This is a genomic window from Plantactinospora mayteni, assembly GCF_016862935.1.
Taxonomy (GTDB): domain Bacteria; phylum Actinomycetota; class Actinomycetes; order Mycobacteriales; family Micromonosporaceae; genus Plantactinospora; species Plantactinospora mayteni.
In genome coordinates this window covers 1-56,748 of record NZ_BONX01000057.1, presented here as the reverse complement: position 1 = coordinate 56,748, position 56,748 = coordinate 1, and the positions used below count along the sequence as shown (strand labels likewise).

Annotated in this window: 53 protein-coding genes and 1 riboswitch (1 of these 54 only partly in view); of the genes, 28 read left to right on the top strand and 25 right to left on the bottom strand. The window is 70.9% G+C overall.

All coding sequences use genetic code 11. The features are described 5' to 3' along the window. The 6 genes from Pma05_RS36220 to Pma05_RS36195 form a co-directional block, all read left to right on the top strand. Positions 1 to 161 carry the 3' portion of an ABC transporter substrate-binding protein gene (locus Pma05_RS36220; protein ID WP_203862046.1) on the top strand. 904 nt of this gene lie to the left of the window's left edge, so only the last 161 of its 1,065 coding nucleotides appear in the window; its start codon lies off the left edge, out of view; the stop codon is at positions 159 to 161. An 80-nt stretch (positions 162 to 241) separates the two neighbouring features. Beyond that, complete coding sequence (locus Pma05_RS36215) at positions 242 to 1,099, top strand: ABC transporter permease (RefSeq protein ID WP_203862045.1); 858 nt, start codon at positions 242 to 244, stop codon at positions 1,097 to 1,099. After that, positions 1,096 to 1,920, top strand: a complete 825-nt coding sequence (locus Pma05_RS36210; RefSeq protein WP_203862044.1) for an ABC transporter permease — start codon at positions 1,096 to 1,098, stop codon at positions 1,918 to 1,920. Before Pma05_RS36215 ends, Pma05_RS36210 begins: the two co-directional genes overlap by 4 nt. A gap of 58 nt (positions 1,921 to 1,978) precedes the next feature. Continuing rightward, the gene (locus tag Pma05_RS36205; protein ID WP_203862043.1) at positions 1,979 to 2,743 is read left to right on the top strand and encodes an ABC transporter ATP-binding protein; all 765 of its coding nucleotides are present in this window, start codon (positions 1,979 to 1,981) and stop codon (positions 2,741 to 2,743) included. A 25-nt stretch (positions 2,744 to 2,768) separates the two neighbouring features. Then, a complete protein-coding gene (gene hisD, locus Pma05_RS36200; RefSeq protein WP_203862042.1) occupies positions 2,769 to 4,079 on the top strand; it encodes a histidinol dehydrogenase in 1,311 nt (436 codons plus the stop codon). Positions 4,080 to 4,163: 84 nt separating this feature from the next. Beyond that, a complete protein-coding gene (locus Pma05_RS36195) occupies positions 4,164 to 5,171 on the top strand; it encodes an amidohydrolase family protein (RefSeq protein WP_203862041.1) in 1,008 nt (335 codons plus the stop codon). 16 nt (positions 5,172 to 5,187) lie between these two features. Here Pma05_RS36195 and Pma05_RS36190 read toward each other — a convergent pair whose 3' ends face one another. The 3 genes from Pma05_RS36190 to Pma05_RS36180 all read right to left on the bottom strand — a co-directional run bounded on the left by Pma05_RS36190 (position 5,188) and on the right by Pma05_RS36180 (position 6,772). Further along, a complete protein-coding gene (locus Pma05_RS36190) occupies positions 5,188 to 5,610 on the bottom strand; it encodes a GlcG/HbpS family heme-binding protein (protein WP_203862040.1) in 423 nt (140 codons plus the stop codon). Beyond that, positions 5,607 to 6,497 (bottom strand): NAD(P)-dependent oxidoreductase, encoded by an 891-nt coding sequence (locus Pma05_RS36185; RefSeq protein ID WP_203862039.1) that lies wholly within the window; start codon positions 6,495 to 6,497, stop codon positions 5,607 to 5,609. Before Pma05_RS36185 ends, Pma05_RS36190 begins: the two co-directional genes overlap by 4 nt. Before the next feature lie 170 nt (positions 6,498 to 6,667). Further along, complete coding sequence (locus Pma05_RS36180) at positions 6,668 to 6,772, bottom strand: helix-turn-helix domain-containing protein (RefSeq protein ID WP_239313850.1); 105 nt, start codon at positions 6,770 to 6,772, stop codon at positions 6,668 to 6,670. Positions 6,773 to 6,862: 90 nt separating this feature from the next. On the opposite strand from Pma05_RS36180, the gene Pma05_RS36175 reads away from it, so the two are divergent. After that, positions 6,863 to 7,846, top strand: a complete 984-nt coding sequence (locus tag Pma05_RS36175; RefSeq protein WP_203862038.1) for a leucine-rich repeat domain-containing protein — start codon at positions 6,863 to 6,865, stop codon at positions 7,844 to 7,846. 306 nt (positions 7,847 to 8,152) lie between these two features. Here Pma05_RS36175 and Pma05_RS43115 read toward each other — a convergent pair whose 3' ends face one another. Continuing rightward, positions 8,153 to 9,439 carry a helix-turn-helix domain-containing protein gene (locus tag Pma05_RS43115; RefSeq protein ID WP_239313848.1) on the bottom strand — a complete coding sequence of 429 codons (1,287 nt, stop codon included), beginning with the start codon at positions 9,437 to 9,439 and terminating at the stop codon, positions 8,153 to 8,155. Between the two features lie 113 nt (positions 9,440 to 9,552). On the opposite strand from Pma05_RS43115, the gene Pma05_RS36165 reads away from it, so the two are divergent. Both Pma05_RS36165 and Pma05_RS36160 read left to right on the top strand, forming a co-directional pair. Then, positions 9,553 to 10,248, top strand: a complete 696-nt coding sequence (locus tag Pma05_RS36165; RefSeq protein ID WP_203862037.1) for a cyclase family protein — start codon at positions 9,553 to 9,555, stop codon at positions 10,246 to 10,248. Beyond that, positions 10,245 to 11,066 (top strand): SDR family NAD(P)-dependent oxidoreductase, encoded by an 822-nt coding sequence (locus tag Pma05_RS36160; RefSeq protein WP_239313846.1) that lies wholly within the window; start codon positions 10,245 to 10,247, stop codon positions 11,064 to 11,066. The genes Pma05_RS36165 and Pma05_RS36160 overlap by 4 nt, the downstream gene beginning before the upstream one ends. Here the strand turns inward: Pma05_RS36160 and Pma05_RS36155 are convergent, their stop codons facing one another. Next, positions 11,067 to 11,762, bottom strand: a complete 696-nt coding sequence (locus Pma05_RS36155; protein ID WP_203862036.1) for a GntR family transcriptional regulator — start codon at positions 11,760 to 11,762, stop codon at positions 11,067 to 11,069. A 158-nt stretch (positions 11,763 to 11,920) separates the two neighbouring features. On the opposite strand from Pma05_RS36155, the gene Pma05_RS36150 reads away from it, so the two are divergent. Beyond that, the gene (locus Pma05_RS36150) at positions 11,921 to 13,117 is read left to right on the top strand and encodes an RNA-guided endonuclease InsQ/TnpB family protein (RefSeq protein WP_203862035.1); all 1,197 of its coding nucleotides are present in this window, start codon (positions 11,921 to 11,923) and stop codon (positions 13,115 to 13,117) included. 208 nt (positions 13,118 to 13,325) lie between these two features. Here the strand turns inward: Pma05_RS36150 and Pma05_RS36145 are convergent, their stop codons facing one another. Beyond that, positions 13,326 to 14,036 (bottom strand): enoyl-CoA hydratase/isomerase family protein, encoded by a 711-nt coding sequence (locus tag Pma05_RS36145; RefSeq protein ID WP_203862034.1) that lies wholly within the window; start codon positions 14,034 to 14,036, stop codon positions 13,326 to 13,328. After that, positions 14,036 to 15,571, bottom strand: coding sequence for an aldehyde dehydrogenase (locus tag Pma05_RS36140; protein ID WP_203862033.1), 1,536 nt, complete (start codon positions 15,569 to 15,571; stop codon positions 14,036 to 14,038). The genes Pma05_RS36145 and Pma05_RS36140 overlap by 1 nt, the downstream gene beginning before the upstream one ends. 161 nt (positions 15,572 to 15,732) lie before the next feature. Here Pma05_RS36140 and Pma05_RS36135 point away from each other — a divergent pair, with 161 nt between their 5' ends. The 5 genes from Pma05_RS36135 to Pma05_RS36115 all read left to right on the top strand — a co-directional run bounded on the left by Pma05_RS36135 (position 15,733) and on the right by Pma05_RS36115 (position 20,912). Next, positions 15,733 to 16,578: an NAD(P)-dependent oxidoreductase gene (locus Pma05_RS36135; protein ID WP_275414808.1), complete on the top strand. Its 846-nt coding sequence runs from the start codon at positions 15,733 to 15,735 to the stop codon at positions 16,576 to 16,578. Next, a complete protein-coding gene (locus Pma05_RS36130) occupies positions 16,575 to 17,321 on the top strand; it encodes an SDR family oxidoreductase (protein ID WP_203862031.1) in 747 nt (248 codons plus the stop codon). The genes Pma05_RS36135 and Pma05_RS36130 overlap by 4 nt, the downstream gene beginning before the upstream one ends. Positions 17,322 to 17,681: 360 nt before the next feature. Then, positions 17,682 to 18,698: an amidohydrolase family protein gene (locus tag Pma05_RS36125; RefSeq protein ID WP_203862030.1), complete on the top strand. Its 1,017-nt coding sequence runs from the start codon at positions 17,682 to 17,684 to the stop codon at positions 18,696 to 18,698. A gap of 1 nt (position 18,699) precedes the next feature. Further along, positions 18,700 to 19,836 (top strand): Gfo/Idh/MocA family protein, encoded by a 1,137-nt coding sequence (locus tag Pma05_RS36120; protein ID WP_203862029.1) that lies wholly within the window; start codon positions 18,700 to 18,702, stop codon positions 19,834 to 19,836. After that, positions 19,833 to 20,912 (top strand): Gfo/Idh/MocA family protein, encoded by a 1,080-nt coding sequence (locus tag Pma05_RS36115; RefSeq protein WP_203862028.1) that lies wholly within the window; start codon positions 19,833 to 19,835, stop codon positions 20,910 to 20,912. Before Pma05_RS36120 ends, Pma05_RS36115 begins: the two co-directional genes overlap by 4 nt. Before the next feature lie 26 nt (positions 20,913 to 20,938). Here Pma05_RS36115 and Pma05_RS36110 read toward each other — a convergent pair whose 3' ends face one another. Further along, positions 20,939 to 22,027 carry an amidohydrolase family protein gene (locus Pma05_RS36110; protein WP_203862027.1) on the bottom strand — a complete coding sequence of 363 codons (1,089 nt, stop codon included), beginning with the start codon at positions 22,025 to 22,027 and terminating at the stop codon, positions 20,939 to 20,941. Positions 22,028 to 22,129: 102 nt separating this feature from the next. On the opposite strand from Pma05_RS36110, the gene Pma05_RS36105 reads away from it, so the two are divergent. After that, positions 22,130 to 23,215, top strand: a complete 1,086-nt coding sequence (locus Pma05_RS36105; RefSeq protein ID WP_203862026.1) for an Ldh family oxidoreductase — start codon at positions 22,130 to 22,132, stop codon at positions 23,213 to 23,215. Further along, positions 23,212 to 24,081: a fumarylacetoacetate hydrolase family protein gene (locus Pma05_RS36100; RefSeq protein WP_203862025.1), complete on the top strand. Its 870-nt coding sequence runs from the start codon at positions 23,212 to 23,214 to the stop codon at positions 24,079 to 24,081. Before Pma05_RS36105 ends, Pma05_RS36100 begins: the two co-directional genes overlap by 4 nt. A gap of 161 nt (positions 24,082 to 24,242) precedes the next feature. Here Pma05_RS36100 and Pma05_RS36095 read toward each other — a convergent pair whose 3' ends face one another. Genes Pma05_RS36095 through Pma05_RS36080 form a run of 4 tightly spaced genes read right to left on the bottom strand, consistent with a single transcriptional unit; the run spans position 24,243 to position 27,984 of the window. After that, on the bottom strand, positions 24,243 to 24,986 hold the full coding sequence (locus Pma05_RS36095; RefSeq protein ID WP_203862024.1) for an ABC transporter ATP-binding protein: 744 nt from the start codon (positions 24,984 to 24,986) through the stop codon (positions 24,243 to 24,245). Next, on the bottom strand, positions 24,979 to 26,025 hold the full coding sequence (locus Pma05_RS36090; protein ID WP_203862023.1) for an ABC transporter permease: 1,047 nt from the start codon (positions 26,023 to 26,025) through the stop codon (positions 24,979 to 24,981). The genes Pma05_RS36095 and Pma05_RS36090 overlap by 8 nt, the downstream gene beginning before the upstream one ends. After that, positions 26,022 to 26,864: an ABC transporter permease gene (locus tag Pma05_RS36085; protein WP_203862022.1), complete on the bottom strand. Its 843-nt coding sequence runs from the start codon at positions 26,862 to 26,864 to the stop codon at positions 26,022 to 26,024. Before Pma05_RS36085 ends, Pma05_RS36090 begins: the two co-directional genes overlap by 4 nt. 52 nt (positions 26,865 to 26,916) lie before the next feature. Next, a complete protein-coding gene (locus tag Pma05_RS36080; protein WP_203862021.1) occupies positions 26,917 to 27,984 on the bottom strand; it encodes a substrate-binding domain-containing protein in 1,068 nt (355 codons plus the stop codon). 466 nt (positions 27,985 to 28,450) lie between these two features. Here Pma05_RS36080 and Pma05_RS36075 point away from each other — a divergent pair, with 466 nt between their 5' ends. The 3 genes from Pma05_RS36075 to Pma05_RS36065 are packed head-to-tail and all read left to right on the top strand — an operon-like array spanning position 28,451 to position 30,857. Next, positions 28,451 to 29,554 (top strand): LLM class flavin-dependent oxidoreductase, encoded by a 1,104-nt coding sequence (locus tag Pma05_RS36075; protein ID WP_203862020.1) that lies wholly within the window; start codon positions 28,451 to 28,453, stop codon positions 29,552 to 29,554. Then, positions 29,551 to 30,138 carry a carboxymuconolactone decarboxylase family protein gene (locus Pma05_RS36070; RefSeq protein ID WP_203862019.1) on the top strand — a complete coding sequence of 196 codons (588 nt, stop codon included), beginning with the start codon at positions 29,551 to 29,553 and terminating at the stop codon, positions 30,136 to 30,138. The genes Pma05_RS36075 and Pma05_RS36070 overlap by 4 nt, the downstream gene beginning before the upstream one ends. Continuing rightward, on the top strand, positions 30,135 to 30,857 hold the full coding sequence (locus Pma05_RS36065; protein WP_203862018.1) for an alpha/beta fold hydrolase: 723 nt from the start codon (positions 30,135 to 30,137) through the stop codon (positions 30,855 to 30,857). The genes Pma05_RS36070 and Pma05_RS36065 overlap by 4 nt, the downstream gene beginning before the upstream one ends. 112 nt (positions 30,858 to 30,969) lie before the next feature. Here the strand turns inward: Pma05_RS36065 and Pma05_RS36060 are convergent, their stop codons facing one another. Together Pma05_RS36060 and Pma05_RS36055 are read right to left on the bottom strand one after the other, a co-directional pair. After that, positions 30,970 to 32,214 (bottom strand): PucR family transcriptional regulator, encoded by a 1,245-nt coding sequence (locus tag Pma05_RS36060; protein ID WP_203862017.1) that lies wholly within the window; start codon positions 32,212 to 32,214, stop codon positions 30,970 to 30,972. A gap of 6 nt (positions 32,215 to 32,220) precedes the next feature. Next, positions 32,221 to 33,213, bottom strand: a complete 993-nt coding sequence (locus Pma05_RS36055; RefSeq protein ID WP_203862016.1) for a Gfo/Idh/MocA family protein — start codon at positions 33,211 to 33,213, stop codon at positions 32,221 to 32,223. Between the two features lie 275 nt (positions 33,214 to 33,488). Between Pma05_RS36055 and Pma05_RS36050 the strand changes: the two genes are divergently transcribed. After that, positions 33,489 to 34,637, top strand: coding sequence for a flavin reductase (locus tag Pma05_RS36050; protein WP_203862015.1), 1,149 nt, complete (start codon positions 33,489 to 33,491; stop codon positions 34,635 to 34,637). A 27-nt stretch (positions 34,638 to 34,664) separates the two neighbouring features. Further along, positions 34,665 to 35,519 carry a phosphotransferase family protein gene (locus tag Pma05_RS36045; RefSeq protein ID WP_203862014.1) on the top strand — a complete coding sequence of 285 codons (855 nt, stop codon included), beginning with the start codon at positions 34,665 to 34,667 and terminating at the stop codon, positions 35,517 to 35,519. 88 nt (positions 35,520 to 35,607) lie between these two features. Here the strand turns inward: Pma05_RS36045 and Pma05_RS36040 are convergent, their stop codons facing one another. Continuing rightward, positions 35,608 to 36,081, bottom strand: a complete 474-nt coding sequence (locus Pma05_RS36040) for a hypothetical protein (RefSeq protein WP_203862013.1) — start codon at positions 36,079 to 36,081, stop codon at positions 35,608 to 35,610. 320 nt (positions 36,082 to 36,401) lie between these two features. On the opposite strand from Pma05_RS36040, the gene Pma05_RS36035 reads away from it, so the two are divergent. Then, positions 36,402 to 37,565, top strand: a complete 1,164-nt coding sequence (locus Pma05_RS36035) for a sensor histidine kinase (RefSeq protein ID WP_203862012.1) — start codon at positions 36,402 to 36,404, stop codon at positions 37,563 to 37,565. 73 nt (positions 37,566 to 37,638) lie between these two features. Next, positions 37,639 to 38,289: a response regulator gene (locus Pma05_RS36030; protein WP_203862011.1), complete on the top strand. Its 651-nt coding sequence runs from the start codon at positions 37,639 to 37,641 to the stop codon at positions 38,287 to 38,289. Positions 38,290 to 38,347: 58 nt separating this feature from the next. On the opposite strand, the gene Pma05_RS36025 is transcribed toward Pma05_RS36030, so the two are convergent. Next, positions 38,348 to 38,644, bottom strand: a complete 297-nt coding sequence (locus Pma05_RS36025) for a hypothetical protein (RefSeq protein ID WP_203862010.1) — start codon at positions 38,642 to 38,644, stop codon at positions 38,348 to 38,350. A gap of 111 nt (positions 38,645 to 38,755) precedes the next feature. Between Pma05_RS36025 and Pma05_RS36020 the strand changes: the two genes are divergently transcribed. The 3 genes from Pma05_RS36020 to Pma05_RS36010 all read left to right on the top strand — a co-directional run bounded on the left by Pma05_RS36020 (position 38,756) and on the right by Pma05_RS36010 (position 41,412). Then, positions 38,756 to 39,895, top strand: a complete 1,140-nt coding sequence (locus Pma05_RS36020) for a sensor histidine kinase (RefSeq protein WP_203862009.1) — start codon at positions 38,756 to 38,758, stop codon at positions 39,893 to 39,895. Next, on the top strand, positions 39,892 to 40,554 hold the full coding sequence (locus tag Pma05_RS36015) for a response regulator (protein ID WP_203862008.1): 663 nt from the start codon (positions 39,892 to 39,894) through the stop codon (positions 40,552 to 40,554). Before Pma05_RS36020 ends, Pma05_RS36015 begins: the two co-directional genes overlap by 4 nt. Positions 40,555 to 40,752: 198 nt before the next feature. Beyond that, positions 40,753 to 41,412, top strand: a complete 660-nt coding sequence (locus Pma05_RS36010; RefSeq protein WP_239313841.1) for a DUF2306 domain-containing protein — start codon at positions 40,753 to 40,755, stop codon at positions 41,410 to 41,412. Positions 41,413 to 41,535: 123 nt separating this feature from the next. Here Pma05_RS36010 and Pma05_RS36005 read toward each other — a convergent pair whose 3' ends face one another. The 8 genes from Pma05_RS36005 to Pma05_RS35970 form a co-directional block, all read right to left on the bottom strand. Further along, entirely contained in the window at positions 41,536 to 42,546 is a 1,011-nt protein-coding gene (locus Pma05_RS36005) for a DUF5954 family protein (protein WP_203862007.1), read from the bottom strand. Positions 42,547 to 42,694: 148 nt separating this feature from the next. Beyond that, entirely contained in the window at positions 42,695 to 43,237 is a 543-nt protein-coding gene (locus tag Pma05_RS36000) for a hypothetical protein (RefSeq protein WP_203862006.1), read from the bottom strand. 109 nt (positions 43,238 to 43,346) lie between these two features. Next, positions 43,347 to 44,342, bottom strand: coding sequence for a ribonucleotide-diphosphate reductase subunit beta (locus tag Pma05_RS35995; RefSeq protein ID WP_203862005.1), 996 nt, complete (start codon positions 44,340 to 44,342; stop codon positions 43,347 to 43,349). Between the two features lie 44 nt (positions 44,343 to 44,386). Then, entirely contained in the window at positions 44,387 to 46,762 is a 2,376-nt protein-coding gene (locus Pma05_RS35990) for a ribonucleoside-diphosphate reductase subunit alpha (protein ID WP_203862004.1), read from the bottom strand. Positions 46,763 to 46,891: 129 nt separating this feature from the next. Then, positions 46,892 to 47,108, bottom strand: a riboswitch (cobalamin riboswitch). 300 nt (positions 47,109 to 47,408) lie between these two features. Beyond that, entirely contained in the window at positions 47,409 to 48,968 is a 1,560-nt protein-coding gene (locus Pma05_RS35985; protein ID WP_203862003.1) for a ricin-type beta-trefoil lectin domain protein, read from the bottom strand. A gap of 212 nt (positions 48,969 to 49,180) precedes the next feature. Next, positions 49,181 to 50,326: an RNA polymerase sigma factor gene (locus tag Pma05_RS35980; RefSeq protein ID WP_203862097.1), complete on the bottom strand. Its 1,146-nt coding sequence runs from the start codon at positions 50,324 to 50,326 to the stop codon at positions 49,181 to 49,183. Positions 50,327 to 50,334: 8 nt separating this feature from the next. Next, positions 50,335 to 50,742 (bottom strand): YciI family protein, encoded by a 408-nt coding sequence (locus Pma05_RS35975; protein ID WP_203862002.1) that lies wholly within the window; start codon positions 50,740 to 50,742, stop codon positions 50,335 to 50,337. 196 nt (positions 50,743 to 50,938) lie between these two features. Further along, complete coding sequence (locus Pma05_RS35970; protein ID WP_239313839.1) at positions 50,939 to 53,944, bottom strand: 3-keto-alpha-glucoside-1,2-lyase-like domain-containing protein; 3,006 nt, start codon at positions 53,942 to 53,944, stop codon at positions 50,939 to 50,941. Between the two features lie 273 nt (positions 53,945 to 54,217). On the opposite strand from Pma05_RS35970, the gene Pma05_RS35965 reads away from it, so the two are divergent. Then, positions 54,218 to 54,667 carry a hypothetical protein gene (locus Pma05_RS35965; RefSeq protein WP_203862001.1) on the top strand — a complete coding sequence of 150 codons (450 nt, stop codon included), beginning with the start codon at positions 54,218 to 54,220 and terminating at the stop codon, positions 54,665 to 54,667. 266 nt (positions 54,668 to 54,933) lie between these two features. Here the strand turns inward: Pma05_RS35965 and Pma05_RS35960 are convergent, their stop codons facing one another. After that, entirely contained in the window at positions 54,934 to 56,394 is a 1,461-nt protein-coding gene (locus tag Pma05_RS35960) for a glycoside hydrolase family 62 protein (protein ID WP_239313837.1), read from the bottom strand. Positions 56,395 to 56,748 lie beyond the last annotated feature (354 nt).

The following is a 56,748-nucleotide window of genomic DNA, read 5'->3' as shown; positions in this document are numbered from 1 at the left end:
AGGACTGGCTGACCGACACGTACGACTGGTTCGTCGACAGCACCTATCTCGACCAGGCGTGGGTGGACAGCGAGACCAGGTTGTTCGAGCTGATGAAGGAGACCGGCTTCGTCGAGGAGGACACCCCGGCCCTCGACTTCACCATCCTCCCGAAGGGCTGAGCCGTGCGGTCCCGACGTATCCCCGCCGGCCACGTCCGGCCGGGTGCGGCTGCCCGGCAGGGCCGAGTGGAGGAGAGACGATGACGGAGCAGTTGGTGGGCGCCGCCACGGCCGCGCCCCCCGCAGACCGGGACGGCCGCGAGGCGGGCGCCCGCAGGACCGCCCAACTGCGGCGCTGGCGGCGCCGGGGCCTGCTCGTGCTGGGCTGGCTCGCGATGCTGCTGCTCTGGGAGTTCGGCTCCTGGTGGTACGGATCGCGGCTGCTGCCCCGCCCGCACGAGGTCTTCCTGAAGGCGGTCGAGATCGTCGAGAGCGGCAACTTCGTCACCGACTTCTCGGCGAGCGTGCTGAAGACCTTCGCCGGCTTCGCGGTGGCCGCCGCCGTCGGTGCGCCGGTCGGCTACCTGATGGGCCGCTACGACTACTGGCGGGCGTTCTTCCACGACGGCGTGACGATCGCCGGCACCATCCCGGCGATCGTCTACGCGGTGATGTCGCTGATCGTGTTCGGCCTGTCGAACCTCGGCCCGATCCTCGCGGTCGCGCTCGTCTCCGCGCCCTACATCGCGCTCAACGTGGCCGAGGGGATCCGGGGCGTCGACAGGTCCCTGGTGACCATGAGCGAGGCGTTCGGGCGGACGCCCCGGCAGATCCGCCGCGAGGTGCTGATCCCGACGATCGTGCCGTTCGTCTTCGCCGCGATCCGGATGTGCTTCGCGGTCGCCTGGAAGGTCGAGGCGCTGACCGAGGTCTTCGGCGGTCGCAACGGTGTGGGCTTCCAGATCCGCACCGAGTACCAGCTCTACGACATCGGCGCCGTACTCGCCTGGATGTTCCTGTTCATCGCCTTCATGCTCGTGATCGAGCGGCTGGTCCTGTTCAGGGCCGAGGCCCGGCTCCTCGCCTGGCGTCCGGAGGAGAGGGGTACCGCGCTATGAGCACCGCGTCCCAGGCCACCGTCGACCGGCGCCGCTCGACCAGCGAGATCGAGCGGAGTACGCCGGCCTGGCGCAGACGGCTCACCTCCGACCGGGCGGCCCGGGTCGCCGCGCTGCTCTCCTTCCTCCTGGTCTGGGTCCTGCTGTCGCTGCTCTTCCGCCGCGTGCCCGGCCCGGTCGAGGTGGTGCAGCGGCTCGGCGAGGAGTTCGCCCGCGGCGAGGTCTTCGGCAACTTCGGCTCGACCCTCTACCGGTTCGGCATCGGGGTGGCCCTCGCCACGGTGGTCGGCATCGCGATCGGCGTGCTGATGGGCCTCTCCTCGCTCTCCCGGGCGTTCTTCGAGAGCCCCGTCCTGGTCGCCCTCTCGATCCCGGCGATCATCTGGGCGTTCCTCACCGTGATGTGGTTCGGCTTCGGCGACCTGAGCCCGATCGTCACCACGTTCCTGACCTCGGTGCCGTTCGTGGTCGTCAACGTCGCGCAGGGCGTCCGGGGAGTCTCCCGCGACCTGCGGGACATGTCGTCGACGTACCACGTGCCGGTCTCCCGGCAGGTCCGCGACCTCGTCCTCCCGGCCGTCGCCGGCTACATCGCGGCCGGGGTGCGCTTCGCGATCATCATCGGCTGGAACGGCGTACTGCTCGCCGAGTGGTTCGGCGGCGGCGGGGGCGTCGGCTACCGGGCCCGCTGGTGGTACGACGCCAACCGGTTCGGCGGCTTCGCCGCCTGGGTGGTGCTCTTCGTGGGCTTCATCGTGCTACTCGACCGCTTCGTGCTCGACCGCGCGATCAGGCGCGCCTTCCGCTGGCGGGACAGCTGATGGCCACCACCACCGGATCCGACCAGACTCCGTACATCCCCAGTCCGAGGGAGTTCCCGTGGCAGTCCTGACCGTCAAGAACCTCGCCAAGACCTTCAACCTGGGCACCCCACGGGCGAGCCGGGTCCTGGACGACATCACCTTCGAGGTACGTGGCCAGACCTTCGTCTCCATCGTCGGACCCTCGGGCTGCGGCAAGAGCACCCTGCTCAACATCATCTCCGGGGTGGAGGAGCACACCTCCGGCGAGATCAGCCTGACCAGTGACGAGGGCCGCCCGGCCCGGATGGGCTACGTCTTCCAGGATCCACGGCTGCTGCCCTGGCGCAGCGTGCTGCGCAACATGATGTACGTCCAGGACGACCAGGGCGAGGCGACCGTCGCCCGGGCCAGGCGGTACCTCGACATGGTGGGCCTGGCGAAGAACGCCGACTTCTATCCCGGCCAGCTCTCCGGCGGCATGCAGCAGCGCGTCGGCATCGCCCGCGCCTTCGCGGTCGAGCCCGACCTGCTGCTGATGGACGAACCGTTCAGCCACCTGGACGCGATCACCGCCAGGGGACTGCGCGCCCAGCTACAGGACATCTGGGCCCAGTCGAAGAAGACCGTCGTCTTCGTCACCCACGACGTCGTCGAGGCGGTCGAGCTGTCCGACCGGATCATCGTGCTCCAGCCCGGCGGCCGGATCTACGAGGACATCGGCATCGACCTGCCCCGCCCGCGCCGGCAGACCGACCCCACGGTGGCCACCCTGCAAGCCGAGGTGCTCGCCCGGCTCGAAGCCATGAAGGAACTGGGCCGCACCACCGAGCCCGTGGCCTGACCGCACCAGCCAGGACAGGAGCGCCATGAGTACACCCCTGAAGTCGCCGGCCGTCGGCGCGCCCACCGCCGCGCGCGACGACGAGGTCTCCGCCGTCGTCCGCGAGGTGATCGAGGACGTCCGCGCGCACGGGGACGAGGCGGTACGCCGCTACTCCGAGAAGTTCGACAGGTGGTCGCCCGACTCCTTCCGGCTCGGGCCGGAGCAGATCGAGGAACTCGTCGCCTCGGTACCGCCGGAGGTCGTCGACGACCTCCGGACGGTGCAGGCGAACGTCCGCGACTTCGCCCGGCGGCAGCGGGACACCCTCCAGGATCTGGAGGTGGAGACCCAGCCGGGCGTCTTCCTGGGCCAGAAGCACCTGCCGATCGCGGCGGCCGGCGCCTACGTGCCCGGCGGCCGCTATCCGCTGACCGCCTCGGCGCACATGACCGTGGTGACGGCGAAGGTCGCCGGGGTCGAACGGGTCACCGCCTGCACCCCGCCGCTGCGCGGGAGGATCCCGGCGGCCACCGTGGCCGCGTTGCACCTGGCCGGTGCCGACGAGATCCTGCTGCTCGGCGGGGTGCAGGCGGTCGCCGCGATGGCCGTCGGCACCGGGTCGATCCGCCGGGTGGACCTGATCGCCGGCCCCGGCAACGCGTACGTCGCCGAGGCGAAGCGGCAGCTCTTCGGGGAGGTCGGGATCGACCTGTTCGCCGGGCCGACCGAGATCCTGGTCGTGGCCGACGACGCCGCCGACCCGTTCGTGGTCGCCGTCGACCTGCTCAGCCAGGCCGAGCACGGGCCGGACTCCCCGGCAGTGCTGATCACCACCTCGGCGGAGCTGGCCCGCGCCGTACTGGCGCACGTCGACGAGCTGCTGCCGGGCATGCCGACCAACGACATGGCCGGGCCGGCCTGGCGGGACCACGGGGAGGTGCACGTGGTCGAGGACCTCGACGCGGCGTACGCGCTCGCCGACAGTTACGCCAGCGAGCACGTGCAGATCCTCACCCGGAACCCTCGGCAGGCACTGGACCGGATGCGGCACTATGGGGCGCTCTTCCTCGGCGAGGGCACCTGCGTGTCGTACGGCGACAAGGTGATCGGCACCAACCACGTGCTGCCGACCCGGGGCGCCGCCCGGTACACCGGCGGGCTCTGGGTCGGGAAGTACCTGCGCACGGTGACGTACCAGGAGGTCACCGACCCCGCCGCCAGCGCCCGGCTCGGCGAACTGTGCGGCCGGGCGGCCCGGGTGGAGCTCTTCGAGGGGCACGCCCGCTCCGGCGACGTCCGGGCCGCCAAGTACGGCGGCGCGCACCTGCCCTGGGCCCCCGCGACCGTCGGTTGAGCCCTCGGCGACCGTCGGTTGAGCCCCGCGACCGTCGGCTGAGTCCCCGCCCCGGCATCACTTTCAACGGACAGAAGGTCATACATGCCAACCGGATCCCACCGCACCGTCGACATCCACGCCCACGTGATCCTTCCCGACTGCCTGCCGCTGGTGGACGGGCTGATGGCACCCGAGATGGAGCCGTTCAGCTACTTCGGCGGCGACGAGACCAACGCCTACCAGGTCGAACACGTCCGGGCGATCATGCCGCAGGCGACCGACCCGGAGACCCGGATCGCCGACATGGACCGGATGGGCATCGACGTCCAGGCCATCTCGGTGGCCCCGGCGGGCTTCTTCTACTGGGCGGATCCGGAACTCGGCCGCGAACTCGCCCAGATGCAGAACGACAACCTCGCCAAGATCGTCAGTGACTACCCGGAGCGGTTCGTCGGGTTGGCCACCTTACCGATGCAGGACGTCCGGTCGGCGGTGGAGGAACTCGAACGCTGCGTCACCGAGTACGACTTCCGGGGCGTCGAGATCAACACCAACGTGCTGGGGATGGACCTCGACGACCGCCGGTTCCGGCCGTTCTTCGCCAAGGCGGAGGAGCTGGACGTCGTGGTGCTGCTGCACCCCAACGGGTTCACCGGCGGCGAGCGGTTCCGGAAGTACTACCTGACCAACGTCATCGGCAACCCGCTCGACACCACGGTCGCGCTGACCCGGATCATCCACGGCGGTGTCCTGGAGGAGCACCCCGGCCTCAAGCTGGTCGCGGTGCACGGCGGAGGCTACCTGCCGTTCTACTCCTCCCGGATGGACCACGCCTACGAGGTACGCCCGGAGGGCCGGCACCACATCTCCCGACCGCCGAGCAGCTACCTGAAGCAGGTCTACGTCGACTGCCTGGTCTTCGACGCGCCACACCTGGAGTTCCTGGTGCAGCAGATGGGTGCCGACCACGTCGTCGTCGGCACCGACTACCCGTTCGACATGGGCCACTACGACCCGCTCGGCCAGCTCGACGCGACCCGGCTCGGCGAGGACGAGCGGGCGGCCATCCGGGGTGGGACGGCGGCACGGCTGCTCAAACTCGACGGCTGAAGCCGGGGCGCAGCCGTCAGGTGGCGAGAGCGGCGGACGCGATCCCGGCCAGTACGCACGCCTCGTCGACGTCCGACAGGTCGCCACTCGCGCCGGTGGCGCCCAGCAGGGTGCCGTCGGCGTCGCGGACCAGCACGCCACCGGCGGCGGGCGCCAGCCGGCCGCCGGTCACCGCGGCGAGCGAGGCGAAGAAGGTCGGCTGCGCCTCGGCCCGCTCGGCGATCGCCCGGGACGACATGCCCATGCCGAGCGCGCCGTACGCCTTGGCCCTGGCGATCTCGGGGCGCAGGATGCCGGCGCCGTCCGCGCGCTTCAACACGACCACGTGACCGCCCGGGTCCAGCACGGCCACCGCGAGTGGCGCCGCCCCGGTCGCCCGGGCGTGTCGCAGCGCCCCGTCGGCGATCGCCTCGGCCTGCGCCAGGGTCAGCCCGGTCACGCCCGCCCCTCCGCCTCGACGACCTCCAGCAGCGCGGCCGCGTCGGCGTCGGCCCAGCCCGCCTCCACCGCCTTCGCGTAGAGCGGCAGCGTCGCGTCGAGCACCGGTGTGGCGACGCCGACCGAGGCGGCCAGCTCCTGGACCAGTGAGACGTCCTTGACGAACATCGACACCCGCGCGGTCGCCGGGCGGTAGGCGCGGTCGACCATCAGCGGTCCGCGCTTGTCGAAGATGACCGAGCCGCCGGCCCCGTCGCGTACCGCCTCGAACAGGACCGACGGGTCGAGACCGGCGGCCACGCCGAGCGCGAACGCCTCCGCCGTGGCCGCGTTGTGGATCGACACCAGCAGGTTGGCGACCAGCTTCGTCGTGGTGCCGTGGCCGAAGGGGCCGAGATGGCGTACCGACCGGGCGAATGCCGCCAGCACCGGACGGGTCCGTTCGAACGCCGCCGGATCACCGCTGCCGAGTACCACCAGGTCACGGTCGCGGGCCTGGGCGCCGGTGCCGCTGAGCGGGCAGTCGAGCAGCGGTACGCCGACCGTGGCGAGCAGCTCACGGCACTCCTGCTTCGCGGCCAGCGACAGGGTGGACGTCTCGACGACGACGAGGTCGGCCGGTCGTGCGGCGGCGATCCCCCGACACACCTCACGGGCCGCCTCGGCGGACGGAAGCGAGGTGATTACGATCGCCGATTCGCGCGCCAGGGTGCCGAGGTCGGGGGCGGGGCGGCCGCCCCGGGCGACCAGCTCGTCGACCGCGGGCCGGGCCAGGTCGGTGCCGGTCACGTCGAAGCCGGCCGCCAGCAGGTGACCGGAGATCGCCGATCCCATGATTCCGAGGCCGACCACGCCGACCGTCGTCACGTCCGTCTGGGCTGTCGCCATCCGGCCAGCCTAGGGCGTCCCGCCCCGGCCAGGGTTGTCCGAAGGCGTCAGTGCGGGGCCGCCGAACTGCTGCTCGACAGGAGCCGGGTGCCGTTAACGAACGTGTCACCAGTCGCCATAGGACCGGCGGCGGGTCGCTCGGTGAGCGCGGGCCGCCGGAAGGCGACGCATCATGAGGCCGGGGCGGGGACGGCGCGCAGGTAGCCGTAGACGGTCTCGCGGCTGATGCCGAACTCCTTGGCCAGCGCGGACTTGGGTTCACCCCAACCGGACAAACACCGGGCTACGGTGCGGCCCCCGCAGCTTCGCCAGTCCCGGGGTAGCTTTCTCGGATCTTGACTGGCAGTGGTCCGGGGAGGGGCGTGATGGGTGTGGGTGTGGACGATCGTGGTGGGGAAGCGGCTGGTTTTTACGGTTGGGAGTTGAACCTGGCCGGTCTGGGGTTGGAGACACTGCACGAGTCATTGGCGACTCTTCCTGACTTCACCACCGTCACCACCCTCGACCTGTCCGGCAACAAGCTCACCACGCTGCCTGACACGATCGGGAATCTCACCAACCTCACCGAGCTCGACCTGTCCAACAATCAGCTCACGGTGCTGCCAGGCACGATCGGGAACCTCACCGAGCTCATCAAGCTCTTGCTGTACGAAAACAAGCTCACCACGCTGCCAGGCACGATCGAGAACCTCACCAACCTCGACTGGCTCAACCTGGCCAACAACAAGCTCACTACGCTGCCAGGCACGATCGGGAACCTGACCAACCTCACCGGGCTCAACCTGGACCGCAACAAGCTCGCGGCGTTGCCGGACACGATCGGGAACCTCACCAACCTCACCACGCTTCGCCTGAAAGGCAACCGGCTCACCACGCTGCCAGGCACGATCGGAAACCTCACCGAACTCACCGAGCTCAACCTGCCCAACAACAAGCTCGCCACGCTGCCAGGCACGATCGGGAACCTGACCAACCTCACCGAGCTTTACCTGGACGGCAACAAGCTCGCGGCGTTGCCGGACACGATCGGAAACCTCACCAACCTGACCACGCTCATTCTGTACGGCAATCAGCTCACGGTGTTGCCGGACACGATCGGAAACCTGACCCACCTCACCGAGCTCAACCTGTCCGGCAATCAGCTCACGGTGTTGCCGGACACGATCGGGAACCTGACCCACCTCACCAGGCTCAACCTGAACGGCAATCAGCTCACGGTGTTGCCGGACACGATCGGAAACCTGACCAACCTCACCGCGCTTCGCCTGAACGGCAACCGGCTCACCGCGCTGCCGGACACGATCGGAAACCTCACCGAGCTCGAGGAACTTTCGTGGATGACGAGGTGATCGATGCGTTGCCGGAGTCGTTGCGAGATCTCGTCGAGTAGCTTCCGATGACTGGACTGCCGTAGGGGCGGATATGGCTCCAGAAGAGCGGGGTCGTGCCGTCCAGTGCTCAACCAGCTCGTCCATGCCTATCGGCTCGCGGCTCACGGCCTCGCATCGTGCCGGCCAAGAAGTCGGAACGACGAAGCTCTCGCAGGCTTATGGCGACTGGTGACACGTTCGTCAACGGCACCCCGAGTCCGCACGGCGGCAGTCCGAGCGCCCCGGGCGGGAGCCGTGCGGCTCACCGGCGGCGGGGCACGAGGGTCAGCGGCAGCGCAGTACGAGGTCGCAGGCGATGCGGACGTCGGGACGGTCGAGCCGGAGCCCCGAGACGGCGGCGATCCGGTCGAGCCGGTGCCGAACGGTGGTGACGTGCACGCCGAGTGCGCGGGCGGTCGCCGAGGCGCTGCCGCAGGCGGCGAGGAAGGCCCGGAGAGTGCGTTCCAGCTCGCCGCCGCCCGGGCCGGTACCTCGGTCGGCCGCCCGCAGCCGGTCCAGCCCGGCGAGCCGTACGTCCGCCGGGAGCGCCGCCACCACCTCGGCGACCAGCACCTCGGCGTCCACGTCGGGGTACGCGACGAACGCACCGTCGCCGCCCGCCACCACGATCGCGGCCGTCGCCTCGGTACGCAGCCGGGGTAGCGCGGCGAGCCCGATGCCGACCGAGCTGGCCGCGACCCGGGTCATCCGGAGCGGGCCGTCACCGGCGAGCCTGAGTACCTCCTGCCCGAGGCGTGCGGCGGCCTTTCCGGACTCGTCGGCGCGCAGGGCCACCAGGGCGAGCCCGCCGTCGCCCCAGGGCGCCACCGCCCAGCGGCACTGGAACGAGTCGAGACAGAGCCGGAGGTGCTCCAGCAGGCGGGTACCCCCGGATTCTCCTTCCGCCGGTCCGGCCGGCGTCCGGGTGGGGGCGGCGACGGAGAGCACCACGAACCGGCCGCCCCGGTCGAAGCCGAGCCGGTCGGCGGCGGCCGGCGCCCCGGGCAGCCCGTCGAGCAGTACGGCGGCGAGCCGGGACCGGTGCGCCTCCTCGGCGTCGATCCGTTCGAGGTGCCGCAGCAGCGCCGGCGTCTCCTCGTCGACGGCCCGCCGGAAGACGCCGGCCGCCCCGTCGCCGAGCGGCCGCTCGCCCTCCGCGACCCAGGCGAACCCGAGCAGGCGGTCTCCGGCCCGGAACGCGGTGATCAGCCGGCGGTGCGCCTTCCACGGGCCGTCGGGCAGGTCGACGACGTCCGTGCCGCGGCGGAGCCGGTCGAGGCTGCCGGTGCGGGTCAGGTGTTCGAGCCAGACGGCCGGAATCCGGCGGCCGAGGATCGCCTCCGCGCGGCCACGGTCCATCGGACCGACGAAGGCGGAGTAGCCGAGGACCCGGAAGTTGGCGTCCTCGACGATGACCGGTCCGCCCACCTGCTCGGCGACCCGGTCCGCGACGTCGAACGGCGACGCGGTGTCGAACGATGACGCGGTGTCGAGCGGCGACGCGGTTGCCCCCGGCCGGGGCGTCGCCGTCGAGCCGGGACGGTGAACGCGTTCGCCGATCGGTGCACTCATGACCGCGAACCTACTCCGATCGGAGCGTCCATGGCGTTCGCCACGGTCCTAGAGTTCCGGGACCCAGCCGTCCCGGCCCGACCCCGGCCGGCCGTCGAGGAAGGGAGTCCGACGTGCGTCTCGTCGACCTGTCGCAGGACATCTACCAGGGCATGCAGGTATATCCCGGCCACCTGAAGACCGTCGTCTTCGACCACGCCACGCACGAGGAGACCGCGCCGCGCTTCGTGGGCGGCTTCTCGTTCCAGACCAAGGGCATCGTCATGAACGACAACGGCCCGACCCACGTCGACTCGTTCTCACATCTCGACCCCGACCCGTCGGCGCAGACCATCGACCAGATGCCGCTCGACCTGTTCTACGGCCCGGCGGTCTGCCTCGACGTCTCGCACGTCCGCGCGGGCGAGGACATCACCGCCGAGCACCTCGACACGGCACAGGACGCCGACGGCGTGACCGTCGAGCGCGGCGACATCCTGCTGCTGCACACCGGCACGCACGGCCGGTACGCCGGGCAGCCGCAGTATCTCACCGACTTCCCGGGCCTCGGGGAGACCGGCAGCGAGTGGATCGTCGCGCACGGCGTGAAGACGTTCGGGGTGGACAGCCCGACCCCGGACAACCCGACCAGCAAGTCGTACCCGTGCCACATGATGTGCCGCCGCCACCACATCACCCACTACGAGAACCTCACCAACCTCGACCAGTTGATCGGCCGGAGGTTCACCTTCGTCGGCTTCCCGCTCAAGGTGCTCGGCGCACACGGCGGCCCCACCCGCGCGGTCGCGCTGCTCGACGGTCCGGCGTGACCGCCCCTGACCGGCCCGCCATCCCCGCCGACCGGCCCGCCTTCCCCGGCGATCGGGTGGCGGGGCGTACCGCCGTGGTGACCGGGGCCGGCAACGGGCTCGGCCGGGCCATCACGCTCGCCCTGGTCGCCCGGGGCGCCCGGGTGGTCGCGGTCGGGCGGAACCGCGAGCGGCTCGACGCCGTCGCGGCCGATGCCGACGGGCTGGCCGGCGGGGTCCGGGTCGCGGCGGCGGACGTGAGCGACCCGGCGAGCGTGGCGGCGCTCACCGGGGACCTGGCCGACGAGACGGTGGAGATCCTGGTCAACAACGCCGGCATCCCGGGCCCCGTCGCGGCGCTGGTCGACATCGCGCCCGACGAGTGGGACGAGGTCTTCGCGACCAACGTGCGGGGCATCTACCTGATGTGCCGGGCGTTCCTACCCGGCATGGTCGAGCGGGGCGCCGGAGACGTGATCAACCTGGCATCGGTGAGCGGCAAGCGCCCGCTGACCCGCCGTACGCCGTACACCGCCTCGAAGATGGCGGTGATCGGGTTGACCACGACCCTGGCGTACGAGGTGGGCCCGGCAGGCGTCTCGGTGAACTGCCTGTCGCCGGGGCCGGTGCAGGGGCCCCGGATGACCCGCAACTTCACGCTGGAGGCGGAGCGCACCGGGAAGACGTACGCGGAGGCGGAGGAGGCGTTCGTGTCGCGGGCCGCGCTGCACCGGATGCTCACGGCGGAGGAGGTCGCCGCCGCCGTCGTCGCGATGCTGCACATGCCCGGCCTCTGCGCGGCCGACATCGACCTGTCGGCCGGGATGGTGGCCCGCTAGTCAGGCGTCGACCCCCGAGTCCCGCTCCTGGGCGAGGAGGTAGTCGAGCACGACGGCGTGTGACGACGCGAGGTGGGCGCGGGTGAGTTCGGCGGCGGCCGAGGCGTCCTGCGCCCGTACCGCGTCGAGGATCTGCCGGTGCTCCTCCTGGAGGTGCCCGACCCGCCCGACGACGTCGAGATGGAAGTAGACGTAGCGGTCGGTGAGCCGCCGGAGCTGCTCGACCAGCGCGATCATGCGCGGTCGCCCGGCCAGCGTGTAGACCTCCGCGTGGAAGGCCGCGTTGGTCCGCACCCAGGTACCCGGCCCGATGGTCGGGTCGTCCATCACCGCGAGCGACCGGGTCATCCGCGCGACGCCGGCCCGGCCCACCCGGGGTACGGCGAGCCGGGTGGCGACGGGTTCGACCGCCTCGCGCAGCTCGTAGAGCTCCTGGAGGTCGTCGATGGAGAGCGGGGTCACCACCGAGGTCGAGCCGCGTACCTCGACCAGCCCCTCGCCGGCGAGTTGCTGGAGGGCGTCGCGGACCGGAATGCGGCTGACGCCGTACTCCTCGGCGAGGCCGGCCTGCGACAGTGCGGTTCCCGGGCCGAGTTGCCCGCTGGAGACGCGCTCGCGCAGGCTCTCCGCCACCCGCGTGGCGGCCGAGTCGGTGGACACCCGAGCAGTCTGCCGTACCCCGGATGAACTGGTCATCGGGTCTCTCCTTCGTGGATACCCCGCCCTCTAGGGCGGGGAGGGAACGAAGCTCCTGCGGAGCAGGGCGGGGAAAGCCGGTTCGCTGCCAGGGCGGACCGGCGTCTACCCCCAACGACCCGTACTCCGTCACAAGCTGGTGGGGTAGTATGTGAACTGTGAGGGCCACCCACGTGAAGCGGGCGTTCAAGTACCGCTTCTATCCGACCGATGCGCAGGCAGCAGAGCTGTCCCGCACGTTCGGCTGCGTGCGGAAGGTCTACAACCTCGCCCTCGCGGCGCGCACGGAAGCGTGGACGCGGCAGGAGCGGGTGAACTACAACCAGACGTCGGCGATGCTGACGGCCTGGAAGAAGACCGAGGAACTCGCGTACCTCAACGATGTCTCCTCCGTCCCGCTCCAACAGGCACTGCGGCACCTTCAGACGGCGTTCACGAACTTCTTCGGCAAGCGCGCGAAGTACCCGCGCTTCAAGTCGCGGAAGAAGTCGCGGAAGTCGGCGGAGTACACCACCAGCGCGTTCCGGTTCCGGGAGGGCACACTGACCCTGGCGAAGATGGCGGGGCCGCTCGACATCGTGTGGTCCCGTCCGCTCCCCGAGGGCGCGTCCCCGTCTACGGTGACCGTGTCCCAGGACGCTGCGGGCCGCTGGTACGTGTCCCTGCTGTGCGAGGACCCGTCCGTCCAGCCGCTCTCCGCCACCGACACGGCCGTCGGCATCGACGTCGGGCTCGACCACCTGCTGACCCTCTCGACCGGGGAGAAGATCGCCAACCCCCGGCACGAGCGCCGCGACCGCGAGCACCTGGCCAAAGCCCAGCGGCAGCTTGCCCGCAAGGCCAAGGGTGACGGGGCGAACCGGGCCAAGGCCCGCCGGAAGGCCGCCAAGGTCTACGCCCGCATTACCGACCGCAGGCGTGACCACCTGCACAAGCTCACCACTCGGCTCGTTCGTGAAAACCAAACGATCGTGATCGAGGACCTCACCGTTCGGAACATGGTGAAGAACGGCAGCGTGGCCCGCGCCATCAGTGACGCGGCATGGTCGGAACTTCGGAGCATGCTGGAGTACAAGGCCCAGTGGTACGGGCGCGAAGTGATCGCGATCGACCGCTGGTTCCCCTCCTCCAAGCTGTGCTCCGTCTGCGGCACCTCGCAGGGCAAGATGCCGCTGAACGTCCGCACCTGGACGTGCGACTGCGGAACGACCCACGACCGGGACGTGAACGCGGCGAAGAACATCCTGGCCGTCGGGCTGACGGCGTCTGTCTGTGGAGCTGGTGTAAGACCTCAACGGAGTACTCCAGGCGGGCAGTCGGCGATGAACCAGAAACCCCTACGGCGCGAGCCGTAGGAATCCCCCTCCTTCAGGAGGGGGAGGAAGTCAAGCGGTACCACCTCCTCGCCGGCAGGCGATCCCGCCCCCTGCTCCGCTGCGGTCGGCCGCGCCTTGTTCGCGACGACGGCCGGGTCGAACCCGCCCGGCGAGTAGCGGACCAACCTCACCCGGTCGGTCATCCGGTGCCCACGACAGCATCTCCGCGATGCCGGGCGTCGCGCCGTCAGCTCTCGCCCCGGCGCAGCGACCCGACCACGAGCCGGTCGATGCTCACGTCGAGCGCGCGTTCGTCGCCGAGGTCGGCGAAGACCCGGAGCATCTCCTTGATGTCGCCGTGCACCCGGGGGCTGCGGGTGCGCAGCCGGGCGACGATGTCGTCGACCCGCTCGGTCAGGGCGTCGCGGGTGTCGACGACCTCGTTGAGCAGGCCGAGGTCGGCCGCCCGCCCGGCGGGCAGCGGCTCTCCGGTGGCGGTGAGCCAGAACGCCTCCCGGCGGCCGACCACCCGGGGCAGCCAGGCGAGGACCAGGGCCGGGGCGAGGCCGATCCCGACCTCGGGGAACCGGAAGGTCGCCTCGCGTACCGCCACCGAGACGTCGAAGGCGGCGACCAGGCCGACGCCGAAGCCGGCCGCGTCGCCCTGCACCTCGGCGACGGTGACCAGCCTGGTCCGCTGCGCCGAGCGGGTGAGCCCGGCCAGCGCCTCGGCCTCGGCGCGTACCTCGGCCGGGGTCGAGCCGCCCCGGTCGCGGCCGAGGCAGAACACCTCACCGGCGGCCCGGAGCCGCAGCACGTGTGCACCCGCTGGTGGGTCGTCGAGCACGGCGGCCAACCGCCGGCACAGCTCGATGCTGAACAGGTTGTCCGGCGGCCGGGAGAGCTCGGCCAGGATCACGCCGTCCCGCACGGAGTGGATGACCAGGTCACTGCTCATCAGTTCAGCCTTCCGGTCGCTGTGCCGCCGTACCAGTCCACGTCGTCGGGGGCGGTCCGGACGGTCACCGCGCGTACCTGGGTGAAGTCGTGGAAGGACTCCCAGCCGCCCTCCCGACCGATGCCACTCTCCTTGAGGCCGCCCCACGGCGAGGACGGGTCGAGGCGGTGGTGGTCGTTGACCCAGACCATCCCGGCCTCGATCCGGGACGCGACCCGGTGGGCGCGGGCGAGGTCGCGGGTCCAGATCGCGGCGCCGAGGGCGTACGGCGAGTCGTTGGCGATCGCCACGGCCTCGTCCTCGCCGTCGAAGGGGATCACCACGACGACCGGCCCGAAGATCTCCTCGCGGGCCACCGGCATGTCGTTCGTGACCCCGGCCAGTACGGTCGGCTGCACGAAGAAGCCGCCCTCCAGCCCGGGTACCGTCGCCGCGCCGCCACCGGTCACCACCCGGGCCCCGGACAGTACGCCGTCGTGGATGCGGTCCAGGATCCGGTCCCTGGCCCGGGCGGAGATCACCGGACCCAACTGGGTGGCCTCGTCGCCCGGGTCGCCGATCCGGATTCCCTCGGCGACGGTGGTCAGCGCGGCGAGGAACTCGTCGTGGATGCTGCGGTGCACCACCAGCCGGCCGCCCGCGATGCAGGTCTGGCCGGCCCCGACGAAGCCGCCGAACGCGGCGCCGCGCGCGGCCACCTCGACCGGGGTGTCCGCGAAGACGAGGACCGGCGACCTGCCGCCGAGTTCCAGGGTGGTCTTGGCGAAGCGCCGCGCCGCCGCGAGCGCGATCGACCGGCCGGGTTCGGTGCCGCCGGTGAACACCACCTTCTTCACCAGCGGGTGTTCGGTGAGGGCGGCCCCGACCACCGGGCCGAGCCCGTTGACGACGTTGAGTACCCCGGCGGGAATGCCGGCCTCGTGGGCGATGTCGGCGAGCAGCATCGCGGTCAGCGGAGTCTGCTCGGAGGGCTTCAGTACCACCGAGTTGCCGGTCGCGAGCGCGGGGGCGAGGGACTTCGACGCGATCATCATCGGGTGGTTGAACGACGCGAGGATCGTGACCACGCCGAGCGGGAGCCGGCTGGTGTAGGAGTGGTAGGGGCCGGGCATCGGTACCACCGCGTCGCGGTCGGCGAGCAGCAGCGCGGCGTTGTAGCGGTACCACTCCGGCAGCCGGGTGATCTGTGCCTTCGTCTCGGTCAGCGGCCGGCCGTTGTTGGCGGTCTCCAGCCGGTAGAGGTCGGCCATCCGGGCCGCGATCCCGTCGGCGAACCGGTGCAGGATCCGGGACCGCTCGTGGATCGGCATCCGGCTCCACACGCCGGAGTCGAACGCCGCCTGCGCGACCCGGACGGCCTCCTCGACGTCGGCCCGGTCGGCGCTGTCGGCGATCGCGAGCAGGCCACCGGTGGCCGGGTTGACGACGTCGAGCCGGGGCCCGCGTCCCGCGACGACCCGGCCGCCGATACGCAGCCCGGTCGCGAGCGGGCCGGCCGTGAGCCGCACCGTCGGACGGATGTCGGCCGTGGTCATGGCGCCTCCCGCTTGGTATACATACTGGCGTGACGGTATACAGAGGCCCCGCCGAGGTCAATGTTCCGGGGCTCGCTCCGCGCGGTGCTCCGGGGCTTGATCCGCTTGGCGCTTCAGGGCTTGAGCCGCTTGGCGCTCCGGGGCTCGCTCCGCGTGTCGGCCTGCTCGGTACCGGCGTGATGGGTGCCGGGATGGCCCGCAACATCGCCGCCGCCGGGCTGCCGCTGACCGTCTGGAACCGCACACCCGAACGGGCGGCCCCCCTTGCCGAGGCCGGCGCCCGGGTCGTGGCGACGGTCGCCGACGCGGTCCGGGGCGCGGACGTCGTACTGACGATGTTGTGGGACGCCGACACCGTCGAGACGGTGCTCCGCGACGCGGACGGCGCGTTCGCGCCGGGCGCGGTGCTGCTCCAGACCAGCACCGTCGGCGTCGCCGGAGCGGCGCGGCTGGCCGAGGTGGCGGCCGACCTCGGGCTGCGCTACGTCGACGCGCCGGTACTCGGCACGAAGTACCCGGCCGAGCAGGGCACTCTCGTCGTCCTGGCGTCCGGGCCCGAGGAGGCCCGGGCCGTGCTCGCCCCGGTCTTCGCCGCGATCGGCTCCCGGACCGTCTGGCTGGGCGAGGCGGGAGCGGCGTCGCGGCTCAAGCTCGCGGCCAACGCGTTCGTGCTCAACGTGACGGCGGCCGTCGCCGAGTCGATGGCGGTGGCCGGCGCGCTCGGCCTCGCCCCGGCGGAGTTCCTCCAGGCGATCCAGGGCGGCCCGATGGAGTCGCCGTTCGTCGCGGCCAAGGGCGCGCTGATGGCGGCCGGCGACTATCCGGCCTCCTTCGCCGTCGACGGCGGGGTCAAGGACGCCGGGTTCGTCGTCGCCGAGGCCGGCGCCGCGGCGCCGCTGACCGCCGTCACCCTCGACCTGCTCCGGGCCGCCTCGGCGGCGGGGCACGGCGACGACGACATCGCCGCGCTCGCCCACGCCGTACCCCGCCCGGAGGGCGCCCGGTGAGCCGCCCGGTCGCCGTCGTCACCGGCGGCACCCGAGGGATCGGCGCCGCCGTCGCCGAGTTGCTCGCCGACCGGGGCCACGACCTGGTGCTGGGCTACCGGTCGCGCGACGCGGAGGCCGCCGCGCTGGCGGCGCGGCTGTCGGAGCGCGGCGTCGAGGCACGCACGGTACGCGCCGACGTGGCGGACGACGCCGACGTCGCGCGGCTCTTCGCCGTCGCCGACGAACTCGGGCCACTGACCGCGCTGGTCAACAACGCCGGAATCCTCGAAACGCAACGATCGATGGTCGAGATCGACACCGCCCGCTGGGCCCGGGTCTTCGCCGTCAACGTCTTCGGGGCCGCCGCGTGCAGCCGCGCCGCGGTCCGCCGGATGTCCACCGCCAGCGGTGCCGCCGGTGGCGCGATCGTCAACCTGTCGTCCCGGGCCGCCCAGCTCGGCTCGCCGCACGAGTACGTCGACTACGCCGCCAGCAAGGCCGCGCTCGACACGATGACCCGGGGACTCGCCCTGGAGGTGGCCGGCTACGGCATCCGGGTCAACGCGGTCCGCCCGGGCATCATCGACACCGACATCCACGCGGCCGGTGGTGACCCGGGGCGGGTGGCACGGCTCGGCACCGGACAGCCGATGGGGCGCCCCGGCTCCGCGGTCGAGGTCGCGGAGGCGGTCGTCTGGCTGCTCTCGCCCGCCGCGTCGTACGTCACCGGCACCGTCCTCGACGTGTCGGGCGGACGCTGAACCCGGCCACGCCGCAGCCGCTCCCGGCATCCACGCCAGTGCCGTTGCCGGCATCACGCCGCTGCGGCTCCCCACGCCGCGCCAGTGCTGCTCGGCATCACGCCGCTGCGGCTCCCCAGGCGCGCCGCTGCCGCTGCCGGCATGACGCCCAGTTCCCTCTCCCGGCATTACGCCGCTGGCCTCGTGCTGGGCCGCGTGTCGCAGCCGGGCCGACTCGGGCCGCTGCCCGCGCCACGCGGGTGCCTCTTCCGACATGGCATCCGGCCCGGCCGAGATTGCCGGAAACCCACATTGTGGCGCGTCGGTGCCGGATTTAGCGTCGGGCGCGACGAGTCCGCAGCGGTGGGAGGGACCGAAGAGATGACCAGGGCACAACGCACCGACGGACCCGTGATCGACATCCACTGCCACCGGGAGTGCGGACCGGCGGCCGATTTCATGAAGGCCGCCGCGCTGGCCGCCGGCCGGGTCGCGCTCGGGCACGGCAACGCCACCACCCGCCGGGTCAACGAGCGCCAGCTCGCGGCGATCAGGCCGAAGATGGACGTGCTCGACGTCCGGCTCGCCGACATGGACGCGATGGGTGTCGACGTCCAGGCGGTCGCGATCGCCGTCTACCAGTACTACTACTGGGCCGATGCCGAACTCGGGGCCAAGGTCGCCCGGCTGATGAACGAGGAACTCGTCGAGGCCACCGCGAGGCATCCCGACCGGTTCCTGCCGCTGGGCACCGTACCGTTGCAGGACACCGAGGCGGCGGTGCGGGAGCTGCGCCACCTGGCGACCGTGCTCGGGATGCGGGGCATCGAGATCGGCACCCATGTCGAGGGGGAGGAGATCGCCTCGCCCCGGCTCGACCCGTTCTGGGCCGAGGTGGAGCGGCTCGGCGTCGTCGTGGTGGTCCACACCCAGGGCACCACCCATGCCGACCGGCTACAGGGACACAACTTCGTCAACATCATCGGGCACCCGTTCGAGGCGACCCTCGCGCAGGCGCACCTCATCTTCAACGGGGTCGTCGAGCGGTACCCGGGGTTGAAGATCCTGGTGGTGCACGGCGGGGGGTACCTGCCGGCGTACCCGGGCCGGATCGACCACGGCTGGCGGGCCCGGGAGGACATCAGCGAGGGCGTACCCCGGCAACCCGGCAGCTATCTGCGCAACTTCTACTTCGACACGATGGTGTTCGAGCCCGAGCAGCTCCGGTTCCTCGTCGACCGGTACGGCGCCGAGCACGTCCTGCTCGGCACCGACTACCCGTACGACATGGGCGACGAGGACCCGTTGGCGCTGCTCGGGGCGACACCGGGGCTCAGCCAGCGGCAGCTCGACCTGATCAGCGGTGGAAACGCCGCCCGGCTGCTCGGACTGGCCTGAGATGGCCGGGGAGGGAATCGGCCTCGCCGTGATCGGCTGCGGGGCGATCGGCCGGATCCGTGCGGTGCTGGCGCGGGAGTACCCGGGAGTCGGCTGGCTCGGCCTCTGCGACGTACATCGGCCGACCCTGGACCGGCTCGCCACCGACACCCGGGCCGACCTCGCCACCACCGACGTGGCCGAACTGCTCGCCCGCCCGGAGGTGACGGCGGTGATCGTGGCGACCGACGAGCGGGAGCACGTCGACCCGATCCTGCGGGCGGTCGACCACGGCCACGACCTGTTCATCGAGAAGCCGCTCGCCACCGACCCGGTCGAGTCCGCGCGGGTGCTGCGCGCCATCGAGGCCGCCGGGGTGGACGCGGTGGTCGGCTACACGCAGCGGTTCCGCCGCCGGTTCCTGGCGGTCAAGCAGCGGCTCCGCGACCAGCAGATCGGCCGGGTCACCTCCGTGGTCACCCGGGCGTTCATGAACCGGATGGTCCCGGACGCGACGCTGCGCAAGGTCACCGACACCACCAACCTGACCCCGATGGTCGTCTCCGGCACGCACAGCCTGGACATGAGCATGTGGCTGCTGGAGGGGCGTACCCCGGTGGAGGTGTACGCCCGCTCCACCGACGTGCTGCTCGGCCCGCTGGGCACCAAGGACGCCACGTTCGGGGTCTTCACCATGGACGACGGCACGATCTTCAGCATGAACATCAGCTGGGCGCTGCCGGCGATCTGGCCGGGCGCGGTCTACGGGCTGGAGATCGGCATCGTCGGCACCGAGGGCGTCATCGACATCGAGGACACCCACCGGGACGTCATCGTCGCCTCCGAACACGGCCAGCCGGCCGGCTACGACAGCCGGGGCTTCCAGGCACCTGCCGTACGCAACGTCGACTTCCTCGGCAGCTACCCGCCCGGTGACCTCTCCGACGGGCTGCTCTGGGGACCGATGCGCGAGGAGACGATGTCCTGGTTCGGGCGGCTCGGCATGGGGGTGCGTACCCCGCACGCCACGGCCGCCGAGGGGCACTCGAACCTCCTGCTCACCATGGCGATGGACCTGTCCGCCCGGCGCGGCCGTGCCGTCGCCCTCCCCGTCACCCCCGAAGAACTCCGCGAGGGCCTACGAGAGGACGCGTCGTGAAGCAGCTCAACGTCGGCATCATCGGTACCGGCTGGTGCGGCGGCATCCGCGCCGTCGCCTGCTCCCGCAGCGCGCTCGTGCACGAACTGCACCTGGCCGAGACCAACCCGGACCGGCTCCGCGAGCTGGTCGCGGCTACGTCACCGACGACCGCGTCGGCCGACTGGGAGGCGGTCGTCGGCAACCCTGCGGTCGACGCGGTGATGGTCTCCACGACTCCGGAGCACCTGCACTACCCGATGGCCAGGGCGGCGCTGGAGGCCGGCAAGCACGTACTGCTGGAGAAGCCGATCGCGCTCACCCTCGACGAGGCCGACGAGCTGATCCGGCTGGCCGACGAGGGCGGCCTGAAGTTCACCATCGGCTACTCCCAGCGGTTCAACGCCAAGCAGGCGATGGTGAAGCGGGCGATCGGCGACGGGACCCTCGGCCGGGTGACGAGCATCCTGGTGAGCCGGCACATCACCCGCTCGCTGGGCGCCAAGATCAGCACGCGTACCAAGCTCTCGCCGGCGGCGATGGAGGCCACCCACGATCTCGACTTCGCGTTCTGGTGCCTGGAGCCGCGCCGCCCGGTCCGGGTCTACTCGCAGAACGCCTGGGGCGTCCGGGAGGCCACCCTCGGGGTGCCGGACACGCAGTACATCCTGGTCACCATGGACGACGGCACCGTCGTCACCGTCGGCGCCGGCATGTCGCTGCCGCCCGGCTATCCCAACCAGTCGACGACCTGGATCGAGGTGCTCGGCACCGACGGGGCGGTCATCGCCGACGCCAGCCACCGCGACATCGTCGTCAACACGGTGGCGAACGGCGTGCGGTTCCCACTCTCGACGATGCCCGGCGAATACGTCGACCACGTCTACGCCGGCCCGATGGAGCGGGAGACCACGCACTTCCTGGAGGCCGTCGCCCACGACCGACCGGTGATGGTCGACCCGCACCTGGCCCGGGTGACGATGGAGGTCTACCTCGCCGCCGACCTGTCGGCGGAGACCAACGAGGTCGTCTCGCTGCCGCTGACCAGCGAGCAGGTGAAGCTCGCGCTGGCAGAGCCGTACGTCGACCGGGGCTGACGCCCGTGCCGCCACCCGACGCCGGGTCAGCCGGGGATCCCCAGCAGCCGTACGGCGTTGCCGCCGAGCACCAACCGTCGCTCGTGCTCGGTCAACTCGACCCGCTCCAGGAAGCCGAGCGGGTCGACGGTGCCCATGTCGAACGGGTAGTCGGTGCCGAGCAGCACGTGGTCGGCACCGAACCGGTCGACGAGTTGGCGCACCATCGCCGGGTCGAAGACGTTCGTGTCGAAGTAGAGCCGGCGCAGGTACTCGCTCGGCGGCCGGTCGATGTGCCGGCGCAGCTCGGGCCGCACCGCGTACGCGTGGTCGGTGCGGGCGGAGTAGAACGGCAGGTAGCCGCCGCCGTGCACCACGACCATCGCCAGCTCGGGGTGCCGCCGCCAGACGCCGCCGAGGATCATCCGGGTGACCGCCAGCGTCGAGGCGAGCGGCATGCACATGACGTTGACCAGGTAGTAGTCGGTGAACCGCTCCCCGTGGGTGAAGCCCTGCGGGTGCATGATGGCGGTCATGCCGAGTTCGACCGCCGCCTCCCAGACGACGTCGTAGCGCGGGTCGTCGAGGTCGAGCCCGACGACGTCGGCGCTCAGCTCGAAGCCGTGGAACCCGTGGTCGCGGCGGGCCTCCCGCAGCACCTCGACCGCGAGCCGGGGGTGCCGCATCGGCAGGTTGGCGACGGCGGTGAACCGGGTCGGGTGCGCGGCGACGACCTCGGCGAACCGGTCGTGCTGGAGCCGGCAGGCGGCGAGCGCCTCGTCCTCGTCGAGCCAGTAGAAGTACTCCGTCGGCGGCACCGACAGCACCTGCACGTCGATGCCCTGCCGGTCCATGTCGGCGAGCCGTACGTCGGCGTCCTCGAACTGGCCGGTCTGCCGCGCGCTGGCCCGGTACTCCCGGTTGTAGGCGAGCGTCTCGGCGGACGAGTAGCGGATCCGCGGCTCGTACTCCGGCCGGAGGTGCGGGGCCGCGAGCGCGCCCGCCGCCGGTACGGACAGGTGCGTGTGCACGTCGACCGTCCGGTACGCCGGCTTCGTGGCCGTGGTCGGCCGTACCACCGGAGCGAGCTCCGGCCACCACTCGCCGGGCCGCTCGGTCGGGGTCTCCGTCGTCATGGCGCCGACCCTAGCCACGGCCCGACGACCGTGACATGCGCGCGTGCGGGTGGGCGGGCGGCAAACCTGATGGTTTCCACGATTGACAGGGGCTGACCTGGCATGCCGTTCTCCTTCGACGCACTCGTGGGCTTCACCGCTTCCCTCTTCACGGCGTACGACGTGCCGGCCGAGCACGCGGAGACGACGGCCCGCCGGCTGGTGGAGGCGGACTTCCGGGGCCGCGCCGGGCACGGGCTGATCCGGGTCGTGCCGTACCTGGACCGGATCGCGGCCGGTGGCATCAACGTCCGGCCCGACCTCCGGGTGCGGTCGGAGACGCCGGTCGCCGCCCAGGTCGACGCCGACAACGGGCTCGGGCAGGTGGCGGTGACCCGGGCCGCCGAGATCGCCGCCGAGAAGGCGCTCGCCGCAGGGGTGGCCGTGGTCGGCACCGTACGCTCCAACCACGCCGGCGCGGCCGGGCTCTATCCGCTGATGCTGGCCGAACGGGGTCTGGTCGGGCTCTACTTCGCGGTCGCGAACGCCAACGGCATGCCGCCGTGGGGTGGCCGGGAACCCCTGCTCGGCACCAATCCGGTCGCGGTCGCGATCCCGGCGGCGGGCGGCCACCCGTACCTGCTCGACATCGCCACCACGGCCGCCTCGCACGGCGCCATCAAGGTCGCCCGGCTGGCCGGCGAACCGTTACCGGTCGGCTGGCTGGTCGACGCCGAGGGCGCGCCGATCACCGATCCGCACCGTGCCGACGAGGGCCTGCTGGTGCCGATCGGCGGCCACAAGGGCTCCGGGCTGACCATGGCGATCGGCCTGCTCGCCGGGGTCCTCAACGGCGCCGCCTTCGGCCGCGCCGTGGTCGACCACCGGGTGGACACGGTGACGCCGACCAACACCGGGCAACTTCTGGTGGCGTTCCGGGTCGACCTCTTCCGGCCGCTGGCGGAGGTGCTCGCGGACCTGACCGGGCACCTCGACGAGCTGCGCGCGGCCGACCCGCTGCGCGGCGACGCGGTCCGGCTTCCGGGCGACCGGGCCGCACGGGCGTGGCAGCACCATCGCGCGCACGGCTACGACCCGGAGCCGACCGTACTGGCCGGGCTGGTCGAGCGCGGGCGCCGGCTCGGCGTCCCGCCGCTGCCCGGGTACGACGACGTCCCCGCCCCGGCGGGAGAAGGAGGAGTTCGATGAGGCTGGTCACCTTCGAGTACGGCGGTCGGACCAGGATCGGTGCCCTGCGTGGCGAAGACGAGGTGGTGCCGTTCGACGCCGGGCTGCCCACGTCGATGGTCGACCTGGTCGCCGCGGGCGACGCCGCGCTGGACCGGGCCGCGGCGCAGCTCGGGTCCGGCGCCGGCGTCCCACTGACCGAGGTACGCCTGCTGCCGCCGATCCGCCCCCGCAACAACATCATGTGCATCGGCAAGAACTACCTGGAGCACGCCGCCGAGTTCGCCGGCAGCGGCTTCGACGCATCGCAGCAGCAGGCGGTACCCGACCACCCGGTGGTGTTCACCAAGGCGCTGTCGTCGGTCGTCGCCTCCGGCGACCCGGTCCACGTATCGGCGGACTCGACCGGCACCAGCGACTACGAGGGCGAACTCGCCGTCGTGATCGGCCAGGGCGGTCGAGGTATCGCCGCGGAGGACGCGTACGCGCACGTCTTCGGCTACACGATCGTCAACGACATGACGGTACGCAGGCTACAGCGGCAGCACGTGCAGTTCTTCCTCGGCAAGAGCGCGGCGACGTACTGCCCGATGGGCCCGGCCCTGGTCACCCGGGACGAGATCGTCGACGTGACCAAGCTGTGGGTGCGTACCACCGTCAACGGCGAGCAGCGCCAGGCCGCCCCGGTGGCAGACCTGATCTTCGACATCCCGACCCTGATCGCCACGATCTCGGTGTCGGTACTCCTCGAACCGGGCGACGTGATCGCCACCGGTACGCCGGCGGGGGTGGGCATCGGGTTCACCCCGCCGCGCTACCTGCGGGCCGGCGACGTCGTCGAGGTGAGCGTCGACGGCCTCGGCACCCTCACGAACCCGCTGGTGTGACCGGCTGATCCCGGAAGTGGTCCCGGTCGGCACCGTGCTGTTGCCCCCGGTTGGCCGACCGGGGAGGACGAGCGGGGGCGGTCCGGATCGCCCCCGCTCGTCGCGTCCTCGTCGCGTCCGCGTCGCTCCAGGAGCGGGTCGGCGCGGCCAAGGTCGTCGGGTCAGCTGACCGCGAGCGCCCCGATCTGCTCGAAGGTCCGGAAGACGTTCGCCTTCGCCACCGCGACCTCCGGGTCCGCCACGTCGCGCGGGAAGGGCAGCGGCATGTCGATGTCGTCGGCCAGGTGACCGCCCTTGGCGAAGACCAGGATCCGGTTGGAGAGCTCCACCGCCTCGCCCACGTCGTGGGTGACGAAGATGACGGTCTTCCTGGTCTCCTGCCACATGTTCTGTAGCTCGGCCCGCAGCGACCGCGCCGTGATCGCGTCGAGGTGGCTGAACGGCTCGTCCATGAAGAGCACGTCCGGCTCGGTGGAGAAGGCCCGCGCGATGCCGACCCGCTGCTGCATGCCGCCGGAGAGTTCACCGGGGTACTTCCGGCCCTTGTCGCCGAGCTGCACCATGTCGAGGTAGCGCTGGCAGCGGGCCCGGGTCTGCTCCGAGCGGTCCTTCTGGACGAAGAGCAGGTTGTCCATCACCGTACGCCACGGCAGCAGCCGGGCGGCCTGGAAGACGTAGCCCTTGGCCGCGGGCCTGCCGTCCTCGGTGATCTGCACCTGGCCGTGGCTCGGCGTCTCGATCCCGGAGAGGATGTTGAGCAGCGTCGACTTGCCGCAGCCGGAGGCGCCGACGATCGAGACGAACACGTGTCCGCTGATGTCGAGGTTGACGTCGTCGAGGGCGACGATCTTGTCCGCGCCGACGCCGAACTCCTTGTGCAGGTTGCGTACCGTGATCTCAGCCATCGTGGCTTCTCCTCGTCTCGTCGCCGCCCGCGCCGCGCTCTGGCTTCGGGCCGGTGGTCGTCGCGTGCGTGCCGTTGCCGCTGTCGGCGGTGGCGGTGGCGGTGGCGACGCCCGGCGCGTCGAACCGCTGCTCCACCACGTCGGCGGCGTTCACCTCGGGCCGCCACCGGAAGAAGTAGCCGGAGAGGCGGTCGAACAGGAACTTCTCGAACAGCAGGGCGAAGACGACGAACAGCAGCGCGTAGCCGATGACGCCGTAGGCCCGGTGGGCGTCGTACCAGAACTTGATCGTCCATCCGGCACCGTCCTCGCCGCCGAACACCTCGGCGACGACCAGGCCCTTCCAGCCCAGCGCGAACGCGTAGCGGGCGGCGGCGAACATGAACGGCATCAGGGAGGGGAGCAGCACGTGCCGGATGGTGTCGGCACGGCTGACCCCGAACGCCCGGGCCATGTCGTACAGGTCGGTCGGCGCGTTGCGGACCCCCTCCCGGACGTTGATGATCACGAACGGGATGCCGGTGAGTACCACGGTGACGATCGGGCCGACGTCGCCGAAGCCGAACGCCAGGCTACAGAAGAGCGCCCAGGCCAGGTTGGGCATCGCCAGGATGGCCACCACCCAGTCGTTGAAGAAGGCGTTGACCCGCTTCGAGAGCCCCATGCCGAGGCCGATGACCGTGCCGATCGCCATCGCGATGGCCATGCCGATGCCGAGGCGCCGCAGCGAGATGCCGAACGTCTCGTAGACGTTGCGCGGCGCCAGGGTCTCGCCGGTCAGCTCGTCCCACATGAAGCTGAACACCTGGGTCGGCGTCGGCAGTACGTCGACCGCGAACGGCCAGATCGACGTGACGATCCTGATCGCCAGCAGCCAGACGAGCAGGCAGACGATCGGGAAGGCGATGCGACCGGCCAGCGAGCTGCGGAGGACCCGGACCACGGGGTGGGACCGCCGGCGCCGAGGCAGCTCGTCGACGGTGTCGGGCGCGGCGGTGTCGGCCGGGCCGGTGTCGCGGCGGGTGTCGGTGGCGCTCATGACTTGATCGTGTCCCTCCAGGCGAAGAACCGGCGCTCGATCACTTCGAGGACGACCTTCTCCAGCAGCAGCGCGAAGACGTAGAACGCGAGGATCCAGGTGAGGAACTCCGGCAGCCGGAACAGTTGGCTGGCCGTACGCATCTCGAAGCCGATCCCGCTGGACGAGGAGAAGACCTCGGTCAGCACGGTGACCTTCCATGCGATGGAGAAGCCGAACCGGACCCCGGTGAAGATGTACGGCGCCAGGTGCGGGATCACGATCTGCCGGTTGCGGCGTACCACGCCGACCCCGAAGGACTTCGCCATGTCGATGAGGTCCTTCGGCAGTGCCTTGATGCCCTCGGCGACGTTGACGCTGATCAGTGCGAACGTCGTGAGCACGATGGCGATCAGCGGCCCCCAGGGCCGGTTGCCGAAGATGATCGCCGTGATCAGGGCCCAGATCAGGCCGGGAGTGGTGACACCGATCGTGACGGCGTCCCGGAAGAAGCCGTTGAGCAGGCGGTTCTGCATCAGGATCCCGATCGCGGCGCCGACGACGAACGCGATGGCGAAACCGATGCCGATCCGGGTCAGCGTGTCGGCGAACGCCCCGGGTACCTTGCCGGAGGCCCAGAGTTCGCCGAAGGTGCGGAGTACGTCGACCGGCCCGGGCAGCAGCCGCTCGTCCATGAGGCGGCCCGAGGCGAACTCCCAGAGGCCGAGGAAGAACGCGTAGCCGGCGAGCCGCCAGGCGACGGCGTTGATCCGGTCCCGGCGTCTGGCGGCCCGGACTCGCTCCTCCTCGCTGGTACGCGGTGGGGCGGAGGTCGGGGGTGAGGCAACTGCGGTTGCCACGGGAGATCTCCTCTGCTCGGATGGCGTGGACGTGGGGCGGGCCGCTAGCCGGTCAGCCGCGCGGGGTGAGGGCCACGAACCGGGGAGTCGGGGCGTCCGCCGCCAGGTAGTTGGCGTTGCCGGGATTCAAGTTCTTCATGATTTCCCAGATCGCCTGCTCGGAGTCGATCCACTCCTGGCTCTCCAGGAACGGGCTGTCGACGAACCAGTCGTTGGCGCCGTTGACGAACTCGGTCATGAACTCGATGTCCTCCTTGCTCTCGACCGAGAAGTGCTGCGGGTACTTCGTCACGGTCGTGGCCTTGCTCTTCTTCCACATCTCGATGCCGACCTGCCAGAGTTCGAGGAACTTCACGGCGAGGTCCTGGTTGGCGTCGAACCACTTCTCGGTGGCGGTGAAGTTGTTGCCGAGGACGTGCAGCTTGCCGTCGCGTTTCGGTGCGAACTCGTCGTAGAGCTGGAAGGGGAGCTTGCCGCCGTACATGATTTCGAGTTGGCCCTTCCGGAGCTGGGGCACGGCGGCCTCGGGGATCACCGCCGCTGCCGCGCAGTCGCCGCGCAGCAGGTTGGTCGGGTTCACGAAGTGGTCGTTGACGACCAACTGGAAGTCGCCGCCGCCGACCCGGTAGTCGAGCCCGTGCATCTCCTTGGCCAGTACGGTCCAGAAGGCCGTGTTGGACGTCGGGCCGGAGACGCAGATCTTCGAGCCCTTCGGGATGTCGGCGAGGGTTTCGTAGGAGTCACCGGCCCGGCGCAGCAGCGGCACCCGCTGGTAGTTGTACTTGCCGAAGGTGACCGTCTTGATACCGGTCTCGGCCTCCAGCACCGGGGTCTCCTGGGTCGACATCGACACGATGTCGCCGTGTCCGCCGGCGAAGTAGGTGAACTCGTCCCAGGTGGTGCTGGTCTCGATCCGGACGTTGTTCTCCCGTTCCCACTTCTTGATCACGCCCGCGTCGTCCATCAGGTCCCACACCGGGTCCGGGGCGAACGCGAAGCGGATGACCTTCGTATCGCCGTCACCCGAGGTGCCGGCCCCGTCACCGCCGCAGCCGGCCAGCGCCAGCACCGCCACGGTCGTGCCGAGTGCTGTCAGCCGTAGTCGTCGTGTGAGATGCACCGTGTCCTGCCCTTCTTCTACGGAGCCCTTCGGCGGAGTGACTCTGATCACTCATTACATTGGCGACGCCGGGTACCCGCGATGTCAGAGGCCGTGATTTTTCGCCGAAGCTGGTGGCGGAGGCTGTAACACACCGGTAACCCGGCCCGGAACCTGCCGCGCCGGGCCGGTGGGGGCCGGTCCGCGAGTCCGGACGACCGGGCGGGGCACGCTGGCCGGACAGGGCATCGCCGGACCTCCGGCCGCTCGTCACCGGCGCCGCCGTGCTGGCGGCGGCGTAGCTTCCGGCCGCCGGTGGCGCGGTAGATATACCGAAACGTCCCGTGCAGCGGCACTGACGGCTCGCGTCATCCACTGCGGAGAGATTCACAGCGCGCGCCACTGCCCGGACCCGGATCGCCGACGAGACTGCGCGATATGCGGGGCCAGACCGACCCCGGGAAGGCACAGGAAGCGAGAGCACGCCGTGAGACTGGGTTACTTCGCCATGCCCCTGCACCCGCTCGGCCGGACCTGGGCCGAGACGCTCGAGGAGGACCGGGCCGCCGTCGTACTGGCGGACTCGCTCGGTTTCCACGACGCGTTCATCGGTGAGCACCTCACCGACCGGCACGAGAACATCACCAACAGCCTGCTCTTCCTCGCGACGCTGATCGGCGACACCCGGCAGATCCGGCTGGCGACCGGCACCACGAACCTGTCGCAGCAGCATCCCGTACTCGTCGCGGCGAACTCGGCGATGTTCGACCATCTCAGCGACGGCCGGTTCATCCTCGGCATCAGCCCGGGTGCACTGGCCTCGGACGCGGAGGCGCTCGGCATCCTGGACGAGGACCGGAACAAGATCTTCGCCGAGGCGATCGACGTGATCCTCAAGATCTGGGAGCTGGACCCGCCGTACGCGATCGACCTGCCGGACAACCGCTTCACGGTCAGTACCGCGACCACTCTCGACCGCGAACTCGGGGTCGGGTTCCTGCCGAAGCCGCTCCAGCAGCCCCGTCCCGAGATCGTCGGCACCGTGGTGGCGCCGTTCTCCAAGGGCGTCATCGCGATGGGGCGGCGCGACTTCCACCCGCTCTCGGCCAACTTCCTGCTGCCGCAGTGGGTCGCCACGCACTGGCCCAACTATGTGCAGGGCAAGGAGACGGTCGGCGAGCTGGCCGACCCGGCGGACTGGCGGGTCGCGCGTACCGTCTTCGTCGCCGAGGACGCCGCCGTGGCGCGGGCGTACGGCCGCGACGACGAGGCGAGCCCGTACCGCTTCTACTACTCGCAGATGCTCAAGAAGATGCGCAAGCTCGGCCGGCTGGAGCTGTTCAAGACCCGCCGGGACCAGCCCGACGACGAGATCACCCTCGATTACGTGCTCGACAGCCTGGTCATCACGGGCACGCCGGAGTCGGTCACCGAGCAGATCCTGGCCTTCCGCGAGCAGGTCGGCGCGTTCGGCGAACTCGTCTACGCCGGGCTGGACTGGGTGGACCCGACGCTGGCGCGCCGCTCGATGGAGCTGATGGCCCAGAAGGTCATCCCGGACGTCAACGCGGCGCTGGGCGCCGAGGCGTGACCGACCGGCTGCCCCCGCTGCCGCCCGATCTGCTGCCACCGCTGGCCGACGCCGCGCTCAGCGACGCGCAGCGCGCGGCCGTCGCGCGGATCGCGGCCGGTCCCCGGGGCGGGCTCGTCGGGCCGTTCGTGCCGCTGCTGCGCAGCCCGGAGCTGATGACCCGGCTCCAGTTGGTGGGGGAGTACCTGCGTTTCGACAGCGTGCTCGACGACGACCTGGTGGAGCTGGTGATCCTCTACGTCGCCCGGGCCTGGGACCAGGACTTCGAGTTCGGCTACCACCACCCGCTGGCGTTGCGGGCCGGGCTTCCCCCGGCCGTCGTCGAGGCCGTCGCCCGGGGAGTGCGGCCGACGGCCGGTCGGCCCGAGGTCGGGCTCGTCTACGACCTGGTCGACGAGCTGCACACCACCCGCCAGGTCTCCGACCCGGTCTACACGGCCGCGGTGGCGGCACTCGGCGAGGTACGCGTCGTCGAGGCCGTCGCCACCGCCGGCTACTACACGACGCTGGCGATGACGATGAACGCCGCGCGGACGCCGCCGCCGGACGGGGCACCACGACTGCCGGCGCGGGAGGTCGCATGACGACTCCATTGATGCTCCTGCACCCGCTCGGCGTCGACCACCGGTTCTGGGAGCCGGTGGTCCGGGCCCTGCCCGACGTACTCGGCGAGCCGGTCGTGCCCGACCTGCCCGGGCACGGGTCCGCCCCGCTGCCGGCGCGCGACGCCACGGTCGAGGACTTCGCCGACGCCGTCGAGGAACTGCTCGCCGGGCACGGGCCGGTGCACCTCGTCGGGGTGTCGCTCGGTGGCATCGTCGCCCAGGTGCTCGCCGCCCGCCGGCCCGACCTGGTACGGCGGCTCGTCGTGGCCGACGCCGTCGCCGTGTACCCGGAGGCCATGCGCGCGATGTGGCGGGACCGCGCGGAGACGGTACGCCGGGACGGCCTCGCGGCGGCCGTCGAACCGATGGAGGCGCTGTGGTTCTCCGAGGCGTTCCGCCGCGACGCGGCCGAGACGGTCGCACGGGTACGCCGGATGGTGCTCGCCGGTGACCCCGAGGGTTACGCCCGCACCTGCGAGGCGTTGGCCGTCGCGGACACGACCGACCGGGTCGGCTCGATCGTGGCGCCGACGCTGGTGACGTGCGGGGCGGACGACGCGCCGCCGTTCCGGTTGGCGGCCGAGTGGTTCGCCGCGACGCTCCCCGAGGCGACGCTCGGGTGGCTGCCGGGCCGGCACGCCACGGCCTACGAACACCCACGGTCGTTCGCCGAGGCGGTGGCGGCCTTCCTCCGCTGACCGTGCGGCGGGTCCGCGCGGCATCCACCCGCCCGGCGTCAGCTCTCCCGGAACAGCTCTCCCAGATCAGCTCTCCGAGAGCAGCCGGATCAGCTCTCCGAGAGCAGCCGGATCAGCTCTCCCGGAACAGCCGGAACAGCCGTACGGCGACCTGGAGTTCGGTGCGTCGCTCCTGGAGCGAGTGCCCGAGCATCGCCTCGGCCTTGTGTAACCGGTTGCGCACCGTGTGCTCGTGCAGTTGCAGGTATTCCGCTGCCGCGACATGGCTGCCGAACCGGAACGACGCCTCCAGCGTCTCCCGGAGCCGGGCCATCTCGTTGGTGTGCCGCGCCAGCGGCCCCAGCTCCGTCTCCAGGAACGTACGGGCCAGCTCGTGGTCCTGGAGCAGCAGGATCTCCAGGCCCGCGTCGGCGTACCGGACCACGGTGGGCGCGTCGGCCTCCCCCCACGCGGCACGGATCCGTTCGGCGTCCTCGGCCTGGCGCAGCGCCGCGACGAAGCCGTCGACACCCCTGCCCGGGTTGCTCACGGTGGCCGTGGCGCCCACCTTGCGCAGCACGTCGACGGTCGACTCCAGCGAGGATGCCGGCCACGGGTCCAGCCGGCACAGCCACACCACCGTACTGCCGAGGGTGAGCGCGTAGGGCAGTGACTGGTGGCTCCGGCTCGCCGCGCGGAGGCCGTCGGCGAGATGCGAGGCGGCGCCCTCCGCCATCTGCGGGAGCAGGACGGCGACGTGGTGTCCGTCGAGCGGGTAGGCCAGGATCGCGAGGTCGCTGGCGGTCAGCGACCGGCCCTGGCCGCGCAGGACGTCCCGGACCAGACCCTTGCGTACGTGTCCCCGGGAGCGGTTGAGCGCCTCGTAGTCCCGGGTGTAGGTCTCGGCGACCCGCGAGGCGACATGGTCCTGGTAGCTGAGGATGCCCCGGGTGAGCTGTGCCTGGATCTCCAGTGCCTCGTCGCGGGGGATCTCGCCGGCGACCAGTACCTCGTGCAGGTGGGCGGCCCACCGCTCCCACTGGGTGTAGAAGCTGACCCGGTAGGAGCGCTGCATCGCCTTCTGCGGGATGCTCAACTGGGCCTGGACGGTCGCGAAGCCGAGCACCTTGGCGAGCGGCACGTCGTCGAGGGCGATCCGGCCGGCGAGCACGTCGCGCAGCGCGTACGCGTTCTGCGAGACGCTCGCCCGCAGCCGGCCGACGAACTCCTCGTCGTGGGCGTGCTGCGGGAACGCGGTGGAGACGCACCGTTCGAGAACGGTGTCGATCAACTCCTCGATCGGGAGGCTGTCGACGCACCGGCGTACCGACTCGGGCAGGGGGCTACTGTCGAACCACGAGGGGTCGCCGCTGGTCATGGGGCATCATCCCACGGGTTCCACGAGGCCGGTCTGCGCCGAACGGGTGATCGCCTCGAACGCGTCGACGTTGGCGAGCATCTCCTCGTACGACACCGGGTACGCTGCTTCACCTGCGGCGGAGCGGGCGAACGCCTCGATGTTCTCCCGGACGCTCGGATGCGGCGGGAAGAAGACGGTGCCGGGCTCCTCGCCCCGGCGTACGGTGGTGACGTCCCAGCCGCGTGGCAGCTCGGGGTGGTTGCGGTCCCGGATCTCCACCCACGCCGTCGAGCCGAGCACCGTCACCCGGCCCGCGAACGGTGTGGTGAGCACGGCCGTGATCAACGCGGTGCGTCCCGCCTCGAAGCCCATCGTGATGGTGAGGGTGTCCCCGTTCTCGAACGTCGTCGCGTGGGTGCCGAGCCGGGCCCACACCTCGACGGGGCGGCCGAAGATCGCGATCGCGAGGTCGACCAGGTGGATGCCGGTGGCCGACAGCGGGCCGACCGGCGCGTCGGTGGCGGAGAGCCGCCAGTTGTCGGCCGGCAGGTCCAGGAACTTGTCCTGGCTGAAGTTCCCCTCGAAGACCAGCGGCGTACCGAGTTCCCCGTTGCGGCACATCTCGCGGAGCCGCGCGACGGCCGGCTCGAAGCGACGCTCGTGGCCGATGCCGAGCTGCACACCCGCCTCCCGTACCGCCGCGATCGCCGCCCGGGCCTCCCGGCCGTTGGTGGTCAGCGGCTTCTCGCAGAAGACGTGCCGCCCGGCCCGGGCCGCCGCGATGATCTGTTCCGCGTGCAGCCGGTGTGGCGTGCAGAGGATCACCGCCTCGACGGCCGCGTCCGTGAGCGCGTCCGCGAGCGTGGCCGCGACCCGGATGCCGCGCCCGGCCACCCGCGCCCGGGCGGACTCGGCGACGTCCACGCCGAGGACGACCCGGAGATGTTCGCTGTCGGCCAGATCGGCGACGATCTTCTGGCCCCACCATCCGAGGCCCACCACCGCTGCGTTGGTCACCCCCGCAGTCAAGCCGCCGGGAGCTGGCAGGCGGACTGTCCGGGGACATGAATCTCGGCTGCCGCGATCACGGAATCCGTCAGTCCCGCCGGCGGGCGTGCCGAGGTACGGAGCGGTCGGCGGCCCGTTACGGTCCCCGGCACCCCGGATCGCGCACTTTCACGGCTCGCGCCAGTGCGCGCCCTCGAACCACGTTGTTCGATGAGCGGTACCGGCGGGAAGGGCTGGTCGGGCGCGTCGTCGCCAACCGGTCCGGCAGGTGAGGGAGGTAGGGGATGAACCCGGGCAGCACCGGCACGGCGGGCTCGGTGGACGCGGCGCACTTCCGGCACGTCGTCGGGCACCTCGCCAGCGGGGTCACCGTGATCACGACCGAGACGGGGGCCAGGCGGCACGGCATGACGGCGAGTTCGGTGACGTCGCTCTCGGTCGACCCGCCGATGATGCTCGCCTGCATCAACAACGCCGTTCCCACCGCCAGGGCGGTGTCGATGTCCGGGCGGTACGCCGTCAACGTGCTCGGCGAGGGGCAGGGCGAACTAGCCCGGCAGTTCGCCACGGCGAGCAGCGACAAGTTCCGGGACGTCGCCGTCAGCACCGGTACCCTCGGGCTGCCGCTGCTCGACGACGCGCTCGCGCACCTCGAGTGCGAGGTGGTCGAGACGGTCACCGGCGGTACCCACACGATCTTCCTCGGTCGGGTGGCGTCCGCGAGCGCGGGCCGGGGCCAGCCGCTGACCTACTTCCGCGGCGGGTTCGGCCGGTTCGAGTTCGCCCGCGACGACGAGGTCTACGGCCGGGTGCGCGAACTGCTGCTCAGCCGGGTATACCCGGCCGACCACGCGTTGCCGCTGGAGGAGCTGGCGAATCGGCTCGAGGTCGACCAGGCCGCCGCGTTCTACGCACTCACCCGGCTCTCCTCGGACGGGCTGGTCCGCCGCGACCCGGACCGGGGCTACGTGATCGCGCCGTTCGACGTACGCACCTCGGACGAGACCTTCGACGCCCGACTCGCGATCGAACTCGGCGTCATCGCGCTCGCGCTCGGGCGGGTGACCGACGACGAGGTGGCCGAACTACGGCGCCGCTTCGAGGTGATGGCCGCGCTGCTCGTCGGCGACCGGTTCGTGGACTTCCACGGCTATCTCGACGCCAACTACGCGATGCACGAATATCTCGTGTCGCTGGCCCGCAATCCGTTGCTCACCTCGACGTTCGGTCGGCTCAGCATCAAGAGCGTGATGACCCGCTCGTTCGGCTCGACGCCCGGGACCTCGCAGAAGTTCGTGGCGGCACAGGGTCGCCTCGTGGACGCGTTCGAGCGACGCGACCCGGAGGCGGCGACGCGGGCCGCCGTCGACTACTGCGAGCTGGCGAAGGAGCGGGTCCGCGAGATCCTGGCGTTCACCGGCGGACGGCTCTAGTCGGAGAACGGACGATAGGATGATCATATGGGCGACGTCCGTGAGCTGGTGACGGCACATCTGCCCGGGTACGTTCCCCGGACGGTATCCGTGCTGGGGCAGGGTGGCGACAACGTCGCGTACGAGGTCAACGGGGAGCTGGTGGTCCGGCTCGCCAAGACGCCCCAGGACGCCGCCGAGGTCGCCCGCGAGGTGCGGCTGTTGACCGCCGTCGCCGGGGTCTCTCCGCTGCCGGTACCCGAACCGGCGTTCGCCGTCCCCGAGCTGGGTTGCCTGGCCTACTTCAAGCTGCGCGGCCGCCCCCTGCTGGAGCTTGCCCCGTCCTGGCGCTCGACGCACGGAGCGTCGGTCGGCGCCACCGTCGGACAACTGCTCACCGCGCTGCACACGACCGGCACGGAGCGACTGGCGTCGCTGGCCGGGCCGGACGAATACTCCCTGCCCGAATGGCTGGCGGAGGCCGGTGCGGCCTACCGGTCGGTGTCCGCACGGGTACCGGAGGTCCACCGTCCTGCCGTGGAGGCGTTCCTGGCCAGCACACCGCCGGCGGGTGAGTACCCGCTGGTCTTCTCCCACAACGACCTGGGCATCGAGCACCTGCTCGTCGATCCCGCGCACGGCGCGGTGACCGGTGTCATCGACTGGAGCGACGCCGCGTTCGTCGACCCGGCCCGCGACTTCGGCCTCCTCTACCGCGACCTCGGCCCGGTCGCCCTGGACGCGGCGCTACGCGCATACCACGCCGAGCACGCGGCGCTACGACAACGGGCCGTCTGCTACGCCCGCTGCTCGGTCTTCGAGGACCTCGCGTACGGGCTCGACACCGACGACCTCCGCTACGTCGACAAGTCCCTCACCGCGCTCGATTGGTTGTTCGGGTGAAGCCCCGAAGCCGCCACGGCCGCCCCGCCGCGCGGGCGGCGAAGCGGCGCGGTGACCCGGGGTTCCGCTCCCTGATCGTCTCAGGGCGTCACCGAGCGTCGGACCGTCGCCCCGTCAATCGCCGGACGAGGGTGGCGAGCAGGCCGCAGATCAGCCCGACGACGAGGCCGGTGAGCAGGCTGCTCGCGGTCGTCGCCATCCGGAACAGCAGTTCCTCCGTGGCGGGCGAGAGCTGACCGGCGAGGTTGCCGCCGAGACGCGGCGGTTGGTCGCGGAAGGCGTCCGCCCAGTAGAGGTTGTGCACCAGCGCGAGGCCCAGCCCGTAGAGGCCGCCGATCGTCAGCAGCGGCACGACGGGGGAGGGGATCCGGCGTACGACGGTCACGATCACCCAGACCAGGGGTGGGCCGAACACCAGCAGGCCCTGCACCGGCCCCGGGACGGAGACGCCCGCGTCGTGCAGGAATACCCTCGGCATGGCCAGCGCGGCGAGCCCGGCGATCTGCCAGAGGGGCAGGCCGAGCCGGTATCGCGGCGGGACGTGGGAACGGTCGGTATTCATGGGAACCGACGGTAGGAGCGTGGCCGGGCCGGTCCATCCCGCGAAAAGCGTCAGCCCGTTCGCTCCCGAGCGACCGGCGGGGGTGCCTACGCCTTTCGGCGACATCGGTGACGCTCTGCGGGGAACGCGGGTGCACCGTCGCCGACCCTACGGTGCCGAGGGGGCTCGACAACGGGCCGGAAAGGGCGGATGCGGGTGACACAGGAGAACGGACCACGCAGGGCGCTCGCCGTCGGCGCGGGCGTCGGCGGCCGCACCACCGCCATCGGGTCGCGCCGGGCGGGACGTCGGGCCACGGCTGACCCGAATACCATTCGAACATGGCCGTGAGCTGGCGTTCTCCCAACGCCCGGTTCGTCGACGTGGCGCTGTTCGTCGGCGTCACGCTGGTGCTGTCGGTCGTCGTCTCCGCAGACCAGGCCGGCTCACGACCACCGGATGTCGTCGCCTACCTGTGGGCCGTCGGACTGGGCGCGCTCATGCTGGTACGCCGCACGATGCCGCGGCTCGTGCTCGGCCTCACCGCGCTCGGCTTCTTCACGTACTATCTCGCCGGGTTTCCCGCGATCGGCGTCGCGGTGCCGATCTCGGCCGCGCTCTTCTCGGCGGCCGAGGCCGGCTACGTGCGTGCCTCGGTGTTGACCGGCGCCGCCGTCCTGGCCGTCTCGACCGCCTTCCGTGTCGCGTCGGGGCAGTCGGCGTCGTTCGTCCTGGGATACGAGTTGGCCGGCCACGTCGCGCTGATCGTCGCCGTCATCGCGCTCGGCTACAGCGTTCGGGCGCGCCGCGACATCCAGCGCAGGAGCGAACAGGTGGTCCGGCTGGTGGCCCGGCAGACCGCCATGGAGACCACGGCACACACCCGCGAGCAGCAGCTCCGACTGGCCCGCGAACTCCACGACTCCATCGGCCACTCGCTGTCGGTCGCGTCGCTATTCACCGATGTCGCCCGCGAGGTGGACGGCACGGACGACACCACCCGGGCCACCGCCCTGCAACGCGTGAAGACAGCCGTCTCCGACGCCATGGCCCAGCTCCGGTCGACGGTCGCGCTGCTGCGCTCCACCGGTGGCGAACCGCCGCCCCAGCACCCCACGCTCGGCGACCTGCACCGGCTGCTGGAAGCGCCAGCCGCCGCCGGCTACGACGTGACGCTGACCGTCGACGAACTCTCCGCGAGCCGCGAGGTCGAGGCGTGCGTATACCGCGTCGTCCAGGAGTCGGTCACCAACACGATGCGGCACTCCGACGCCTCCCGGATCGAGGTGGCGGTGCACGGCGAGGAGGAGACCGTCGAGGTGACCGTGCACGACAACGGAACCGGTACCCGGCTGCCGCGCTCCGCGCCCGGCCACGGACTTCGCGGCATGCGGGAACGCGTCGAGCAGCTCTCCGGTTCCTTCGACGTACATCCCGGACCCGCCGGATGGCGGGTCCGGGCCCGGCTCCCCGCAAAGGCTGACGATGAACCTTCTCCCACCTGAACCGCGGAGTGCTCGGACACCGCCTCCGACCCTGCGGTCCGCCGGACCGCAGGAGGGAGGTGGCAAAGGTTCGATGATCCGACTGCTCATCGTCGACGACCAGGAACTCGTCCGGGCGGGTCTGCGTGCGCTCGTCGAGAACACCGACGACATCACCGTGGTGGGCGAAGCCGCCCATGGCCGCGACGCGATGACACAGGGACGCGCACTCCGCCCCGACCTGTTCCTCATGGACCTGAAGATGCCGGTGATGGACGGGATCACCGCCACCGCGGCCATCCGGGCCGACCCGCTGCTCCGCGACACACCCGTGCTGGTCCTGACCACCTTCGACGACCAGGACGACGTGCTGGACGCCATCCAGGCCGGCGCCACCGGATACCTGCTCAAGGACATCGGCGCCGACGCGCTGCGCGCCGCCGTCCGTACGGCCGCCGCCGGCGAATCACCCGTCACCCCCGCCATTGCCCGGCAGATGATGTCCCGGATCGCACGGATGCCGCCGCGCCGGGTCGGCGACCGGCAACTCGCCACCCTCACCCCGCGCGAACGGGAGGTCCTCACCCAGGTCGGCCGAGGTCTGTCCAACGAAGAGATCGGACGCGTCCTGTTCCTGAGCCCGGAGACCGCACGCACGTACGTCAGCCGACTGCTGGCCAAGCTCTCCGCCCGCGACCGCGCCCAACTCGTCGTGCTGGCCCACCGCGCCGGACTCGTGCAGTAACCGACCCTGGCGTCCCGTCAACCGGTTCCGATCGGCAGCGCAGGTCCGAGGGGCCGCGCTATCCGGCGTGGAGTCGGTGGCGCAGGACGTACGGCATGATCCCGCCGTGCTGGTGATACTCGACCTCGCGTGGGGTGTCCAGCCGGACCTTGACCGGGAACGTGACGTGTCCGGCGTGGACGGTGACCGTGCCGGGGATCGGATCGACCAGTCCGGTGATGGTGAACGTCGAGGCCGGTTCGGGGTGGCCGCTCCGCTGAGTACCCGAGCCACCGCCCGGCGGCCGTAGCGCATCGGCCAGCCCGCTCAAGCCGAGTCCGGTCACCTCGTCGCAGGCCCGTCGTACCGCATCCACGATCGGACCCAGGGTCGACCGACCGGGTGCGAAGCAGCGGTATTCCGGTGGGACGAATCGGTCGTACTTTGGGCTGATCTGAAGTCGCACCACCGTTCGTACGATGGTCTCGTGCACCCTCGTCTGCGCGCCGTGCTGGCCGAGCCGCGCGCCCCAGATGCCCCGGCCCGGGTGTGGCGCGACTGGGCGCTGATCGCGGTCTTCGCGCCGGCGATCGTGCTGGAGGGGATCTTCCGGCCCGACCTGCCGTGGCGGGTGGGCTGCGTCGTCGTCGCGCTCGCGCTGCTGCCCACGCTGCTGTGGCGGCGCACCCAGCCGCTCGCGACCGTGGCCATCGCGTTCGGCTTCACGACGGTCGCCCCGCTCGTGCTGCCTGGCGACGCCTGCCAGATGTACGCGACGAGCTTCCTGGTCCTGCTCTCCTACACGCTGTTCCGCTGGGGCTCCGGCCGGGATGCCGTGCTCGGTTCGGCGTTCGTGGCGGCCAAGGTGGCCGTCGCCGGCCTGGCCGGCTCGATCAGCGGCGGCGAGGTGGTCGCCGGCTTCGCGGTGATGTTCGCCGCCGCCACGCTGGGCGCCGCGGTCCGGTTCCGCGCCGCCGCCCGGCTGCGCGAGTTCGACCGGGTCAAGCTGCTGGAGCGCGAGCGGCTCGCCCGCGACCTGCACGACACCGTGGCCCACCACGTGTCGGCGATGGCGATCCGCGCCCAGGCCGGCATCGCCGCCTCGGCCAGCCAACCGGGCGCCGCCGTCGAGGCGCTCCGCGTGATCGAGGCCGAGGCGTCCCGCGCGCTCACCGAGATGCGCGCGATGGTCCGCGTGCTGCGCCGCGACCAGCCCGCCGACCTGGCGCCCAGCCCACGGGTCGCCGACATCGAGCGGCTCGCCGGGCGTTTCCGCGCCGGGCCGGCCGTCGACGTGGAGATCCGCGGCGACCTCGGGGACCTCCCGCCCACCGTCGGCTCCGCGCTCTACCGCCTGGCCCAGGAGTCGGTCACCAACGCCCGCCGGCACGCCCGGCACGCCACCCGGATCGAGGTCAGCGTCGCGGCCGACGACACCTCCGTGCGCCTGCGGGTCAGCGACGACGGCGAGGCCGGCACCATCCGCCCGGCCGGCTCGCCCGGGTTCGGCCTGATGGGCATGATGGAGCGCGCCGACCTGCTCGGCGGTACCTGCGAGGCCGGCCCCAACCCCGACCGCGGCTGGACCGTGACGGCCGTGCTCCCGCGCGCGGGGGTTGGCGCGTGACGGTTCGCGTGCTCGTCGCGGACGACCAGGAGATCGTCCGTACCGGCCTCACCATGATCTTGAACGCGCAGCCCGGCATCGAGGTCGTCGGGGAGGCCGGCGACGGCCGCCGGGCGGTCGAACTCGCCCGGCGACTCCGCCCCGACGTCTGCCTCTTCGACATCCGGATGCCCGGAATGGACGGCATCGAGGCCACCCGGGCGCTCGCCGGGCCATCGGTCGCGGAGCCGCTCGCGGTGGTCGTCATCACGACCTTCGATCTCGACGACTACGTGTACGCGGCACTGCGCGCCGGCGCCCGCGGCTTCCTGCTCAAGGAGGCCGGCCCAAACCTGCTCGCCCAGGCCGTGCACGCGGCTGCCAACGGGGACGCGCTGATCGCGCCCAGCGTCACCACGCGGCTGTTGAAGGCGTTCGCCGACGCGGGTCCCGCCGCGCCGCCGAAGCAGCCGATCGAGGCGCTCACCGACCGGGAGGAGCAGGTGCTGGTCGCGGTCGCGCGGGGGCGTACCAACAAGGAGATCGCCGACGAGCTCTACATCACGCTGAGCACCGTCAAATCGCACATCACCAGCCTGATGACCAAGCTCGGCGTGCGTAACCGGGTCGAGATCGCGATGTGGGCGTACGAGACCAACCGCAACCGGACGCGCCGGTGACGCCCCGCCGGGCCCACACCCCACCGGCGACTGCGAACTCGCCCGCCCACTGACCACGGAGCCGTACGGGCCGGAGCCGGAAACCCGCCGTGGCCGGTGACCGCTGAAAGTACGACGACGGCGTACGACCATGGGTCGGCCCGATCGCGGCCCATCTGCCGATGAGCCGGGGCGGGTACGGCGGCCACCATCGATGGCATGACCAGGCGTGAATGGCGGCTGCCGGCCGCGTTGATCCTGTTGGGGCTGATACCGATGATCGCCGGCGCGACCCGGTTGACCGAGCTGGGCGGCGGCCCGGAGGTCACCCCGGCGAACGCCCGCTTCGTCGCCGACCCGCTACCGGTGGTGCTGCACATCGTCGGCGCGGTGGTCTACACGATCCTCGGCGCCTTCCAGTTCGTACCCAGCCTGCGCCGCCGCCGCTGGCACCGCCTCGCCGGCCGGGTACTCGTCCCCTGTGGACTGACGGTCGCCCTCTCCGGCGTCTGGATGGCGTTCGCGTACGACCTGCCGGCCCACGACAACGACGTGCTCGCCGGCCTGCGGCTCGTCTTCGGCTCGGCCATGGCCGCCTCGATCCTGCTCGGCCTCGCCGCCGCGCTGCGCCGCGACTTCACCCGGCACCGGGCGTGGATGGTGCGCGGCTACGCGATCGGCCTCGGCGCCGGCACCCAGGCGTTCACCCACGCGCCGTACTTCGCGGTGACCGGTGAACAGCCCGACGGGAACGTCCGGGCGGTGCTGGTCCTCGCCGGTTGGGTGATCAACCTCGCCGTCGCCGAGTGGTACCTGCGCCGCCCGCCCCGCACCGCGGGTTCTCGACCGGGCCGCCGGCCGCGTGTCGTCGCCGGATGAGGTCCTCCGGCGCGATGCCGAGCACGGGTCACCCCTCGACGAGGGCTGGGCAGGAGGCGGCGGCGTTCGGCCGAGCCGGGCGGGCGTACGGCGTGCCGAGGCCGTACGCCCGCCCCGGTCGGCTCAGTCCGGGTCGGGCATCAGGCCCTGCGCACGGAGTTCCTGGACGTGTCGCGCGGGTGGCGGGTGCGGGTCCCGGTCGGAGGGGCGGGGTCCTTCCGGGCCGTCGGGACCGACCCGGACGAAGGTTTCGACCCGGGTCACCCGGCACGGCACGCCCCGCATCTCGAAGTCGTCGGTACGGGGCGGCCGGTGCGCCGCGCGGGCACGCTCGTACGCCGCCATGAACTCCTCCATCGGGGTGTTCTCGTCCGGCATGATGTCCGCGATGGAGAAGGACCCGGCGTCCCGGGCGGCCTGCGGCGTCGGATAGGTGGTGGCCGATCGGGGCCGCCAACTGCCGCCGACATGCTGCCCGATGGTGTAGGCGACCGGGAGCAGTACCACGTTCGGGTGGGTGGTCAGCGCCTGGCGGGAGTCGGCGTGCACGTCGTCGGGGACGGTCGTCGGCTGGTAGGACGCCGAGATCATCTCCATCCGGACGAGTCCGTCGGTGAGCCCGGTGGCGGTGGTCGGGTCGATGACGAATCCGTCCATCTGCGACGTGCTCCGGTCCGCTTGACCGGGCGGGTCCGGGTCCGGGTCGGTGGGTCGGGGCGGCTCGGGTCCGTCCGGGCCCATCCGGATGAACGGTTGGGCCCGGATGATCCGGTAGCGGCGGCCGTTGACGGTGCGTTCGTCGACCGGTTCCCAGTCGAGCAGCTCGTACGTCGTCTCGTACTCCGCCCGTTCGGCGGCGTGCTCGGCGGTCTCCGGGGTTTCGCTGAACAGCCTCCGGAAGTGGGACGCGAGGCCGTCGCGGGCGGACTGCGGCTCGTCGGCGTTGAGCCGCAGGATCCGCCACCGGCCGCCCACCTCCTCGGCGAAGCCGAAGATCGGGGTGCCCCACATGATCGTCGGATAGGCGACCGAACGGCGTCGGGCGTCGTCCTCGCAGACCGCCGACACGGGGTCGTCCGGCTGTTCGATCTTGATCAGCAGGTGATCGGGTACCTGCTTACCGTCATAAGCCATGTACGCAGTGTGTTATCTCGGCCGCCGAAACGCAGCCCCGCCACCACCACAATTCGTCCACAGATTTCCACACCTCCGCCACGGAGCCGGGCTGTGCGTCAGCCGGGCGCGTCCTCGGTGCCGGCTGGACGTGGGCGTGGGGCGCGGCTCAGTAGCCGAACAGCGCTATGGCCAGTGCGGCGACCGCGGCCACCAGCAGTCCGGCGCCGGTACCGAGACCGGTGACCGCGCTTACCCGCAGGGCCCGCTTCCGGGCCACCGGAACCGCGACCAGCGCCGCCAGGGTGACCAGTACCCCCGCGACGTGGACCAGCGGAAAGTTGATCATCTCGGCGAGCGGGAAGAAGTGCACTCCGACGACCAGGGCGATCCAGGCGGAGACCAGCTCGCGGCCACGTTTGCGGATCGAGAGCAGACCGGCGCCGAGACCGGCGAGGCCGAACTCGATCCCGACCAGGATGCCGAAGTTCCGCGCGGTCTCCGCGGAGTCGAACACGGAGCCGGTCGACCAGTCCTGCCAGGCGAGGAGTCCACCGGCCACGGCGACGAGGAGCGAGCCGACCGAGCCGGCGATCAGCGGCTTGCGCCACCTCGGCGGCGGCGCCTCCTGAGCCCAGCCGAACCAACTCGACGCGAAGAACCCGAAGATGACCGCAGTCATCGCGGCGTCGCGGACGTGCTCGGCAAGCATGTGGCTCCTCAGGATCCTGATCGATGGTGCGGAGCGGAAGCCTACCGACCGCACATCCCAGCCGAGCCACCCGCCGGCACCGGGCCGGGCCGCAGCCCGGCCCGGCCGGTCAGAAGTCGTCGTCGAAGCTGACCGAGCCGGTCACCCCGACCTGATAGGCCGACACCCGCCGCTCGAAGAAGTTCGACAGTTCCTGGACGTCCTGCAACTCCATGAACGCGAACGGGTTGCGGCTGCCGTACGTCGGCGCGATGCCGAGCATGGCCAGGCGCCGGTCGGCGACGTGCTGGAGGTACTCGCGCATGTCGGCCAGCGACATCCCGGACACCCCCTGCCCGAGCAGGTCCTCGGCGAACTGGACCTCACACTCCACCGCTTCGGCCAGCATGTCCTTGACCTGCTGTTCCAGGTCGGCGTCGAAGAGGTCCGGCTCTTCGGCGCGTACGGTGTCCACGACGTCGAAGGCGAAGGCCATGTGCATGGACTCGTCCCGGAACACCCAGTTCGTACCCGACGCGAGGCCGTGCAGGAGCCCTCGGGAACGCAAGAAGTAGACGTAGGCGAAGGCACCGTAGAAGAACAGCCCCTCGATGCAGGCGGCGAAGCAGATCAGGTTGAGCAGGAACGCCCGCCGGTCCTCGCGGGTCGTCAGCTCGCGCAACTCGAAGACGGAATCGATCCACCTGAAGCAGAACTCGGCCTTGCGGGCGATCGACGGGATGTTCTCCACCGCCGCGAACGCCGCGAACCGTTCCTTCTCGTCCGGCACGTACGTGTCGAGCAGGTTCAGGTAGAACTGGACGTGCACGGCTTCCTCGAAGAGTTGCCGGGAGAGATAGAGCCGGCCCTCCGGGGAGTTGACGTGCTGGTAGAGGTTGAGCACGAGATTGTTCGCGACGATCGTGTCGCCGGTGGCGAAGAACGCGACCAGCCGGGACACCAGATGCCGCTCGGCCGGGGAGAGCCTGGCCAGGTCGGCGAGGTCGGAGTGCAGGTCGACCTCCTCCACGGTCCAGGTGTTCTTGATCGCGTCCCGGAACCGGTCGAAGAACCGCGGGTAGCGCATCGGCCGGAGCGTCAGATCCATGCCCGGGTCGAGCAGCATGTGCTGCCGCTCTGACGCGTCGCGCGGTTCAGGTCGAGAGAGGTTCACTGGCAGGCCTCGCAGCTCTCGGGGTTTTCCAGGGAACAGGCCAACGCCTCGTCGCCCACCGCGATGACCGGCGTGACCACCGGGGTCACGGCGACGGTCGCCTGCTGGATGCGGGTCGCGGGACGCGAGCGCAGGTAGTAGGTGGTCTTGAGCCCGGACTTCCAGGCATGCAGGTACATCGAGGAGAGCTTGCCGATGGTCGGCGCGCTCATGAACAGGTTGAGCGACTGCGACTGGTCGACGTACGGGGCGCGGGCGGCGGCCAGGTCGATCAGCGCCCGCTGCGGGAGTTCCCAGGCGGTACGGAACAGCTCCCGTACGTCCGCGGGCAGGTCCGACAGCCCCTGCACCGACCCCTCGGCCCGGGTGATCTGTTCGCGGATCGGCGCCGTCCACAGCCCCCGTGCCTTCAGTTCGCGGACCAGGTACGTGTTGATCTGGAGGAACTCCCCGGACATGGTCTCCCGCTTGAACAGGTTGGACACCTGCGGCTCGATGCACTCGTAGCAACCGGCGATCGACGCGATCGTCGCCGTCGGCGCGATCGCCACCAGCAGCGAGTTGCGCAGGCCGTGCGCGGCGATCGTCGACCGCAGCGCGGCCCACCGCTCGACCTGGGTGGGCTCGGCGCCCCACAGGTCCGGGTGCAGCTCACCGCGGGCCGCGCGGGTCTCCGGATATCCGGGGTGTGGACCGAACTGTTCGGCGAGCCCCGCCGAGGTCTCCAACGCGGTCAGGAAGATCTCCTCCTGTACCCGGGTCGACAACTCCCGGGCCCGCGCCGAGTCGAACGGCAGCCGCAGGGTGAAGAACACGTCCTGTAGGCCCATCAACCCGAGCCCGACCGGCCGCCAGCGGGGGTTCGACGCCGCCGCCTGCCCGGCCGGGTAGTAGTTGATGTCGATCACCCGGTCGAGGAAGACCACCGCCGTGCGTACCGTGGCACGCAGTTTCTCCCAGTCGACGCCGTCCGCCGTGACGTGCGCGCCCAGGTTGATCGATCCCAGGTTGCAGACCGCGGTCTCGGTGTCGCTGTTGACCTCCAGGATCTCCGTGCAGAGGTTGGAGAGGTGGATCGTGTTGCCCGGCGCCCCGGTCTGGTTCGACAGCCGGTTCGAGGCGTCCTTGAACGTCATCCACCCGTTGCCGGTCTGCGCCAGGGTACGCATCATCCGCCCGTACAGGTCGCGGGCCCTGACCGTCCGGACGGCCTTCTTCTCGGCCGCCCGGTACGCCTCGTCGAAGGCGTCCCCGAAGAGATCGGGCAGCTCGGGCGCGTCGGACGGGTCGATCAACGACCAGTCGCCGTCCGCCTCGACCCGCCGCATGAACTCGTCCGGGATCCAGTTCGCCAGGTTCAGGTTGTGCGTACGGCGGGACTCCTCACCGGTGTTGTCCCGCAACTCCAGGAACTCCTCGATGTCCGGATGCCACGGTTCGAGGTAGACGCAGGCCGCGCCCTTGCGCCGACCGCCCTGGTTGACGGCCGCCACGCCGGCGTCGAGTGTCTTCAGGAACGGCACGATGCCGTTCGACCTGCCGTTCGTGCCCCGGATCAGCGCGCCGCGACCGCGCACCCGCGACCAGGAGATGCCGATGCCGCCGGAGAACTTCGACAACCTCGCCACCTGGTGGTACCGCTCGTAGATCGAGTCCAACTCGTCCTTCGGCGAGTCGACCAGGAAGCACGACGACATCTGGGTGTGCCGGGTTCCGGAGTTGAACAGGGTCGGGGAACTCGGCAGGTACGCCAGGCTGGACATCAGCCGGTAGAAGCCGATCGCCTCGCCCGGCGTCTGCGACAGTCCGCAGGCGACCCGCAACAGCCAGTGCTGGGGCGTCTCCACCACGAGGCGGGTCTCCGGGTGCCGCAACAGATACCGATCGGCCACGGTGCGCAGCCCGAAGTACTCGAACCGCCGATCACCATCCGGGTCGACGGCATCGTCGAGCTTGCGCGCGTTACCGGCCACGAACGCGGCCGTGTCGTCTCCGATCAGACCCAGCTCGTGCGCGTACCGGATGGACTGGCTGAAGCTGGCGACCCCCTGACCCCTGACCTCCTTCTCCACGTACGCGGCCAGCAGCCGCGCCGCCAGCCTCGAGTACTGCGGCTCCGCACTGATCAACTCCGCCGCCGTCTGGATCGACAGCTTGTCCAACTCGGCGGTGGTCGCCCCGTCGTACAACCCGCTGATCGTCTTCGTCGCCACCCGCAGCGGGTCGACCTCGTCCAGGTCGGCGACCCACCGCTGCACCGCCCGGACGATCTTGTTGACGTCCACCGTCTCCAGGTCGCCGTTACGCTTGCGGACCTGCATGACGTGCCGGCGCTGCTCCGGCACGGCGGTCTGCTCCTGCGTGACCGTCATGGCCCCCTCCTCACGCCTCACCCGAAGGTCGTCGGGCACGCGGGAAGACGCCGCCGGCCCACCGCGACACCGCGATCGTCCGGCGCTGGCGTCGGCCGTCCCGCGCGGCCTCCGACCGCCGTACACCGGTCGGCGTACGGCGCGCTGGCAGGTCTTCGGACTCGCGGGCGTGACGCCGGGGCGTCGCCTACTGGCCGTCGCTTCCCAGAACCCGTACGGGCTCCAGTGCTCGATGACGGCGGTCGTTCCCACTCACCGCTGCGGGGCAGTCCCGGACTCCCACCGGGTTCCCTGTTGCCTCGGCCATACCGTGCGGACGGGCCGAACCAGCTGCGGTCAACACCATATCTGGGTACGGGTAGGAACAGGCAACACCAGATGGTGTGTCGGGCGTGTCGCACATCTCAACAGCACGCCATCGGAGTGGACGGTCACCCGGTGGTTGCGCGGCCGGTCGTTGGGACCGCCAGCCCAGTCGGTCCCGAGCGTGATCGGAACGCCCTCGTCGGCGCACCCCGCTCGCAACCCCGCCAGGTGCGCGGCAGCCAGGTGATGACGGAACGTCGGCCGGACTGGGCCGGCCCGCTGGCCCGGCGCGTCGTTGCGCCGGGCCAGCATCGATCCCACCGCTGGGACGGTCAGTTGGTCAGCCGAGCCGCCACTTCTGGTTGGCCCCGCCGTGGCACTCGTAGATGATCAGCCGGGCGCCGTCGGCGCTGTTCCAGTCGACCACGTCGACGCACTTGTTCGCCTGCGGGTTGACCAGGTCTCCGGCGCCGCTGAGTACCCACTGCTGGGCCGGGTTGCCACTACAGTTCGCGAGCTGGACCACCGCACCGTTGGCGGTGGAGCCCCAGGCGACGTCCATGCAGAGGCCGAACGCCCGGATCGTTCCGTCGCCGGGGAAGGTCCAGCTCTGCGCGTTGGTTCCGTTGCAGGTCCACAGTTGCAGGTACTGGCCGTCGACCCCGTTGGAGTTCGGCACGTCGATGCACTTGTCGGCGTACCCGACGATCCGGCGGGTCGACCCGCCGCCGGTGGTGGTCAGCGACAGCCCGTACCGGTTCAGGATCTCGTTGACCGGCTGGTAGACGGTCGTACCGCCGGAGGCGCAGTCGCCGCCCGCTCCCGAGGTGACGCCCTGGGCCTGGTTGCCGGCGAGGAACGACCCGCCGGAGTCGCCGGGCTGGGCGCACGCGGTGCTGGAGACCAGCCCGTAGACCAGTTGACCGGAGTAGTTGACGGTGACGTTCTTCGCGGTGATGGTGCCGCACCGCCACCCGGTGGTCCGGCCGGACCGGCAGATCGAGGCGCCGACCGCCGCCTCCTGGGAGCCGGCCACGTTGACGGTGCCGCCGCTGTAGTTGTTCACCCACGGCCGGGACACCCAGTTGGCGTTGGTCTGCACCCAGGCGTAGTCGTCGCCCGGGAAGGAGGAGCCGCGGAAGGTCCCCTGCGCCACCCCGCTGCCGGAGGTGGTGGCACCGACGCCGCCGCAGTGTCCGGCCGTGACGAACCCGCCGGCGACGGCGAAGCCGACCGAGCAGAGCACGCTGTTGTTGATCACGTACTGGTCGCCGCCCCGGGTGTCGTAGACCGGGCGGTAGGCGTCGTCGGCGCGGACCACGGTCACCGCGTCGGCGGGTAGCCCGGCGGCCCGGGCGAACCCGGTGGCCGCCGCCGCGCTGGCGGTCTGGATCGAGACGCTGTTGTGCACCGGGTCGACGTACCAGGCGTGCACGGCGTCGCCGGCCAGCACCGCCCGACGGTCCAGGCCGGCGGCGAGGCGTTCCAGTTCGGCGAGGTTGCGGGTGACGGTCCGGGGTTCGGCACCGGCCGCGCGGACCCGGTCGGCCCGCGCCGGGTCTGTCACCCCGACGACCACTGTTCTGCCGTCGGCGGCCACCCAGGTACCGGCGTACACGTCGGCGAGTTCGGCCCGCACCCGCAGCTCGACGGACGCGGCGCTCGCCTCGACGGCGAGCCGGGCGGTGAGCTGGCCGGCGGTGAGGCCGAGGTCCCGGCGCAGCGCGGCGAGTTGGTCGGCGGGGAGGGCGGCCGGGTCGCCGGCGGGCGGCGCGGCCACGGTCACGGCCGGGTTCGTGGCGCTCGCGGGCGTCGTGGCACCCGCCGAGGCCGGTGTCGGCGCGGTGAGCAGGCTGACGCCCAAGGTCAGGCCGAGCAGCGCGCTCAGCTTGCGGTTCATCTGCATACCTCCAGGAGGCGTGACGGAAGGCAGGGGCGAGAGCGCTCTCTGGGAGGAAAGTTTACTAATTACCAGGCGGCTGTCAATATCCACTGCATTCGATGGTCAGGGCGCGGCCGGCATCGGCGTCAGCCCTGATCTCGCTCGCTGTGCGGCAACCGCCCTGGTCACCGGGCCGTGCCGAGTGCGGGGGAGACTTCGCGCGCGACCTGTCAGCGACGCCTGCGGGTGTTGAGTCGGGCGGCCTGCCGGGTCAGGTGGTCGCGCTCGGCAAGGTTGGGTGCCTTCTGGGCCGCTTCGGCGTAGAGCCGTGCCGCCCTCGCCAGGTCGCCGTCGCGCTCGTGGAGGTACGCCGCCACCGCCGTGTGCCGGGGGAGTGAGTCGTCCAGCGCCGCGAGCGCCGCCAGCCCGGCGCGCGGCCCGTCGGCCTCCCCGACGGCCACCGCGCGGTTGAGCCGGACGACCGGGCTGTCGGTCAGGCGGGCGAGTTCGTCGTACCACTCGACGATCTGCACCCAGTCGGTCTCCTCGGCGGTGGGGGCGTCGGCGTGGAGTGCCGCAATGGCGGCCTGGGCCTGAAACTCGCCCAGCCGGTCGCGGGCGAGGGCCGCCTGCAGGAGTTCGACGCCCTCGGCGATCGACTCGGTGTCCCACCGGCCGCGGTCCTGCTCGGCGAGCGGCACCAGGCTGCCGTCGGGCGCGGTCCGGGTGGCGCGCCGGGCGTGGTGGAGCAGCATCAGGGCGAGCAGCCCCGCCACCTCGGGGTGGTCGATCGAGGCCGCGAGCTGCCGGGTGAGCCGGATGGCCTCGGCGGCGAGGTCGATGTCGCCGGAGTAGCCCTCGTTGAAGACCAGGTAGAGGACGCGCAGCACGGTGGCGAGGTCGCCGGGCTGGTCGAACCGTACGCCGGAGACGGTGCGTTTGGCCCGGCTGATCCGCTGTGCCATGGTCGCCTCGGGCACCAGGTACGCCTGGGCGATCTGCCGGGTGGTCAGTCCGCCGACGGCGCGCAGCGTGAGCGCGACGGCGGACGACGGCGTCAGCGACGGGTGGGCGCACAGGAAGTAGAGCTGGAGCGTGTCGTCGACGGCGGGTACGGGCCCGGGCGCCGGCTCCTCGTCGACGAGGTCCTCACGTCGACGGCGGGCGGCGTCCGCCCGGGTCGCGTCGAGGAACCGGCGCCAGGCCACGCTGACCAGCCAGCCCTTCGGGTCGCGGGGCGGGTCGGCCGGCCAGACGCGGATCGCCTCGACCAGCGCGTCCTGCACCGCGTCCTCGGCCGCCGCGAAATCGGCTCCACGGCGGACGAGGATCCCGAGCACGCTCGGCGTGAGGCTCCGCAGGAGGGCCTCGGTCAGTTGAGCGGTCACTCCGTGATGGTGGGCGGCTCGGTCAGGAACGGGCGTACCTCGAGCCACTCGTGGATCGGCTTGCCACCAGCACCGGGAGCGGCGGACAGCTCCCCGGCCAACTCGACGGCGCGCTCGTAGCTGTCGACGTCGATCACCATCCAGCCGGCGATCAGGTCCTTGGTCTCGGCGAACGGGCCGTCGGTGACCGGCGGGCGCCCCTCACCGTCGTACCGGACGAACGTCCCCTCGGGGGCGAGCGCCTGACCGTCGACGAACTCGCCGGTCCCCTCCAGCCGGGCCGCGAAGTCGTGCATGTACTTCATATGTGCCGAGATCTCCTCCGGCGTCCACTGGTCCATCGGTACGTCGTTGACCGCGGCCGGAGCGCCGCGGTAGTGCTTGAGCAGCAGGTACTTGGCCATCGTGTTTCTCCTCGGTGCTGGTGCGACCCATTCTGGTCACCTCCACCGCGGGGACGGAGCCGGTCACCGATTCTCGACATCGCCGCCGGAAGTTTTTTGGCTTTGATCGACCAACCGAGGTCAGAAGGCGTCACGACGACGGGCGGCCGGGCCGGCGAACCGGTCCCGGCCGCCCGTGTCGTGGCCGCAGGCGGTGCTACAGGTCGAGCGGCTCGACCCAGATGTTGCGGTACTGCACCGGGTTGCCGTGGTCTTGCAGCCGAATGGCGCCCGAGGCCGGACCCTCGGGCCGGCTGCCGCCGGTGGGGCCGAGGATCTCGACGTCGTCGTGCACGGTGACGCCGTTCCACACCACGGTGACGCGCGGGTTCTCGACCTTGTTGCCGGCCGCGTCGTAGCGGGCCTGCCGGTAGACGATGTCGTACGTCTGCCAGCGCTCGGGCGGCAGCGCCGCGTTCACGTCCGGAGCCTTCTGGAGGTAGATGGCTGCGGAGTCGTTGGTCTGCGGCGGGTTGATGCCGAACGAGTCCAGCACCTGGATCTCGTAGCGGTCCTGGAGGTACACGCCGCTGTTGGCGCGGGCCTGGCCGGTCACGTCCGGCGGGTACAGCGGCAGGTTGAACTCGACGTGCAGGCGGAAGTCGCCGAAGGCCTGCACCGTACGCAGGTCTCCGTTGCGTACCGTCATGGCACCGTCGGCGATCGTCCACCCGGGTTCGCGTCCGTCGGTGTGCTGCCATTCGGTGAGTTCACGGCCGTTGAACAGGGTGATGCGCTTGCCGTGCGGCCGGACGGCGAGCACGTCGAGGTTCACGTGTCCGGAGTCCGCGGCCTCCTTGCGGTACTCGACCACGTTACGGCCCCTGCCCAGCCGTACGGTCGTGATGACCGTGCCCCACTCCTTCCAGGTCACGGTGGAGGGGAAGACCGTCTGCTCCACCCGATCACCGTTGACGTAGAGACTGAGCTGCTTCTCGCCCGAGTAGGGGTTCGGACCGTTGCTGTAGCGCATCGCCAGGTCGTACTTCCCGCTCTCCGGGACATCGACGGCGATCCTGGTTGACGAGCCGTCCTGGGCGAACCCGGCGGCGAAGCCGGCACCGGAGTAGGCGGCGTGGTCGGTCGCCATGCCGACGCCGACCGTCCGGCCCTCCTCGGCCTCGAAGAACGTCTCCGGCTGCACCACGCGCCCCGGGATCTCGTTGAGCGTGTACCAGGCCTCAGTGTTCCACAGCTCCTCACCGCCCGCCGAGCTGAACGGGCGAGGTGAGCGTACGTGCACCACGCGGTTCTCCTTCAGGCCCGGGATCTTGAGCTTGACGGTGCGCCGGTCCCGCGACAGCTCTGCCCTGGTGACGTCGAGGGTCTCCAGGTCGAGCTTGGGCCCGCCGTACTGGCTCGTCGCGCCGTAGCGCCACTGCGTCACCTGGTAGGCGTCGGCGAGTTCCTGCGCGGTCTCAGCCGACAACGGCTCGGTGTACTCCAGTTCGAACCCACCATGCGACGCGCGCATCTGCTTGACCTCGAACACCGAAGTGCCGGTGGGCGTGAGTTTTTGCAGGCCGTAGCTGAGCTTGCCCTCCTGGCCCCAGTTGCCGCCGGCGCCCAGACCACCCACGTAGAGTGCGCCGTCGGGGCCGAGTGCCACCTCGTTGATGCCGGACTCCAGGCCCTGCGTGTGCCGGAACACCGCGCCCTGGTACTGGCCCTCGATCTTCTCGAGGAACACGCGCTGTAGGCCGCCGTACGTCACATCCCCGACGACCAGTTGCCCCTTGTACGGCCCCTGCTTCAGGAGCACCGGGGTGGACGGCGAGTTGGCGATCTCGTTCTGCGGCAGCCAGACGATGGGCCGGGTCACCGGATTGTCGTCGAACGGGCCCGCCGGGGTGGTGTAGTGGTTGTAGAACGCCCCCTGCTTGATCTCGACCAGCTTGGAGGCGGGCAGCCAGCCTCCCTGGTTGTCGGTGACCAGGACCTCGCCCTGCGGACCCCACCCGATTCCGTTGGGTGTGCGCAGCCCGCCGGCGACGTACGTGATCTTCCCGGTCCTGGCGTTCACCTTGATCGAGGTACCGCGGTTCGGCGCCGGCTGGGGCACCGTGGTGGCGCCACCGAGGTTGATCGCGACCGAGAGGTTGAGGTAGAAGTATCCGTCCCGATAGAGCAGGCCGAACGCGAACTCGTGGAAGTTGCCGCCCCACGGCCAGGTGGCAACCGTCCGACGGTCGTCCGCCGTGCCGTCGCCGTCGGTGTCGCGCAGGGCCGTCAGCTCGTGCTTCTGGCTGACGTACACGGTGCCGTCGACCACGGCGACGCCTTGGGGTTCGCGCAGCCCCTCCGCGAACTTGCGGTAGGTCACCTGTTCGGGGCCGGTCTGGCCGGTGACGCCGTCGACGACGTAGACCTCGCCGGTCGCGTTGTCCGTGCCGCCCCAGGTCGAGATCACCAGGTCGCCGTCGGGCATGAAGGCCATGCCGGTGACCTGTGGCTGGGTCCCCTCGGGACGCAGGTCGGTGAGGGTGTACCCGGGGTGCACCCGGTCGAGCGGCAGCCCGTCCCCGGCCGAGTCGGTGGCGCCCTCGCAGTACTTCCAGCCTGGCGCCGTGACGCGCACGACGCCCGCGTCGGTACTCAGCGCGGCGGTCGGCACCACCTCGAAGGTGTCGGCACCGGGGGTACGCCACTCGAGCCGCAGTACCTGGCCGCCGCCGTTTTCGAAGAACTCGACGAACAACGGGTGAAGGCCGGCGCTCAGGGTGACCGACCCTTCCTTGGAGGTCTCGCCGTGCAGGCCGTCGTGGTCGACGACACGCTGGTCGCCGATGGTCAGCCGTGACCCGTCGTCGCTGGTGAGCCGGAACGTGTACGTGCCGTCGACGGGCGCGGCGAGGTTGCCGACGACGTGGCTGATGAACCGGTCGGAGAGGCCGAACTCGTCCGTGGTGGTCCAGTTGATCTGCGGCATGAGCTTGTCGACGTTCGGCGTCTGTGCGGGCTTGAGGGTGCAGAGCGTCGACAGCGGGACGCCCATGTCGAACGAGCGCAGCGTGACGCCGGGTTCCTGTGGCGGGACATCGGCGGCGACGGGCGCGGCCGTGGCAGGGGCGACGGCGGCTGGGGCGAGCAGGGTCGCCAGCGCGGCACCCGCAGCCGCGAGCGCGGCTCGACGGCGCGGGTGCCGTCGGTTCGGTGCGGTCACGGTTCCTCCTGATGAGCGCGGATCCCGGCCTGGAAGCAGTCGGGCCACTTCCTCCTCACAGGCCGGTCGGTTCGATCTCGCAACACAAAAGATCGATCGCTGACACTAACACTTTGTATTGATCTAGCGAAACTTTTGCACGAACGAATAAAAGTCCCTCGGCTACCCCGGTCGCCGTCCTCCAGCGCTCGGCGTTGGACGTTCGGGGTCCCGCCCGGGTTTCCCGGTTCGCTAGGATCATCCAATCTGGACCTTCGAGCGGGATTTGAGGCTATGACGGACCAATCAGCGTTCTCTCCTGAAGAACTCGTGCAGTTGCTGGCACCTCTGCGGCAGGTGGCAGTCGCGGCGATGGCCGCCGAGGATGGGGGCATCATCGCGTTCTTCAAAGAGATGGCGGGGGTCGGCAAGGCGATCGTCGAGGCGGAGAAGAGCGACAACCAGCTCGTGGCGAGCCTCGCCGCGATGAACCTCGACGACCACCTCCCGAGCGACAAGGGTTCGAGTGACCGGGCGCAGGAGATCGCCCGCGCGCTTGAGCTGGTTCCGCCCGCCCTGGAGCTGTTGCGGACCAAGGCCACCGAGGACGACGCGCGGGCGTACGGGGCGTGGCTGGTCGAGATCGCCGTCAAGATCAGCGAGGCCGCGAAGAGCGGCGGCGTCAAGATCAGCGACAACGAGCAGGAGTTCATCGACCAGCTCACCGAGGTCGTCAAGGGCTGAGCGCCCGTCGGCTGCCGCCTCGGCCGGGCCGGGTCCACCGCCCCAGCGCTGGCCCCGGCCCGGCGAGCGCGACGGTCCGTCAGTCGGGCGTCGCCGAAGGTCCATGTGGTGGCGACCCGTTGCAACGACGACATGTCAGCCGCGCGGGTCCTCGGCATCGAGGAGTTCCGCACCGGTCCGGCGGCCCCGCACCATCGTGCGGCGGGGCCGCCGGGCCGCGCGTACCACTGGGTCGGACGAGCCCGGCCCGCCTCGGTGGAGAGCCGTCAGCAGGTGGAGTTGGTCTGGGTCAGCAGGCCGAGGCGCCAGGGGAGGCTGTTGTATTCGCCTCCGGCGTTGGGGTCCAGGCCCTGGTAGGCGTACCGCAGGTTGCAGGGGCTGAGGGTGAGGGTCTGGTCGACCTGGTCGCGGATCATCTCGCCGTGGCTGATGTCCCGGGTCCAGGCGCCGGCGGGGAAGGTCACGTTGTTGGCGCGGGCGAAGGGGTTGCTCTCGGTGTCGGCCAGCGCCTGCCAGGGGCCGGCGACGGCAGGTGCGGTCCAGGACCGGAACCAGCGGCGGCCGTCGGTGCCGATCGCCTCGTGGATGAGAAGGTACTGGTTCCGGCCGGCCACCTTGTACACGTTGGCGGCCTCGAAGAGCCGGTTGCGGTTGGCGTCCTGCATCGCGATCACCGGCTGGTTCATGCCGTTGGGGAAGTTCGCCACCGAGGTCTGCGACCGGTAGAGGTGGCCGTTGTCGTCCGAGGAGAACAGGTGGCAGTTCGCGCTGTCGCAGATGACCCACATGTCGACCCAGTAACCGTTGCCGATGTTGTCCCGGATGATCTGTGGCATGCCGCTGTAGAAGTGCTTCGGCGCGCTCCACCCGTTCGGGTTGCCGATGTCCGGGTTGGTGGAGTACGACGCGTTGCCGGTCTGGTAGACCAGGTACCACAGCCGGTGCGGGGCGAAGTAGAACACCTGCGGTGCGGCCCGGTATCCGGTGCCGAGCGGTGCCTGGTCGAGGTAGTGGAAGGTGGCGTTGTTGGCCTGCGACCAGTCGGTGAAGTTGAGGTAGACCAGGTTGTAGCCTGCCGACTTCGCCGTGCTCGCGAAGACGTGGTAGCGGCCGTTGTGGTAGACCACCGAGGGATCCTTGATGCCGGCGATGTTCCGGCTGTCGGCTTTGGGTCCGACCAGCGCGCCGCTGGAGTTCCAGCGGAAGCTGCTCGGCAGGTTCCCGGTCGGCGGGTCCGTGGGCGGGTTGGTCGGTGGGTTCGTGGGTGGGTTGGTGGGTGGGTTGGTGGGCGGGTTGGTGGGCGGGTTGGTGACGCCGCCGGTGCACGTCGTGCCGTTGAGGGTGAACGACGAGGGCACCGGGTTGCTGCCGGTCCACGATCCGTTGAAGCCGAACGACGCACTGGCATTGGTGGCGATCGAGGCGTTGTAACCGACGTTCCTCGCGGTGACCTGGCTACCGCTCTGGGTCACCGACGCGTTCCATGCCTGGGTGACCTGCTGGCCCGCACCGTACGTCCAGGTGAGGGTCCAGCCGTTGATCGGGTCACCCAGGTTGGTCACGGTGACGTTGGCGCCGAATCCGCCCTGCCACTGGGACGATATCGAGTAGTTCACCGAGCAGCCGGGCGCGGCGGCGTGCGCGGGGAGGACCGCTGCCGTTCCGATGGCGCCCATTCCGATGACCGCCACGAGCAACCCGGCTCGTAGTCTGACTGGTTGACGCACTGGGACTCCTTACAGTCGCGGTGGTATCGCCGCAGAGGGCGGCAGTTGACAGGTCCCGCGCCGGGCCGGCGCCATCCCCGGGTGTGACACGCACCCTGTGCCCATGGATCGACGCCTATGTGAGCGCGAACATATATCGTCGGCGACAGGGACCGCAAGACGGTATTCTCGGCGGGCCGAATAACTGCGTCGAGCCGCCCGAAGAAAAGCCGCCCGATCGCCTCGCCCCGTCCCTCCACTGTTCTGGAGGTCGGCGAAACTCCAGCCATCTGGTCGCGGCATGCCGGGCCGGTCCTGTGGCGGTTTCCGCGTTGCTTCCGGGTGGTGGTTGGTGGTCGGTCGCGGGAGAATCCA

Bases quoted from the DNA above. Each gene is read 5' to 3' on its own strand.
- Pma05_RS36005 (WP_203862007.1), bottom strand. From the start codon at position 42,546: ATGGCTTATGACGGTAAGCAGGTACCCGATCACCTGCTGATCAAGATC.
- Pma05_RS36145 (WP_203862034.1), bottom strand. From the start codon at position 14,036: ATGAGCAGTGACCTGGTCATCCACTCCGTGCGGGACGGCGTGATCCTG.
- Pma05_RS36010 (WP_239313841.1), top strand. From the start codon at position 40,753: ATGACCAGGCGTGAATGGCGGCTGCCGGCCGCGTTGATCCTGTTGGGG.
- Pma05_RS36125 (WP_203862030.1), top strand. From the start codon at position 17,682: ATGACCAGGGCACAACGCACCGACGGACCCGTGATCGACATCCACTGC.
- Pma05_RS35975 (WP_203862002.1), bottom strand. From the start codon at position 50,742: ATGGCCAAGTACCTGCTGCTCAAGCACTACCGCGGCGCTCCGGCCGCG.
- Pma05_RS36105 (WP_203862026.1), top strand. From the start codon at position 22,130: ATGCCGTTCTCCTTCGACGCACTCGTGGGCTTCACCGCTTCCCTCTTC.
- Pma05_RS36060 (WP_203862017.1), bottom strand. From the start codon at position 32,214: ATGACCAGCGGCGACCCCTCGTGGTTCGACAGTAGCCCCCTGCCCGAG.
- Pma05_RS36000 (WP_203862006.1), bottom strand. From the start codon at position 43,237: ATGCTTGCCGAGCACGTCCGCGACGCCGCGATGACTGCGGTCATCTTC.
- Pma05_RS36090 (WP_203862023.1), bottom strand. From the start codon at position 26,025: ATGAGCGCCACCGACACCCGCCGCGACACCGGCCCGGCCGACACCGCC.
- Pma05_RS43115 (WP_239313848.1), bottom strand. From the start codon at position 9,439: ATGAGTGCACCGATCGGCGAACGCGTTCACCGTCCCGGCTCGACGGCG.
- Pma05_RS36050 (WP_203862015.1), top strand. From the start codon at position 33,489: ATGAACCCGGGCAGCACCGGCACGGCGGGCTCGGTGGACGCGGCGCAC.
- Pma05_RS35985 (WP_203862003.1), bottom strand. From the start codon at position 48,968: ATGAACCGCAAGCTGAGCGCGCTGCTCGGCCTGACCTTGGGCGTCAGC.
- Pma05_RS36155 (WP_203862036.1), bottom strand. From the start codon at position 11,762: ATGACCAGTTCATCCGGGGTACGGCAGACTGCTCGGGTGTCCACCGAC.
- Pma05_RS35965 (WP_203862001.1), top strand. From the start codon at position 54,218: ATGACGGACCAATCAGCGTTCTCTCCTGAAGAACTCGTGCAGTTGCTG.
- Pma05_RS36045 (WP_203862014.1), top strand. From the start codon at position 34,665: ATGGGCGACGTCCGTGAGCTGGTGACGGCACATCTGCCCGGGTACGTT.
- Pma05_RS36140 (WP_203862033.1), bottom strand. From the start codon at position 15,571: ATGACCACGGCCGACATCCGTCCGACGGTGCGGCTCACGGCCGGCCCG.
- Pma05_RS36195 (WP_203862041.1), top strand. From the start codon at position 4,164: ATGCCAACCGGATCCCACCGCACCGTCGACATCCACGCCCACGTGATC.
- Pma05_RS35990 (WP_203862004.1), bottom strand. From the start codon at position 46,762: ATGACGGTCACGCAGGAGCAGACCGCCGTGCCGGAGCAGCGCCGGCAC.
- Pma05_RS36030 (WP_203862011.1), top strand. From the start codon at position 37,639: ATGATCCGACTGCTCATCGTCGACGACCAGGAACTCGTCCGGGCGGGT.
- Pma05_RS36215 (WP_203862045.1), top strand. From the start codon at position 242: ATGACGGAGCAGTTGGTGGGCGCCGCCACGGCCGCGCCCCCCGCAGAC.
- Pma05_RS36095 (WP_203862024.1), bottom strand. From the start codon at position 24,986: ATGGCTGAGATCACGGTACGCAACCTGCACAAGGAGTTCGGCGTCGGC.
- Pma05_RS36065 (WP_203862018.1), top strand. From the start codon at position 30,135: ATGACGACTCCATTGATGCTCCTGCACCCGCTCGGCGTCGACCACCGG.
- Pma05_RS36100 (WP_203862025.1), top strand. From the start codon at position 23,212: ATGAGGCTGGTCACCTTCGAGTACGGCGGTCGGACCAGGATCGGTGCC.
- Pma05_RS36035 (WP_203862012.1), top strand. From the start codon at position 36,402: ATGGCCGTGAGCTGGCGTTCTCCCAACGCCCGGTTCGTCGACGTGGCG.
- Pma05_RS36110 (WP_203862027.1), bottom strand. From the start codon at position 22,027: ATGACGACGGAGACCCCGACCGAGCGGCCCGGCGAGTGGTGGCCGGAG.
- Pma05_RS36210 (WP_203862044.1), top strand. From the start codon at position 1,096: ATGAGCACCGCGTCCCAGGCCACCGTCGACCGGCGCCGCTCGACCAGC.
- Pma05_RS36175 (WP_203862038.1), top strand. From the start codon at position 6,863: ATGGGTGTGGGTGTGGACGATCGTGGTGGGGAAGCGGCTGGTTTTTAC.
- Pma05_RS36185 (WP_203862039.1), bottom strand. From the start codon at position 6,497: ATGGCGACAGCCCAGACGGACGTGACGACGGTCGGCGTGGTCGGCCTC.
- Pma05_RS35995 (WP_203862005.1), bottom strand. From the start codon at position 44,342: ATGCTGCTCGACCCGGGCATGGATCTGACGCTCCGGCCGATGCGCTAC.
- hisD (WP_203862042.1), top strand. From the start codon at position 2,769: ATGAGTACACCCCTGAAGTCGCCGGCCGTCGGCGCGCCCACCGCCGCG.
- Pma05_RS36040 (WP_203862013.1), bottom strand. From the start codon at position 36,081: ATGAATACCGACCGTTCCCACGTCCCGCCGCGATACCGGCTCGGCCTG.
- Pma05_RS36120 (WP_203862029.1), top strand. From the start codon at position 18,700: ATGGCCGGGGAGGGAATCGGCCTCGCCGTGATCGGCTGCGGGGCGATC.